The sequence below is a fragment of the Vandammella animalimorsus genome (assembly GCF_002285265.1).
Classification (GTDB): Bacteria; Pseudomonadota; Gammaproteobacteria; order Burkholderiales; family Burkholderiaceae_C; genus Lampropedia.
Genome location: NZ_NSJB01000001.1, coordinates 735,635 through 791,965 on the forward strand (window position 1 = coordinate 735,635; position 56,331 = coordinate 791,965).

Below are 56,331 nucleotides of genomic sequence, written 5' to 3' on the forward strand. Positions count from 1 at the left end.
GTCACGTCGAACACGCAGGCGCCAAACTCCTGGGCCATCTCGGCCTGCAGCTGCAGGCTTTTGCGCATGCGCGCCTCCACGCCGCTGTAGTGGTCGCACACGGGCAGCACATGGCTGGCGGCCTGGGCGCCCAGCAAGAGCTGGCGCGGGGATGCTTGGCTGGGGCTGAGGGTCATGACGGGCGCCTTGCCACGAGAAAGAGACGGGGATAGGCCAGCAGACGCGTGCCATCGCTGCGCGCTGGGTACAGCTTTGCGATGCGCTGCTCGTAGGCGCTCAGGTAGCTGGCGCGCAAGTCGGCAGGCAGCGCCTGGACGAAGGGGCGCAGGCCACTGCCTTGCAGCCATTGGACGATGGCCGCAGGCGAGGCCATCGGATGCTGGTAGATGGTGTGCCACACGTCCACGCTCTGGGCCTGTGGGGCCAGCAGATCGTAGTAGCCGGCCGCCGTCAGCAACGGCGTGCGCGCCGCTTCGGGCTGGCCGATGATGGCCTGCCAGGGCGCCTGCGCCGCCAGCTCGCACATGGCCTGATGCGAGGGCTCGGCCAGGTTGTCGGGCATTTGCACGGCCAGCACGCCACCGGGCGCCAAGGCGGCGAACAGGCGCGGCAGCAGGCGCGCATGCTCGGGCACCCAGTGCAGGCTGGCGTTGGCGAAAATCAGCTCGGGCGGCTCGTCCGGCGCCCAGGTGGCGATGTCGCCTTGAGCGAATTGCACGTTGGCAAAGCGCTCCTGGGGCAGGCGCGCCCGCGCACTGGACAGCATCTGGGCGCTGTTGTCCAGGCCCAGCAGACGGGCCTGCCCAAAGCGCTGCAGCAGCAGCTCAGTGGAGTTGCCCGGCCCGCAGCCCAGATCGACCACGCTGCGCGCCTGGGCCAACGGCACCCGCGCCAGCAGCTCTGCGGCCGGGCGCGTGCGCTCCTGCTCGAAGCTGCGGTACAGCGCGGGATCCCAGGGCTTCATGCGACGGGTGTGTGCGGCGGGGTGTGCGGGCGGGGTGCGATGCAGGCCAGTGCCTTGTCGTCAGCGGCAGGCGCTTACAGCAGGTGCTTGACGCCGTCTTGCTCGCCCTGCAGCTCGGCCAGGGTCTTGTCCAGGCGCTCCTGGCTGAAGGCGTCGATCTCCAGGCCTTCGACGATCTTGTACTTGCCGTTCTCGGTGGTCACGGGGAAGCCGAAGATCACATCCTTGGGGATGCCGTATTCGCCGTTGGAGGGCACGCCCATGGTGACCCACTGGCCCTTGGAGCCCAGCGCCCAGTCGCGCATGTGGTCGATGGCGGCGTTGGCGGCCGATGCGGCCGAGGACAGGCCGCGCGCCTCGATGATGGCAGCGCCGCGCTTGCCCACGGTGGGCAGGAACACGTTGGCGTTCCATTCCTGGTCGTTGATGGTGTCCTTGACGGACTTGCCGCCGATGGTGGCAAAGCGGTAGTCCGCGTACATGGTGGGCGAGTGGTTGCCCCAGACGGTGAGCTTTTCGATCTCGCCGACCTTGCCGCCGGTCTTGGCGGCGATCTGGCTGGCCGCGCGGTTGTGGTCCAGGCGCAGCATGGCGGTGAAGTTCTCGCGCGGCAGGTCGGGCGCGCTCTTCATGGCGATGTAGGCATTGGTGTTGGCCGGGTTGCCCACCACCAGCACCTTCACGTCGCGGCTGGCCACCTTGTTCAGGGCCTTGCCCTGGGCGGTGAAGATCTGGGCGTTGGCGGCCAGCAAGTCGGCGCGCTCCATGCCGGGGCCGCGCGGGCGGGCGCCCACCAGCAGGGCGTAGTCGGCGTCCTTGAAGGCCACCTCGGGATCGCCCGTGGCCACGATGTCCTCCAGCAGCGGGAAGGCGCAGTCCTGCAGCTCCATGATCACGCCCTGCAAAGCCTTCTGTGCCTTCTCATCGGGGATTTCCAGCAGCTGCAGGATCACCGGCTGGTCCTTGCCCAGCATTTCGCCGGATGCAATGCGAAACAGCAAGGCGTAACCAATTTGCCCGGCAGCGCCGGTCACCGCGACACGAACGGCTTTTTTACTCATACGAAAGCTCCACTAGGTTTGAAGGAAAACGGTGCGTTGCGCCGCTGCCGCGCAACCGGCAGGGCTGCAGGCGGCGGGGAAAGGGGCGCTCCAAGGCGCAGCAGGCGCAAACCAACGCAACCCGGCATTCTACCCGGGTTTACACCCATCCCAAATTCTTATGTCTTATATAAGAGTTTGCGGTTTTTGACTGCAGGCAAATCGGCAGCTTGGGCTTGGCGCAAGTTTTGTTGCGTATCATCGCCCGCTGCCCCGCCATGCCCGACCACAACCATCGCCCCCCAGCCCGTGCCGTGCCCAGCGCCACAGCCCAGGCCAGCACCCTGCCCTGGTCGCACTGGCGGGCCTGGCTGGCTGCGGGCTGCCTGGCGCTGGCCCTGCCCATGCTGCTTGGCGCAGCGCAGGCGGCACCCGGGCCTGCGCCAGAGGGGGCAGCGGCCACGGCTCCCGCCGCATCGCCCGGCACAGCCCATGCGCCTGCTGGCCCCCACGCGCCTGCGGGCGATTCCATCGTCCACATCGGCATCCTGGCCTATCTGGGTGAAGCCGCCGCTGCGCAGGAGTGGCAGCCCCTGGCCAACTACCTGCAAACCGCCCTGCCGCAGCATCAGGTGATGCTGCAGTACCTGGGGCTGGAGCAGCTGCGCCAGGCCGTGGCGCAAGGCAGCGTCGATTTCGTGCTGACCAATCCGGGCCAGTATGTGGAGCTGGAGACGGCCTTTGGCCTGCGGCGCATTGCCACGCTGGAGCACGGCCGCTCGCCCACCTCCAGCCTGGCCGTGGCGGCCACGGTGGTGGCCCGGCACGACCGCAGCGACCTGCAGACGCTGGAGGATCTGCGCGGCAAGACGCTGGCGGCCATCTCCTCCGAAGGCTTTGGCGGCTACCAGATCCTCTGGCGCGAACTCGACGATTTGCGCATCGACCCACGGCGCGACCTGGCGCAGCTGCTGTTCGTGGGCTACCCCATGCCACAGGTGCTGCACGCCATCGACGAGGGGCGCGCCGACGCCGGCGTGGTGCGCGCCTGCCTGCTGGAGACCCTGCCCGACTGGCGCCAGCGCTACAAAGTGCTCTCGGGCCAGTTCGTGCCTGCGCTGGGCTGCTCGGTCTCCTCGCGCCTGTACCCCAACTGGCCCATGGCCGGGCTGCGCAACACGCCCACGCAGCTGGCGCGCGCCATGGCCATTGCCCTGCTGCAAATGGATCCCGCCCGGCACGGCATCGGCTGGACGGCCCCGGCCGACTACCAGCCCATCCACGATGTGTTCCGCCAGCTGCAACTGGGCTCCTACCAATACCTGCAAAGCAGCCACCTGCAGCGCATCGCGCAGCAATATTGGCCTTTCGCGTTGCTGGCCCTGCTGTCCTGGGCGGCCTACACGCTGCACGTGAACTACCTGGTGCGCAGCCGCACCGCCGCGCTGGAGCGCGCCCTGCACGAGCGCGAGACCTTCGAGATGCGCATGCGCTCCAACCAGGAGCAGGCCGAGCACCTCTCGCGCCTGTCGGTGCTGGGCGAGCTCTCCACCACCTTGGCGCACGAGCTCAGCCAGCCGCTGGCCGGGGTGAGCAACTACGCCCAAAGCCTGCTGCGCCGCCTGGACAACGGCCGCCTGACCGACGAGGCCGTGCGCGAGGCCTCCTCCAGCATCGTCACGCAGGCCCACGCCGCCGCCGAAATCCTCAAGCGCATCAAAGGCTTCGTGCGCAAGCGCACCAACGTGCGCGAGCCCTGCGCCGTGCCCGCGCTGGTGCAGGACGCCATCGCCCTGTTCCAGGGCATGCAGCGCAACGCGCCCTACATCCAGGTGCTCGACCGCCTGCCCCCGCAGCTGCGCGTGCAGGCCGACCCGCTGCAAATCCAGCAAATCCTGCTGAACTTCTTCAAGAACGCGCAGGACGCCATGCAAACCGTGCCCGCAGGCGAGCAGCACATCCGCATCGAACTCGAACAAAGCGAGGGCTGGGTCTGGATCCATGTGCGCGACTACGGCATCGGCATGACCGACGCGCAGCTGCAGCGCCTGTTCGAGCCCTTCTACACCACCAAGGACGACGGCCTGGGCCTGGGCCTGTCGATCTGCAAAAGCATCGCCGAGGCCCATGGCGGACAGCTGCAAGGCCAGCGCCCCGCCGAGGGCCCCGGCATGGTGTTTTCCCTCAGCCTGCCCGCCCCATGAACACTGCCCAAGACCTGTCCATCTACCTGGTGGACGACGACGCCGCCTTTCGCCGCTCCGTGGCCTTTTTGCTCGACTCCGTGGGCTGGCGCGTCGTGCAATACGACAGCGCCCAGGCCTTCCTGGCCGCACACGAGCAGCCCCCCGCTGACCTGGGCTGCCTGCTGCTGGACATCCGCATGCCCATCATGAGCGGCCTGGTGCTGCAACAGCACCTGCGCAGCCGTGGCTGGAGCGCGGCCATCGTCTTCATGACCGGCCACGGCGATGTCGAGCTGGCCGTGCAGGCCATGAAGGCCGGTGCCTGCGACTTTCTGGAAAAGCCCTTCAAGGACCAGGCCCTGCTCGACGCCGTGGACCAGGCCGTGCAGCGCACGCGCGAGCTGCAACACCACAGCCAGCGCCAGGCCGGCGCCCGCGCGCGGCTGCAGCGCCTCTCACCGCGCGAGCACGAAGTGGCGCGCCTGGTCGCACAAGGCCACCCCAACAAAACCGTGGCCCGCCTGCTGGACATCAGCGAAAAAACCGTGCACGTGCACCGCCAGCACGTGCTGGAGAAAACCGAAGTCGCCAACGCCGCCGAGCTCACCAGGCTCATGCTCGCCGCCGATGCGCGGGCGCTGGATTGAGGGCTTGTCTTGGTCCGCGAGGCCTGCTCTTTGGCTTTTGCCGGCGGCTGACTCAGGAAGGCGGGCCGGCGGGGGCTTCACATTGAAAAGCACGGAAAAGCCCATGCGGCAAAGTGAACTGATTCGTCCAGCAGATGTTGCGGTATTGATATCGCTGGAAGAAGCCATGTGGCGAGCAGAAACCCGGTTCGACTTGGAGTTCATGGAACAACATTTGGCTGCCGACTTCATCGAGCTGGGCCGCTCCGGGCGCACCTATACCCGAGCGCAGTGCCTGGCCGCAGCACCGCAGCCCATCGTCTGCCGCTTGCCCCTGCCCAATCTGCAGGTGCGTCTTTTGGATGCCGATACCGCGCAGTTGCTGTACGACAGCATCGTGACGCGAGAAACAGGAGAACTTGAGCACACGCACCGCTCCTCCCTGTGGACACGCACGGCAGCAGGTGGCTGGGTCATGCGCTTTCATCAGGGCACGCCATTCGTGCCCGATGTACTCGGTGCATGAGCTGGGGTGCGAATTGCTTGCAGGCATCGCGCCAAGTTTTTTGCTGGTGGGCAAGTGTCCCAATGCCGCCCAATTGTGGCGCGGCCGATCGAGGGCAAGGCACACCTCGGCAGCGATGCAATAGGTAATTTCATCTAGGCAACTGGCCAAAGCCCCCAATTGAAAAATGGTCAATGGGCACGTACTCTGCAAGCCATGAGATTTGCAGCAAGTACCACGATGACCAAGACTTCGATTTCCCACCCGGGCGCCGCCTGTCTGCTGGAGGCGCGGCCATGAAAAACACCTCTTCTCCCTGCGCGTCTGCCGCCCAGCCCAGCCGTGGCAAACGTGGCTTTCTCAAGGGCCTGCTGGGCCTGAGTGCCACGGCCACGGTCATCCCCATCCTGCCGGCGCGCGCTGGCATCAACGATCAGCCCAAGCGCCGCCCTGGCATGCAGGGCAAGCGCTTTGGCATGCTGATCGACATGCGCAAGTGCATCGGCTGCCAGGCCTGCACGGTCAGTTGCTCGGCCGAGAACCAGCCGCCCATTGGCCAGTTCCGCACCACGGTGCTGCAGTACGAGATCGACCGCAACGACGGCACAGCCCCGGCGATGGTGAGCCTGCCGCGCCTGTGCAACCACTGCGACAACCCGCCCTGCGTGCCTGTCTGCCCCGTGCAGGCGACCTTCCAGCGCGAGGACGGCGTGGTGCTGGTGGACAACACCCGCTGCGTGGGCTGCGGCTATTGCGTGCAGGCCTGCCCCTACGACGCGCGCTTCATCAACCACGAGACGCAAACGGCCGACAAGTGCACGTTCTGCGAGCACCGGCTGGAGGTGGGCCTGTTGCCCGCCTGTGTGGAGAGCTGCGTGGGCGGCGCGCGCGTGATTGGCGATTTGATGGATCCCAACAGCGAGATCAACCGCCGCATGGCCGAGTCCAAGGAGGAAATCAAAGTCCTCAAGCCCGGCATGAACACCGCCCCGCGCGTGTTCTACATCGGCCTGCCCGATGAGTTCGTCAATGGCATCGATGGGCAAGCCAGCGTGCGCCTGATTGCCGAGCACTGAGCGGCCTGCCGCGACCAACGCAGATTCGATCCATCCCCGAAGGACTTCCATCATGGAGATCATTGAGCTTTTGACCCCGTACTACGAAGCCGCCTGGCTGCCCTGGGCCGTGCAGTACTTTTTCCTCATCGGCATGGCCACGGGCGCGGCCATGCTGGCCGCCTGGGGCGCCTGGGCCCCGGCTCAGCATCCGGCGGCCAAGGCCCTGCCACTGGCCGTGGTGCTGCTGGCGGTGACGGCCATCAGCGCGCCCGTGGCCCTGCTGGCGGACTTGCACCAGCCGGCGCGCTTTTGGCATTTCTATGCCCACTTCACCCCTTGGTCTTGGATGTCGCTGGGCGCCCTGCTGCTGCCGGTGTTCGTCACGCTTTCGCTGGGCGTATGCCTGACCTGGTGGCTGGGCTGGCACCGCTGGATGCGCTGGTTGGCGCTGGCGCTGGTGTTCTCGTCCATCTCGATTGCGGTCTATACCGGCGCCGAGATCGCCATCGTCCGCGCCCGCCCGCTGTGGAGCAACCCCTGGGTGCCGCTGAACCTGACGCTGACGGCCTGGCTGGCGGCCGTGGGCTGCGCGCTGGGGCTGACGCTGTGGATGCAAGCCGGGCGCGATGTGGCCGTGCGGGCTTGGCTGGGCAAGCTGGGACTGGGGCTGAGCGTGGCGCTGCTGGCCGTGGCCTGCGCCTGGGCCATCGGCGGGCACTGGCTGCAAACCCCGTCGTTCCTCGCTGCCAAGGAGCTGTATGCCAACTTCCCGATCTGGCGCATCAGCCTGTGGCTGTCGGTGATCTTCGGGGCGTTGGTGATGGCGCTCTGGCTGCGCCCTGCATGGTGGCTGCATTCGCCGGCCATGATCGCGGTGCTGGGCACGGCCGTGTGCGCCGCCGCCTGGGGCTTTCGCTGGGCCTTGTTCATGGGCGTGCAGGGCGTGCCCAAGTACGGCGCCGGGCTGTACGTCTACCACATGCCGCTGGGCGGCGAGGGGCTGATGGGCATCGTCGGGGTGTTCGGCCTGTGCGTCGCGGTGCTCACGCTGGTGCTGTGGGCGCTGGAGCTGTGGCCGCAACGCCAGCCCGCTGCCGTCTTGCGCGCAGCCTGAGCCACATTGCCGAGCCCATCCGGGGCGGTAGCGCCGCAGGCGGCCCGCCCCCTTCTAAAAAAATCGTGAGCCACGCAGCCCGATCTGGCTGCATCGCCAAAGGATTTCCCCATGACGGACAAGAAAAAACCCTCTTCCCCCGATGCCAGCCGCCGCAACCTGCTGCGCGGCGGCCTGGTCGCCGGCGGCGCGGCGGCCTTTGCCGCAGGCTATGGCGAAACCCTGGTCAAGGGCGCCAAGGGCCTGCTGACCGGCACTTCCGGCGCGCCCACGGCCAATGCCACGCGCGGCAATTCGCTGCTGCCCGAGTTCCGCATCCACCCCGACACCGGCCTGCTGGACACCCAGCCCGGCCAGGTCGTCAGCCCTTCGAGCTGCCTGGGCTGCTGGACGCAGTGCGGCATCCGCGTGCGCGTGGATACGCAGAACAACAAAATCCTGCGCGTGGCCGGCAACCCCTACCACCCGCTGGCCACCACCCGCCATGCGCCGATGGAAACGCCCGTGCGCGAGGTGTACGCCATGCTGGGCGGCGACAACGGCCTGGAAGGGCGCGCCACCTCCTGCGCGCGTGGCTCGGCCATGTTCGAGCACCAAACCGCGCCGCACCGCGTGCTGGCGCCGCTCAAGCGCGTGGGCCCGCGCGGCTCGGGCCAGTGGCAAACGATTTCGTTCGAGCAGCTCATTGAGGAAGTCTGCGAAGGCGGCGACCTGTTCGGCGAAGGCCATGTGGAAGGCCTGCGCGCCATCCGCGACCTGAAAACGCCCATCGACCCCGACAACCCCGAATATGGCCCCAAGGCCAACCAGTTGCTCTTCACCGATGCCTCCAACGAAGGCCGCAAGCCGCTGATCAACCGCTTTGCCAAACAATCCTTTGGCACCAACAACGTGGCCAACCACGGCGCCTACTGCGGCCAGTCCTACCGCGTGGGCACGGCCGCGGCGCTGGGCGACATCCCGGCCATGAAGCACGGCAAGCCCGATTGGAAGAACTCGCGCTTTGGCCTGTTTCTGGGCACCGCGCCCGCGCAGGCGGGCAACCCCTTCCAGCGCATGGGCCGCGAGCTGGCCGAGGCGCGCTCGCGCGATGAGAAGACCTACCAATACGTGGTCGTCTCGCCGCTGCTGCCCACCTCCTCCAGCCACGCTGCGGGCGACAACAACCGCTGGCTGCCCGTCAAGCCTGCCACCGACCTGGCGCTGGCCATGGGGCTGATCCGCTGGATCATCGACAACGAGCGTTTCGACGCCCAATTCCTCGCCCAGCCCGGCCCTGCGGCCATGAGCGCTGCGGGCGAAGCCTCGTGGAGCAACGCCACCCACCTGCTCATCAACGACCCCAAGCACCCGCGCTACGGCCAGTTCCTGCGCGGCGCCGACATGGGCTGGCCCATGCCCGCGCCCAAGGACGAGAAAACCCCGGCCGAGGACGTGTACGTCGTGCAACTGGCCGATGGCACGCTGGCGCCGCACACCGTGGCCCAACCTGCCGAGCTGTTCGTCGAGCGCACCGTGGAAATCCTGCCGCCCGCGCCAGCCCCCGCGCCTGCTGCCGCTGCCGCCACTGCCGCCGCAGGCCAGGCCGGCGCGCCTGCCGCCCCCGCCAAGCCTGAGGCCGCAGCCACCGCAACCGCAGCCGCAGCGCCCCTGCCGCCCGTGCCCGTGGCCGTGTGCAGCTCGCTGTTCAAACTGCGCGAGCAGGCCCAGCTCAAAACGCTGCAAGAGTATTCCGAGCTGTGCGGCGTGCCGGTCAAGGACATCGAAGATCTGGCGCGCGAATTCACCAGCCACGGCAAGCGCGCCGTGGCCAACTCCCACGGCGGCACCATGAGCGGCGCGGGCTTTTACACCGCCTACGCCATTGCCATGCTCAACAACCTGATCGGCAACCTCAACGTCAAAGGCGGCTGGGTGCTCGATGCAGGCCCCTTTGGCCCCTTCGGCCCCGGCCCGCGCTACAACTTCGCCAAGTTCGAGGGCATGGCCGCCGCCAAGGGCGTAACCCTCTCGCGCACGCGCTTTCCCTACGAGAAAACCAGCGAATTCAAGCGCAAGAAAGAAGCGGGCGAAAACCCCTACCCGGCCAAGGCCCCCTGGTACCCCGCGCCCGGCCCCATGAGCAGCGAAATGCTCGCCGCCGGCCTGATGGGCTACCCCTACGGCATCAAGGCCTGGATCAACCATATGAGCAACCCGGTGTACTCGATCTGCGGCTTCGAGCAGGCCCTGGTCGATGGCGTCAAGGACACGAAAAAGCTGCCGCTGTTCATCTCCGTCGATCCCTTCATCAACGAGACCTCGGCGCTGGCCGACTACATCGTGCCCGACACCGTGACCTACGAAAGCTGGGGCATCGGCGCGCCCTGGGCCGACGTGATCGCCAAAACCTCCACCGTGCGCTGGCCGGTGGTGGAGCCGGCCACGGCCAAGACCGCCGATGGCCGCGCCATCAACTTCGAGACCTTCCTCTTTGCCGTGGCGAAAAAGCTCGGCCTGCCCGGCTTTGGCAAGAACGGCATGTCCACCAAGGACGGCCAGCCGCTGGATCTGGACACGCCCGAGCAATTCTTCCTGCGCGGCATGTGCAACATCGCCTACCAGGCCGGCAAGCCCGTGCCCGAGGCCAGCGACGACGACATCGCCATCACCGGCCTGACACGCTGGATGCCCGAGCTGGAGCAAAGCCTCGCGCCCGAGGAAGTGCGCCGCGTGGCCATGGTCATGAGCCGCGGCGGGCGCTTTGACAGCATCGACGCCGCCTGGAAGGACGACCACATCAAGGCCGCCTACCTCAAGCCCGTGCAAATCTGGCACGAGCCACTGGCCAAGATGCGCCACTCCATGACCGGCGAGCGCTACAGCGGCTGCCCCACCTGGTACCCCACCCGCTTTGCCGACGGCAGCGCCATGCGCGAGCACTACCCGGAAAAGGACTGGCCGCTGACCATGAGCTCCTACAAATCCAACCTGATGAGCTCCATGTCGATCGCCGCCTCGCGCCTGCGCCAGGTGCACCCGCACAACCCCATCTCCATCAACCGCGAGGATGCGCAGGCCCTGGGCATTGCCAATGGCGACCACATCCGCGTCACCACCCCCGGCGGCTCGCTGCAAGGCGTAGCGCTGGTGCGCGGCGGCATCGCCAAAGGCGCCATCGCCATCGAATACGGCTACGGCCACACCCAACTGGGCACGGTGGCGCACCTGGTCGATGGCAAACCCACGGCGCACAACCCGCAGCATGGCCTGGGCGTGAACCTCAACCGCCTGGGCTTTACCGACCCGACCCGCCCGGCGCACGACAACGTCTGGATCGACTGGGTCTCCGGCGCCGTTGTGCGCCAGGGCCTGCCGGTGCGGGTGGAGAAGGTGTAAGCGCCTGCTCAAAGCGCCTTGCCGCAGCCGCATTCTGCGGGCCACGGCAAGGCGCCAGCAAGCTGCCAGCAAGCCGCCAACAAGGGCGGCAGACAAAAAAGCAAGCGGCCCGCATGGGCCGCTTTTTCATGGCTGCTCTTTGAGAGCCTGCTCAGAATCTCCGTCGCACCGAGATCGTTGAACAGGCTCTGTGCGTCAGCCGGCCTTCTTGGCCAGTTGGTTCCAGGTGCTGACCACGCTGTCGGGGTTCAGCGAGATCGAGGAGATGCCCTGGTCTGCCAGCCATTGCGCAAAATCCGGGTGGTCGCTGGGGCCCTGGCCGCAGATGCCCACGTACTTGCCCTGATCGCGGCAGGCCTTGATGGCGCGGGCCAGCATGAATTGCAGCGCCGGGTCGCGCTCGTCGAAGTCGGCCGCCAGCAGCTCCAGGCCGGAGTCGCGGTCCAGGCCCAGCGTCAGCTGCGTCAGGTCGTTGGAGCCGATGGAGAAGCCGTCGAAGTGCTGCAGGAACTGCTCGGCCAGGATGGCGTTGCTGGGCACCTCGCACATCATGATCAGGCGCAGGCCGTGCTCGCCGCGCTTGAGGCCGTTCTTGGCCAGCAGTTGCTCGACAGCGGCGGCCTGGCCCAGCGTGCGCACGAAGGGCACCATGATTTCCACGTTGGTCAGGCCCATGTCCTCGCGCACGCGCTTGAGGGCCTGGCATTCCATCTCGAAAGCGGCGCCAAAGTCCTCGCTGATGTAGCGCGTCGCGCCGCGAAAGCCCAGCATGGGGTTTTCCTCTTCGGGCTCGTAGCGGCTGCCGCCGATGAGCTTGCGGTATTCGTTGCTCTTGAAGTCCGACAGGCGCACGATGACCGGCTTGGGCCAGAAGGCCGCAGCGATGGTGGCCACGCCTTCGGCCACTTTATCGACGTAGAAGGCGCGCGGGCTGGCGTGGCCGCGCGCGACGCTTTCCACGGCTTTTTTCAGGTCGGCATCGACGTTGGGATAATCCAGGATGGCCTTGGGGTGCACGCCGATGTTGTTGTTGATGATGAACTCCAGCCGCGCCAGGCCCACGCCTTCATTGGGCAGCTGGGCGAAGTCAAAGGCCAGCTGCGGGTTGCCCACGTTCATCATGATCTTGGTGCCGATGGCGGGCATTTCGCCGCGCTGCACTTCGGTGACCTCGGTCTCCAGCAGGCCGTCGTAAATCTTGCCGGTGTCGCCCTCGGCGCAGCTGACGGTGACCAGCGCGCCGTCCTTGAGCCTGGCCGTGGCATCGCCGCAGCCGACCACGGCCGGGATGCCCAGCTCGCGCGCGATGATGGCCGCATGGCAGGTGCGCCCGCCGCGGTTGGTGACGATGGCGCTGGCGCGCTTCATCACCGGCTCCCAGTTGGGGTCGGTCATGTCGGTCACCAGCACGTCGCCGGGCTGAACTTTTTCCATCTCGGCCACGTCGCTGACCAGGCGCACCGGGCCGGTGCCGATCTTCTGGCCAATGGCGCGCCCTTCGCTGAGCACCTGGCCGGTGCCCACCAGCTTGTAGCGCTGCTCGGCCCGGCCCTTTTGCTGGCTTTTGACGGTCTCCGGGCGGGCCTGCAGGATGTAGAGCTGGCCGTCGCCGCCGTCCTTGCCCCATTCGATGTCCATCGGGCGGCCATAGTGCTGCTCGATCACCAGGGCGTAGCGCGCCAGCTCCATCACCTCCTCATCGCTGAGGGCGTAGCGGTTGCGCTGCTCGGGCGGCACGTCCACGGTTTGCACCAAGCGGCCGCTGGCGGCCTTTTCCTCGGGCGTGGCAAACACCATCTGGATCAGCTTGGAGCCCAGGTTGCGGCGGATCACGGCCTGCTTGCCCGCGCGCAGTGCGGGCTTGTGCACGTAGAACTCGTCCGGGTTCACGGCGCCTTGCACCACGGTCTCGCCCAGGCCGTAGCTGGCGGTGATGAAGACCACGTCCTCAAAGCCCGATTCGGTGTCGATGGTGAACATCACGCCAGCGGCGCCGGTGTCCGAGCGCACCATGCGCTGCACGCCGGCCGAGAGGGCCACCACGTCATGGGCAAAGCCCTTGTGCACGCGGTAGCTGATGGCGCGGTCGTTGTAGAGGCTGGCAAAGACTTCCTTGGTCTTGTCCAGCACGGCCTCGATGCCCACCACGTTCAGGAAAGTCTCCTGCTGGCCGGCGAAGGAGGCATCGGGCAAGTCCTCGGCCGTGGCCGAGGAGCGCACGGCAAACGAGGCCTGCGCATTGCCTGCGCTGAGCGTGGCAAAGGCCTCGCGGATGGCCTTTTCCAGCTCGGGCGGGAAGGGCTGGGCCTGGACCATGGCGCGGATTTGCGCGCCGGCCTCGGCCAGGGCGCGCACATCGTCCACGTCCAGCGCCGCCAGGCGCTGACTGATCTTCTCCGACAGGCCATCGTGCTTGAGAAACTCGCGGAAGGCATGGGCCGTGGTGGCAAAGCCGGTGGGCACGCGCACACCCTGCGGCAGCTGCGAGATCATCTCGCCCAGCGAGGCGTTCTTGCCGCCGACGACCTCGACGTCGCTCATCCTCAGGTTTTCAAACGGTACGACCAGGGCGGTCGCTGCAAAGCGTTCAGACATGGGAAGACTCCAGAAGTAAGAAAACGGTGTGCAGGCCTGGCGCACTGCGCCGGGCTCTGGCCGCCGCGGCCTAGCCTGGGCCCCGGCGGCAGCCATGCCCACGGCGGGCACAGGCCCATCGGCGCACGCTTTGCTTGTTCTGTTTTTGGTGCAGCACGCATGGTGGTTAAGGCCGTGAGAAAGCAGGCGGGGCAGGCAAATATCGGCAAATCCGTGGCCCGGCAGCCCCCAGGCACTGCCTGTGCGTGGGGCCGCCAGCCAAAGCGGCTTATTGTAGTGGGCGCTTCTGGCCTGCGCGCCGGCAACTGCCAGCGGGGCCACCGCCAAGATGGCGCACAATCCGGGGCCATCCGCAGGCTGGCAGCTCGACACTGCGCCACACAGGACATCTGCCCTTTTCCACCGATTCCCTCACATGCCTTTGACCCATTTGCAGCAGCAGCGCCGCCGCCTCGTGCTCGGCCTGGGCGCCAGCGCCGCACTGGCCCCGCTGGGCCTGCGCGCGGCCATGGATTCGCATGCCGAGCTGGTCTATACCGGCCCCAGCGAGCTGGCCCCGCTCTCGGCCCTGCACAGGCACCGCGCGCACCAGCGCCTGCCGCGCCTGCCCAACCGCGCGCGCCGCCCGGGGCTGTTTCGCGGCCGCATCGTGGCCATGCCAGCACAGTTGCAGCTGGCCAAGCGCGGACGCACCGCCACGTACTGCTACAACCTGAGCACGCCCGGGCCGCTGGTGGAGGTCTATGAAGGCGACCGCGTCGAGATCGACTTCTTCAACCGCCTGCCGCAGCCCTCGACCATCCACTGGCACGGGCTGGCCATCCCCGCCGACCAGGACGGCGCGCCGCAGGACTTCATCCCCGCCGGCGGGCACCGCCGCTACCAATTCACGCTGCCGCCGGGCAGCGCCGGCACGCACTGGTACCACCCGCACCCGCACATGCTCACGGCCGAGCAGGTCTACCGCGGCCTGGCCGGTGCGCTGATCGTGCGCGAGCGCAACGACCCGCTGCGCCACATCCCCGAGCAGGAGCTGTTCATCTCGGACCTCAAGCTCGGCCAGGATGGCCAGATCCTGCCCAACGACCGCGAGGACTGGATGAACGGCCGCGAAGGCCAGTTCATCCTCATCAACGGCCGGCAACTGCCGCTCATCACGCTGGCCGGCACGCAGCGCTGGCGCATCTGGAACGCCTGCAGCGCGCGCTACCTGCGCCTGAGCCTGGACGGCGTGCCCTTCACCCAGGTGGGCACCGACGGCGGGCTGCTGGGCGCGCCTAGGCACAACCTGCAGGAGCTGCTGCTGGCGCCGGCCGAGCGCGCCGAAATCATCGTCAGCGCCCTGCCCGGCCAACAGCGCGCGCAACTGATCGCCGAGCCCTACGACCGCGGCGCCATGGGCCGCCTGGCCGGGCCCTCGCAGCGGCGCCTGCTGGCCGACATCGACATGCTGCTCTCGCCCCAGCACCCGGTGCTGGACATCCCCGACGTGCTGCGCCCCATCGCCGCGCTGCAAAACCCCACGGCGCAGCACATGGTGGCCTTCTCCGACTACGTGGACCTGCAGGCGGCGCCACCGGCCAACCCCTACGAGCGCCCCAAGGACATGCTGTTTCTCGTCAACGGCCAAGCCTACGACCTGCAGCGCGTGGACATCGAAGGCCAGCTCGGCGCCGTCGAGGAATGGACCCTGGTCAACGCCTCGGCCATGGGCATGGAGCACCCCTTCCACATCCACGGCGGGCACTTCCAGGTCATCGAGCGCGAATACCAGGGCCAGGTCACGCCCGAGCCTTTCCTGGCCTGGCGCGACACGCTCAACCTGCGCGCCGGCGAAAGCGCCCGCATCCGCATGCGCATCACCGAGCCGGGCCTGCGCATGTTCCACTGCCACATCCTCGAGCACGAAGACCTGGGCATGATGGGCAATCTGCTGGTGCGCTGACATGCCGCGCCAAGCCACTGCCATCTGCGCAAAAGAAACAATTCGCTAAAAAATGTATGCCGCACGCGCCCCGCAGGCGCGACAATCGCGCGCGGATACACAATTCATGGCTTTTTTGCACCGAAAGGAGAACTTCCCCATGCGCCATTCACGCTCCACCCAACGGCCAGCGGCCCGCCCCGCGGCGCTGCTGATGAGCCTGCTGGCAGCCAGCCCCTGGGCCTTGGCGGCCGACCCCGTGCAAGTCGATTCCTACCGTGGCTGGGGCCATGAAGGCCCGATGCAGCCGCCGGCCAGCAACAACGTCAACGCCCCGCGCTGGCTGCCTGGCAAGGCGCTGGAGCCCTACTACGACAACATCCCGCGCCTGGATTCGGCCAACCCATCCGCAGGCACGCCCGAAGCGCGTCTGGCCGCCCTGCAGCGGCTGCTGGCCCACGCCACGCCGCCGGGCGGCAATGCGGTCGATTCCGGCGTTACCGGCGCCCCGGCGGCCGAGGCCGGCACCACGCTGATCAAGACCCTGCCCTCGCTGAACATCCCCAGTGGGGCCAATGTGCTGTGCGAATACAACCGCGCCGGCGGCACCTGGCCCCAGGCCGGCGAGGCAGCCTGCAAGAACGGCATCGAAGGCGCTGTGATGTACGTGGCCGTACACCTGCCCGCAGCGGGCTACAAGCTGCGCGTGCAGCAGGGCAACGACGGCGCGCTGATTGACGCCAACCGCGACGGCGGCGTGCACTACCGCCTGCTGGATTACAGCCAGAAACTGGCCATCGGCGCCACCATCGGCACGCCCCAGGGCGGTTACGACGCGCCCAATTCCGCCGCGCTGCAAGAAGGGCTGTACAACCTGCGCGTGGCCTGGAACAACTGGGGCTCGGACGCAAACCTGAACGTGCAATGGGTCACCCCAGGCGGCGCGATCGAAGACATTCCGCCCAGCGCCCTGTTCGACCCCAGCGACCCGGCCACCTACATCGACGCCGTCGATGACGACTACACCAGCACCCCCATTCCGGCAGGCGTGGCCGCCACCATCGGGCCGGTATTGGCCAACGACAGCGTCAACCGCTCCCAGGCCACGCAAGCCAACGTGGCCAGCGCGGAGCTGACCGCCACCGTACCCGGCATCACCCTGAACGCCGATGGCACGCTCGCCGTGGCCGGCACCACTGCCGTTGGCACCCACACGCTGAGCTACAAGATCTGCAACGCCGGCACAAAGCCCGATCCCCTGTGCGACACCGCCACCATCAAGGTACGCATCGACCCGGACATCGATCCGCAGCCCGATAGCGGCAGCGCCAGCGCCGGCACCGCCAAACCCGATGCCGTGCCCAACATCGCCGCCAATGACTTCGTCAACGGCCAGCCCGCCACGCTGGGCACAGGCGGCAATGCCACCGTGGCCACGGTCGGCGCCTGGCCCGCTGGCGTCACGCTTGACCCGAACACGGGCGCCGTTGGCACCACGGCGGCCACGCCGGCGGGCGTGCACACGCTGGACTACAAGCTGTGCGACCGCGCAACGCCCACGCCCAATTGCCAGGACAGCACGATCACGCTGACGGTCAATACCAGCATCGCGCCAACGCCCGACAGCGGCAGCGCCACCGCCGGCACCGCCAAGCCCGATGCCGTGCCCAACATCGCCGCCAATGACCGCATCAACGGCCAGCCCGCCACGCTGGGCGCCGGCGGCAATGCCACCGTGGCCACGGTCGGCGCCTGGCCCGCTGGCGTCACGCTTGACCCGAACACGGGCGTCGTCGGCACCACGGCGGCCACGCCGGCTGGCGTGCACACGCTGAACTACAAGCTGTGCGACCGCGCCATGCCCACGCCCAATTGCACCGACAGCACGATCACGCTGACGGTCTCGGCAACGCCTGTGGCCGCTGCGGACGACGTTCGCCCGCAGGCCCTGCCCGCCGGCACGGACGCCATCGTGGTCAACAACATCGTCCAAAACGACACCATCAATGGCCAGCCCGCCACGCTGGGCACCGGCGGCAATGCCACGGTTTCCATGGTGGGGACTTGGCCTGCGGGCATCACACTGGATGCGAACACGGGCGAAGTGCGCATGGCCGCATCGGTGCCTGCAGACAACTACACGCTGCAATACCAGCTGTGCGATCGCAGTACACCTGCCCAGTGCGTGCAGGCTGCGATCCGCTTCACGGTGAGCGCCGGCCCAGCGCCAGTGCCCGGCAATGCCACGCCCGTGCCCACCCTGGGCCATTGGATGCTGTGGCTGCTGAGCCTGGCCACGGCCGCCCTGGGGCTGGGCCGCCTGCGCCGCTTCTGAAAGACTTGAGGGTCTTCTGACCAGCCCGCGCACGCCAGCCATGGCGGCGCGGGCTTTTTGCTGGCCCGTGCGTTAGCGCAGTTTCGATTCTGATGAAGACATTTCCTGCAAGCGCCGCCTTCTCTCGTTCTCGTCACACCCGCGAAGGCGGGTGTCCAGTCGTAACGCTGACGGGGGAAGCGCTGCCGTTGGCCAATCGCCCTCTCGTGCGCAAGGGTGGCGCTGGATGCCCGCCTTCGCGGGCATGACGAAAGCGACCTGCGAGATGGCGATGCCAGTCAGCGGCCAGGTCTTGGATTTGTCAACGTTCAAGCAGAACACGCTCTAAGCCCGCGGGCGGGCGCTCAGCGCGTCACCGGCGTCAAGGCGCGGCCGGTTTCGAAGAAGGCAATCAGGTTGTCGGCAGCCAGTTGGGCCATGGCCAGGCGCGTGCGGCGCGAGGCGCTGGCGATATGAGGGGTCAGCACGACTCTGTCCAGCGCCAGCAGCTCGGGCGCGAGCTGGGGCTCGTGCTCGAACACATCCAGGCCAGCTGCTGCAATCTGGCGCTGAGCCAGGGCGCGGGCCAGGGCCCGGTCGTCCACGATGCCGCCGCGCGCGATGTTCACCAGCGTGGCGCTGGGCTTCATCAGGGCAAGCTCGCGCGCGCCGATCAGGTGGTGCGCGGCCGGGGTGTAGGGCAGCGCCAGCAGCACGTGGTCGGCCTGGGCCAGCAGCTCTTGCTTGGTGCTGGCGTAGCGCGCGCCCAGTGCGGCTTCGGTAGCGGCAGGCAGGCGCCTGCGGTTGTGGTAGAGCAGCTGCATGCCAAAGCCGTGCACGGCGCGGCGCGCGATGGCCTGGCCGATGCGGCCCATGCCGATGATACCCAGCGTGCTGCCGTGCACGTCCGCCCCCAGCAGCATGTCAAAGCGCCAGGACTTCCAGTGGCCGGCGCGCAGAAAGCGCTCGGCCTCGGTAATGCGCCGCGCCGCGGCCAGCAGCAGCGCAAAGCCAAAGTCGGCGGTGGTTTCGGTGAGCACGTCCGGGGTGTTGCTGGCGCACACGCCTGCGGCTTGAAGCGCCGCCACGTCCAGATTGTTATAGCCAACGGCCATATTGGCCACCATGCGCAGGCCCGGCACTTGGGCCAGTACGGCTTGGTCAACGGTTTGCGCGCCAGTGAGCAAGGCGCCCTGCTTGCCGTGCAGGCGCTGGATGAAGGCCTCGCCCGTCCAAGGCTCTGGGCCTTCGTTGGCTTCGACCTCGAAATGCGCGCGCAGTTGCTGCAGCACTTCGTCAAAGGTGGGGCTGGCCACCAGCACCCGTGGTTTGCTTGCAGGGGCCATGTGCGCTCCCGAGACTTTGAACAGGCTCTTACAGGTACCAGAGCAAGGTCTGCAGCATGAACAGCGGCGTGAGGATGCACACGGCCCATGCCACGTAGCCGAAGAAGCTGGGCATGGGCACGCCGCGGTGCTCGGCGATGGCCTTGACCATCAGGTTCGGGGCGTTGCCGATGTAGCTCAGCGCGCCCATGAACACCGCCCCGGCGGAGATGCCCGTCAGCGTGGCCGCCAGCGTGGTCGTGAGCGTCTGCGCATCGCCGCCGGCGGAGTTGAAGAACACCAGGTAGGTCGGGGCATTGTCCAAAAAGCCGCTGAGCACGCCGGTGGCCCAGAAGTACATGGCCGGGATGGGCTGACCATCGGCGCCGGTGACGGCCTGCACCACGGGCGCGAACGGGCCATGCACGCCCGCCTGCAGCATGGCGATGACCGGGATGATGGTCAGGAAGATGCCGGCAAAGAGCTTGGCGACCTCCAGCATTGGCTCCCAGTTGAACTGGTTCGATTCGTGGATGTGGCGCGCGGTGAGCTTGAGCGAGGCCAGCGTGATGCCCACAAAGCCCAGATCGCGCAGCAGGCTTTGCAGGCCGACCTCGGTGCCCATGATGTCGAAGGTGATGCCCGGCTTCCAGATGCCGCTCATCAGCACCAGCGCGACGATGCCGGCCAGCCAGAAGAAGTTCGCGCTGCCTTCGATGCGCAGGCTGTCGCTGTCGGTGGGCGTGGGATCAAAGCGCGAGCGCCCCTCGGTGCGGTAGAACCAGCTGTCGAGCAGGTAGAAGATCACCAGCAGCGCCACCACCAGGAACAGCGTCTCGGCCCAGATGTGCTGCATGGTCCAGAAAAACGGCACCCCCTTGAGAAAGCCCAGGAACAGCGGCGGATCACCCAGCGGCGTGAGCGAGCCGCCGATGTTGGAGACTAAAAAGATGAAGAACACCACCACGTGCACCCGGTGCTTGCGGTCGTCGTTGGCGCGCAGCAGCGGGCGGATCAGCAGCATCGAGGCGCCAGTGGTGCCCATGAGGCTGGCCAGCAGCGTGCCCAGCGCCAGGATGGCGGTATTGAGCGCCGGGGTGCCGCGCAGGTTGCCGCGCAGATAAATGCCGCCCGAGACGGTGAACAAGGCCGTCAGCAGCAGCACGAAGGGGATGTACTCGGCCAGCAGCGCATGCACCACATTGGCCAGCGCCGCATGCCAGCCGTGGAGCACGGCAAAGGGCAGCAAAAAGGCCAGCGCCCAGGCCGCCGTGATCTTGCCGTAATGCCCGTGCCACAGCCTGGGCGCCAGCAACGGCAGGATGGCGATGGACAGCAGCACGCCGGCAAACGGCACGCCCCACCACAGGCCCAGCGCCGCGCCATCCAGGCTGGCCGCCTGCGCGGCACCGGGCAGCAAAGCCCAGCAGGCCAGCAGCCAGCAAAGCAGGCGCGCGCCCAGCGCCCGAGCGGTATCGGGCTTGGGGGCGCACTGGCAGCGGCGGGCAAATGGCAAAGGCATCAGGGGCAATGAGGCTGGCATGTGTATGTTTTTCTCTGGCCCCGCAGGGCGCGCAGGCAAGGCGGCCGCCTTGCAAAAAAAGCCCGGCAAGCCGGGCGTGATGAAGGAAATGGCTGGCGAAGCGAGGATCTCGAACAGCCTTTAGTTCAACTCTTCCTTGCGCAGGCGCACCACTGAGCCCAGCACCGTGGGCAGGCCCTGGATTTTCTCCAGCGCCTCGTTCATCGTGCCCTCGCGCGTGCGGTGGGTGAGGATGATCAGGTCGGTCTGGTCCGCGCCCTCGCCCAGCAGATCGTCCGATTCGCGCTGCAGCATGGCGTCGATGCTGATGCCATGCTCGGAGAGGATGGTGGTGATGCGCGCCAGCACGCCCGGCTCGTCGAGCACGCGCGCGCGCAGGTAGTAGCTGGTGACGACTTCTTCGATCGGCAGCACGGGCAGGCTGCCCTGCGCGGCCTCCAGGCTGGCGGACTGAAAGCCCAGCACCGGCGTGTAGTGGCTGGGGTCTGCGCCGTACAGGCGGGCGATGTCCACCAGGTCGGCAATCACCGCGCTGGCCGTAGGCTCGGAGCCTGCGCCCTGGCCGTAGTACAGCGTGGTGCCCAGGGCATCGCCGTTGACGACGACGGCGTTCATCGCCCCTTCCACACTGGCGAGCAGGCGGCGCGTGGGCACCAGCGCGGGGTGTACGCGCAGCTCGATGCCCTTGTCCATGCGGCGGGCGATGCCCAGCAGCTTGATGCGGTAGCCCAGCTGCTCGGCGTATTGAATGTCGATCTTTTCCAGCTTGGTGATGCCCTCGACGTGGGCCTTGTCGAACTGCACCGGCACGCCAAAGGCGATCGAGCACATCAGCGCAGTCTTGTGGGCGGCGTCGATGCCCTGGATGTCGAAGGTCGGATCGGCCTCGGCGTAGCCCAGGCGCTGGGCCTCCTTGAGCACGGTGGCGAAGTCCAGCCCCTTGTCGCGCATTTCGGAGAGGATAAAGTTGGTCGTGCCGTTGACGATGCCCGCCACCCAGTTGATGCGGTTGGCCACCAGGCCTTCGCGCAGCGCCTTGATGATGGGGATGCCCCCGGCCACGGCGGCCTCGTAGGCGACGATCACGCCCTTGCGCGCGGCGGCGGCGAAGATTTCCGCGCCGTGCACGGCCAGCAATGCCTTGTTGGCGGTGACCACGTGCTTGCCCGCCTCGATGGCGGCCAACACCAGGGTCTTGGCAATGCCGTAGCCGCCGATGAGCTCGATTACCACATCCACGTCATCGCGCGCCACCACCTGCGCGGCGTCGCTGACGACCTCCACGCCATCACCGACGATGCTGCGCGCGCGCTGGGTGTCCAGATCGGCCACCACGGTGATGGCGATCTCCCGACCGGCGCGGCGGCTGATTTCTTCCTGATTGCGTTTGAGAACCGTGAATGTGCCGGCGCCAACGGTGCCGATGCCCAGCAGGCCTACTCGGATGCGAGTCATGTGTGAAAAAAGAGGAAAAGAAAAAAGAGGAAATCGAGCTGTGGGCGCTGTGGCCCCTCAGGCCGATGGCACGGCCGAAGCCTTGCCCGCTGCGCGCTGGCCCGCATGCTGCCGGCTGCTCTTGCGTTCGCGCACGGTTTTCAAAAAGCGGGCGATGCGCTCGATGGCCTCGCGCAGGTCCGGCTCGTGCGGCAGGAAGACGATGCGGAAATGGTCCGGGTGCGGCCAGTTGAAGCCCGTGCCCTGCACCAGCATGACGCGCGTTTCCTTGAGCAGCTCAAGAAAGAACAGGCGGTCGTCGGTGATTGGATAGACCTGCAGATCCAGCTTGGGGAACATGTACAGCGTGGCCTGAGGTTTGACACAGCTGACGCCCGGAATGGCGCTGATGAGCTCGTAGGCCAGGTCGCGCTGGCGCCTCAGGCGCCCGCCCTCGCCGGTGAGCTCATGGATGCTTTGGTAGCCGCCCAGCGCCGTCTGGATGGCCCATTGCCCGGGCACGTTGGAGCACAGCTTCATGTTGGCCAGCATGTCCAGGCCTTCGATGTAGTCGCGCGCGCAGCCCTTGTCGCCCGAGACCACCATCCAGCCGGCGCGGTAGCCGCAGGAGCGGTAGCTCTTGGACAGCGAGTTGAAGGTCAGCGTCAGCACGTCGCTGCTGAGGCTGGCCAGCGCCGTGTGCGTGTGGCCGTCGTAGAGCACCTTGTCGTAGACCTCGTCCGAGAGGATGACCAGGCCATGCTCGCGCGCGATCTCCACGATGCCCAGCAGCGTCTGCAGCGAATAGATGACGCCCGTGGGGTTGTTGGGGTTGATGACGACGATGCCCTTGGTGCGCGGCGTGATCTTGCGGCGGATGTCGTCCAGGTCGGGCTCCCAGTTGTTGGCCTCGTCGCACAGATAGTGCACCGGCGTGCCGCCCGAGAGATTGGTCACCGCCGTCCACAGCGGGTAGTCCGGCGCGGGCAGCAGCAACTCATCGCCATCGTCAAGCAAGGCATTGGTGGCCATGGCGATCAATTCGCTGGCGCCGTTGCCCAAGTAAATATCGTCAAGCGTCACGCCCACGATGCCTTGGCGCTGGGTCTCGTGCATCACGGCCTTGCGCGCGGCAAAAATGCCCTTGCTGTCCGAATAGCCTGCCGACGCCGGCAGGTTGCGGATCATGTCCTGCTGCACCTCCTCGGGCGCATCGAAGCCAAACGGCGCCAGATTGCCGATGTTGAGCTTGATGATCTTCTGGCCCTCGTCCTCCATGCGCCGCGCCTCATCGACGATCGGCCCCCGGATGTCGTACAGCACATTGGCCAGCTTGGCGGATTTGTGAATGGGTTTCATGGCAGTGTGAATCAGGCGCCGCACTCGGCATCGGCAGGCAGCGCAGCCAGCGGCGGCCCTGCCCAGGCGCCAGCCCCGAACAGGCCGGCGCAAAAATCGTAAAACCTATAATTTGAACACAGATGGCCCAGCCCCCGGGCCGATTTTCGTGCACTCTTGCCATGGGCCTGCGGCCGCCGCCGCTGCCCGCACCGCCATGAAACTCCACGCCGACCTGCCCCTTGCCAGCTCCATCATCGCCTACGGCGAGGGCTGGCTGCAGCTGCCCCAAGAGCGGCTTGAGCACAGCCTGCTGCTCAGCGGCGAAGGCTGGCATCAGCCCTGGGACTGCCCCCGCTTCGACGCCTTGCAGCCAGCGCATCTGCAGGCCCTGGCAGACGCCGCCGGCCAGCACCAGGCCCAGGTCGTGCTGCTGGGCAGCGGCGCGCGCACCCGCTTTCCCGCCACGGCATGGCTGCGCCCATTCATCACGCAGCAGTTGGGGCTGGAAGTCATGGACACGGCCGCCGCCTGCCGCACCTTCAACATCCTGGTCGGGGAAGGGCGCCGGGTGCTCGCCGGGCTCATTCTCGAGCGCAGCGCCGAGTCGATGTAGGGGTCTGCGAACATCCGCGCCCGCAATGTCGCGGCGATGTCAGTCGCGAATGCGCTACAATCGCAGGTTGCGCCGGGCCTGCAAATGCGGCTGCGGCAAATGCAAGCGAGACCAGCAACCAGAGAAAGAGCAACAAGAAGATTTGACTGCAAGGGCGTCACGGGATTGGCCAACAACCACCCATCTGCAAATGGTTTGCCTGGCTTGAACCCCTTGGCGCGTGGCCTGCCTCAGCGGGCGGCCCTTGAACCTTGAGCCCCCTTGGCCCGCCATAGCCTCAGCGCCCGTGGCTTGCGGCCGGGCAAATCCCCTTGCGCACACACTGCACAGCCTTGCTCACCTTGGCCGTGCCTGCACTGTACTCACTGGTTGCGGGGCCCGCCTGCATGCGCCGCATGCTTGCATGGCAGCGACTTGCTGCAGCGAAATCGTCAAAAACGCCGAAATGCGCCGTTGCACTTTTTGCAGACTGCGCATCTTTGCGGGCCGCTTTTGGGTTGTCAAGCTTTTTTTGCAATTTCGCGCACGGTTCGACATGTTTCAACGACACCTCGGGTTTGCCTCGATGCGGCCTGCCTGTCTTGCCCCCGGCAAGGCGGCGCGGCCCCAGCGCGGTCAATGCCTTGCCCCAGATTGAGAGAAACTGATAGATATGGCGATCGTTGTCAATAAACCTCTTCCTGAGTTTGAAGCCAGCGCAACTGGCGGTGTGACGGTGAGCAACACCTCACACAACGGCCAGATCATGATTCTTTATTTCTATCCCAAGGACAATACGCCCGGCTGCACGACCGAGGCCATGCAGTTTCGCGACAAGTACGACAAGTTCACCAAGCTCGGCGCGGTGGTGTTTGGCGTCTCGCGCGACAACATGAAGTCGCACGATGGCTTCAAGGAAAAGCTGGAGCTGCCCTTCGAGCTGATTGCCGACACCGAGGAGAAGATGTGCCACATGTTCGGCGTGGTCAAGAACAAGATCATGTACGGCAAAAAGGTCAAGGGCATCGAGCGCAGCACCTTCCTGGTCGCCCCGGACGGCACGCTGGCGCAGGAGTGGCGCGGCCTGAAGGTGCCCGGCCACGTCGATGAAGTGCTCAAGGCCGTCAAGGCCCTGAAGAAAGCCACGGAAAAACAGGCCGCATAAAGCGCCTGTTCAATCTCTCTGCGCGGCGGGCAATGCTTGTTGCCCACTCGCGCCGGGATCTTGAACAGACTCCAGGCCCCTGCCGCAAGGTTGTGGCCCCTTTCCCCCATCCCCTTCAACCACAAGCGCAAGACCACCATGTCCCTGAGCAAAGTCCCCGCCGGCAGCAAGGCCCCGGAAGTGTTCAACGTCATCATTGAAATTCCGCAGAACGCCGACCCGATCAAGTACGAGGTCGACAAGGAAACGGGCGCGATTTTTGTCGACCGCTTCATCAACACGGCCATGTTCTATCCGGCCAATTACGGCTACGTGCCGCAAACGCTCTCGGGCGACGGCGACCCGGTGGACGTGCTGGTGCTCACGCCCTACCCGCTGCAGCCCGGCGTGGTCGTGCCCTGCCGCGCGCTGGGCATGCTGCGCATGGAAGACGAGTCCGGCGTCGATGCCAAGGTGCTGGCCGTGCCGACGGAAAAAATCCTGCCGGCCTACGCCCACATGAAGAGCATCACCGATGTCAACGAGGGCACGCTCAATGCCATCAGCCATTTCTTCGAGCACTACAAGGACCTGGAAAAAGGCAAATGGGTCAAGGTCCTGGGCTGGGCAGGCATTGAGGAGGCCCACAAGGAAATCAGCGATGGCATCGCCAACGTGAAGTGATGGCACAGCGCCGGGCTTGAGCATGCCCGCCGTCAACCGTCAGTCAAAAAACAAGCCGGTGGCGCTGCATGCGCCCACCGGCTTTTTTGTGTTCGCCCCAGCTCTGAGGAGCCTGTTCAAACCAAGGTCATGACACGCGCCAGGCCGCCAGAGCAGCCCGCGATCTTGGCCACCGCCACCACCAGCGTGGCCCCCGCGGCCGGGACTTGCTCCAGATTGGTGATGGCCTCCAGCCCCCAGCGCCCCGATGGCAGCCACATGCGATGGGCGGCAAAGTCTGCCGAGGCGCCATAGTCCAGCGACAAGGTGTCCACGGCGATGCCCGCTGCCTGGCTGTTTTCCATCAGGTACTGCACGGCATCGGGGTGAAAGCCCGGAAAGTGCATCACGCCCGCCTCGTCGGCATTGCGAAAGCGCTCGCTCGCAGCCAGTTTGTCCCAGCCCGACATCATGGCCACGCAGGCCTGGGGAGGCAGCGGACCGTGCGCAGCTTCCCAGGCCTGGATGTCCTCGGGCGTGAGCTGTGCGTCGGCATCGGCAGCGGCCCGCTCGCGGATGTCCACCACGCACAGGGGCACGACCAGATTGCCCACGGGGATTTCCGCGATCGACTGGCCATCGGCGCTGAAATGCAGCGGCGCATCCACGTGCGTGCCAATGTGCTCGTGCAGGCGCAGCTCGCTGAGGTTGAAGCCGTGCTCGTCAAAGTGGTAGCGCGCCTGGCGAAACAGCTCCTGCTGGCCGAAAAAGGTCGGGAAGTCCTCATCCAGCGCATGGGTCATGTCCAGCACCATCTCATGGCCGCTGCGCAGCGCCGCCGGGGCCTGGGCCACCTGGGCATCCACCTCTGCCTGGCTATGCCGCCCCTGCGCCAGCATTTGTTTCTTGACGGTTTCAATGACGCACGCATGGCACATGGCTGCCCTCCTTGTTGCTTTGAATGTCCCCCGCCTCTTGGCAGGCTGAGGGCACAGTGTGCCCGCCCCTTGCCGACTTTGATATAGATGCTTATACCGAAGCGCGCATGTGGGGGCGCAGGCCGTGGCGGCTGCGCATCACAGCGCGTGCAGCACATCCTCGGCCGTCAAGCGCCGGCCCCAAGCATCAGCGCCTTCGCGCCCCAGGGCGCGCTGCGCCGCCTGGCCGTGCAGCCAGACTGCCGCACAGGCCGCCGCCAATGCCGGCATGCCCTGGGCCAGCCAGGCCGCCACCATGCCGGCCAGCACATCGCCCGTGCCGCCGGTGGCCAGCTCAGGCGGCGCATTGCTGTTGATGAGCACGCGGCCATCGGGCGCGGCAATCACGGTATCGGCCCCCTTGAGCACGACCACAGCCTGGGCCAGGCGCGCGGCCTGCGCGGCCCGCTCGGGCTTGCTGCCGGCCAGGTCAGGGAACAAGCGGGCAAACTCGCCCTCGTGCGGCGTCAGCACCGCCGTGGCGGCCCGGTTGGCCGCCAGGGCCTGGAACAAGGCCTGCGGCTGCTGGGCGAAAACCGTCAGCGCATCGGCATCCAGCACCAGGGCCTTGCCGCGCTGCGCTGCGGCCAGCACGGCCTGGCGCGTCAGCGCCTGCACCCCGGCGCCCGGGCCGATGGCGCAGACCTGGGCGCGCGCATCGTCCAGCAGCGCGCCCAGCTGCTGCGCATCGGCAAAGGGCTGCACCATGCTGGCCTGCAGCGCCTGGGCATAGACGGGCCAGACCGGCTGCGGCGCCAGCACCGTCACCAGCCCCGCGCCGCTGCGCTGCGCCGCCTGGGCGCACAGCCGCGCAGCGCCAGTCAGCCGCGCTCCGCCCAGCACCAGCACATGGCCGCGATGGTATTTGTGGCCTTGCGCCGCCGGCCGCGGCATCAGCCCCTGCCACAGGCTGGGCGCATTGCGCCACAACGTGGGCGCAGGCTGGATCGGCACATCATCGGCAATGCCGATGTCGGCCAGCACCAGCTCGCCGCACAGCGCGCGGCCCGGGTACAGCCAATGCCCGGGCTTGGCGCGAAAGAAGCTCACCGTCAGCGCCGCAGCGGCCACCGGCCCCTGCGGCTGGCCGCTGGCGCCATCCAGGCCGCTGGGCACATCCACCGCGCACACCGGCAGGCCGCTGGCCGCCAGTTGCTGCACCAGATCGGCGGCCAGGCCATCGAGCGGCCGGCACAGGCCGGCGCCGAACAGTGCATCAATGGCGATGTCGCACTGCGCGGGGTCGAAGGCTGCGGCCTCCTCGGTCACGCCCTGCCACTGGCTGGCGGCCCAGGCCGCATCGCCGCGCAGGCGCTCCATCTGACCGAGCAGGAACACGCGCACCGGCCAGCCGCGCCCGCGCAGCCACTGCGCCGCCACAAAACCATCGCCGCCGTTGTTGCCCGGCCCGCACAGCACGGCCACGCGGCAGGGCTGCCAGCGCCTGGCCACGGCCAGCGCCACGGCCTGCCCGGCGCGGCGCATCAGCTCAATGCCGGGCACGCCACTGGCGATGGTGGCGGCATCGGCCTGGCCCATTTGCGCCGGGGTCAGCAGCAACTGCCGGTGATGGCGCTGCTGCGCTGCAGGCTGCGGCGCGGCATCGTCCAAGGGGCTGGGCTGCGCGGCCAGGCTGCGCGGTGGTGTACGGCTCATGCGAATTTCCTTTGCCCTTGGCGGGCGTTGGCGCACAGAAGGCTTCAAGAGCCTGTTCAAAGTCTTGGCGCGAGCGGGCAACAAGTGGTTTGGGATGGGCTGCAAGGCGCAAAACGCAGCCATAGCTGGGGCTATGGCGAGGCTTTGCGGGCGCAGCAGACCCCGCCCAAATCCACTTTCTTGCCAGCGTGCAGAGACTTGGAACAGGCTCTAAGATCGCGCGCCATGCTGTTGCTCACTATTTTTTCGTTCGTACTGTATTCGATCGCCTGCGCCATCGCCGGCGCTTGCCTGCTGCGGGTACTGCTGCAAGCACAACGTATCGGTTTCAGCCACCACCCGCTGGGTCAGCTGCTGCTGGCGCTGACGGACTGGTTGGTGCGCCCGGCGCGCCGCGTGCTGCGCCCGCAGGGCCGCTGGGATTGGCTGACGCTGCTGCTGGCCTACGCCGTGCTGCTGGCGCATTGGCTGCTGATGTGGCTGCTGCAGCAACTGCTGGCCGGTGGCCTACTACCTTGGAGCCTGTTCGCGCTGGCGCCGCTGCAGGCCTTGTTCTCGCTGCTGCGCCTGGGCCTGTATCTGGCGCTGACCCTCTTGGTGTTATACGTGGCGCTGTTCTGGGCGCAGCCAAGAGGACACTGGCTGCACCACCTGAGCGAACTTCTTTGCACCCCCTGGCTGGCCCCGCTGCGCCGCCTGCTGCCCACGGCCGGCGGCATCGATTTCTCACCCATGGCCCTGGGCCTGCTGCTGGCCATCGCCCTGATGGTGCTGAGGTGGCTGGAGTTCTCAATCATTGCCCCCGCCTTGTTCAGCCAGCCGCTGCCCAGACTTGCCATCCCTTTTGGATGATGCGCACGTCAAGCCATTTTTTTGCCACTCCCCCACGATCCATCAAGACTGCCATGCAATTTCTCCACACCATGCTGCGCGTAGGCGACCTGCAACGCTCCATCGACTTCTACACCCAGGTCATGGGCATGCAGCTGCTGCGCACTTCCGAAAACCCCGAATACCGCTACACCCTGGCCTTTCTCGGCTTCGGGGGCGGCAACCCGGCCCAGGCCGAGCTGGAGCTGACCTACAACTGGGGCACCGAGCGCTACGAGATGGGCACGGCCTACGGCCACATTGCCCTGGGCGTGCCCGATGCCTACGCCGCCTGCGAGCGCATCCGCCAGGCCGGCGGCAAGATCACGCGCGAGCCCGGCCCGGTCAAGGGCGGCACCACCGTCATCGCCTTCGTGGAAGACCCGGACGGCTACAAGATTGAATTAATAGAAAGAAAAAACGCCCAGGCCACTGGCGGGGGCCTGCGATGAGCGCCGCGCCCGGCAATCCACCGCCCCAGGCCACGCAGAGCGCCGGCCTGGACCTGGCCGCCATGCGCCAGAACTACACCCTGGCCGAGCTGTGCGAGCAGCAGGCCCCGGCCGAGCCGGCAGCGCTGTTCGATGCCTGGCTGCAGCAGGCCGTGCAGGCCCAGCTGCACGAGCCCAATGCCATGACGCTGGCCACCGTGGGCAGCGACCTGCGCCCCAGCGCGCGCATCGTGCTGCTCAAGGGGCATGACGCGCGCGGCCTGGTCTGGTTCACCAATTACCACAGCCGCAAAGGGCAAGAGCTGGCCGGCAACCCGCAGGCCGCGCTGCTGTTTTACTGGGGCCCGCTGCAGCGCAGCGTGCGCGTCGAAGGCGTGGTGGAAAAAATCGCAGATGAAGACAGCGCCAGCTACTTCGACAGCCGCCCGCTGGCCTCGCGCATTGGCGCCCTGGCCAGCGAGCAAAGCCAGCCCGTGGCCAGCCGCCAGGCGCTCGATGAGGCCTTCGCCCGCATCGAGGCCGAGCTCGCCGCCAGCGGCCAGGCGCCGCAGCGCCCGCCCTTCTGGGGCGGCTACCGGCTGCGGCCCAGCTACTGGGAGTTCTGGCAAGGCCGCAGCGGCCGCCTGCACGACCGCATCGCCTACCTGCGCCCGGCGCAGGGCGATGGCGCAGCCGCCACCTGGCAACGCCAGCGGCTGGCGCCCTGATGCCTTGCGGCCCTGTTCAAAGATCCAGATGAATGGCTCCGATGAACGGCCTCAATCACAGACCCACAGTCAAAGCCCACATGCCCAGCCAATCCGCCACCACCGCCGCCCCGGCAGCCCAGCTGCACATTCGCGAAGCCACGCCGCAGGATTGCGCCCTGATCCTGCGCTTCATCCGTGAGCTGGCGCGCTACGAAAAGGCCGAGCAGGCCGTGCAGGCCAGCGAAGAACAGTTGCAGCGCACGCTGTTTTGCGCGCAGCCGGCGGTGTTCGCACTGATCCTGCAGGCAGGCGACGAGCCCATGGGCTTTGCCGTCTATTTCTTCAACTACTCGACCTGGCAGGGCCGCCACGGCCTGTACCTCGAAGACCTGTACGTCACGCCCGAGGGGCGCGGCCTGGGCGGGGGCAAGGCGCTGCTGCAGCATCTGGCGCGCATCGCCCTCGAGCGCGACTGCGGCCGCTTCGAGTGGAGCGTGCTGGACTGGAACACCCCGGCCATCGAGTTCTACGAGCGCCTGGATGCCCAGCCGCAGCGCGAATGGCTGCGCTACCGCCTCAGCGGCGCGGCGCTGCAGGCCCTGGCTGGCCAGCGCACTTGAGCCAGCGCCGGCGCGCCCGAGCAGCTCACAGCATCGGCGAGAACACCCGCATCGAGGCCTCGGCCAGCTCGCTGGCAAAGCCGATCTCCCGCTGCGCGGGCACGGCGCGCGAGTGGGCCACGTCCTGGCGGAACTGCTCGGCCAGGGCCTGGTTGAAGTGCGCGCAGAACACGGCCACGCCCACTTCGTAGTTCAGGCGAAAGCTGCGGATGTCGAAATTGGCCGTGCCGATGAAGCCAAACTGGTCGTCGATCACCAGCGTCTTGGAGTGCAGCATGCCATCGTCGTACTCCCAGACCTTCACGCCGGCGGCCACCAGCTCGTCGAAGTACGAGCGCGCCGCCAGCGTCACCAGGCGCGAGTCGGACTGGCGCGGCACCAGCACCTGCACATCCACGCCGCTGAGCGCGGCGCTGGTCAGCGCGGTCATCGCCGCCTCGCTGGGCACGAAGTACGGCGTGGTCAGCAGCACGCGCTCGCGCGCGTCGTGGATGGCCTCGATGTAGCAGCGGTGGATGGGCTCGAGCGGGTTGTTGGGCCCCGAGGTCAGCACCTGCACGTTGTAGGGCCCGATTTCGCTGACGGGCAGCAGGCTGCGCCAGTCGGGCATCTCCTGCTCCAGCGGGCGGCCGGTGGCATAGACCCAGTCCTCCAGGAACACCACCTGCAGCCAGAAGGCCGGGTTGCCCTGCAGCTGCACGTGCACGTCGTGGTAGGCGTCGGCGCGGATGCGCTTGTCCTCCTCATCGGTGATGTTCACGCCGCCGGTGAAGGCCAGCGTGCCATCGCAGACCACGATCTTGCGGTGCGTGCGGTAGTTGATGACCGGGCGCCAGCGCCGGCCAAAGCGCGTGTCGTGAAAGCGCGCGAACTGCACGCCCGCATCCAGCATGGGCTTCACGAAGCTCTTGCGCAGCCGCTTGGAGCCCAGCGCATCGACCAGCAGCCGCACCTGCACGCCCTCGCGGGCCTTGGCAATCAGCAGGTCGCGCAGCCGCGTGCCGGTCTGGTCGGGCTCGAAGATGTAGTACTCCAGGTGCACGTGCTGGCGCGCCTGGGCCACGGCCTCGAAGATGGCGTCGAAAGTCTGCGCGCCGCTGGTGAGCAATTGCACCGATTGCGCGCTGCAAGGGTAGATGCCGGTGCTGGCAATGCCCAGGCGCGCCAGCAGGCGCAGGGTGTCGGGCGAGCTGTGCGTGCGCTGCTTGAGCGCCTCCAGATCGCCGCTGACGTAACCGGCCATCTGGTGGCGCAGGCGGCGCATTTGCTGCTTGCGCAGGCGCTGCGGGCCGAACATATAAAAGATGAAAAAGCCCGCATAGGGCAGCAGGGCCAGGGCCAGAATCCAGCCGATGGTGGCCTCCGGCGGGCGCTTTTGCAGCACCACCCAGACCACCAGCACCAGCACGTACAAGCCCCAGGCCGCCGCCAGGGCCGCAATCAACGGGCCCGTCCAATCGAACTGCATGGCATCTCCTCCTCGTAGTCGGCTTTCATCGTCACTGGCCGCAAGCGCCGCCAGCGGCATTGTGCGCCAGCCACCTTCGGTGCGCGGCGTCGATGGCCTGCGGCGGCGGCAGGCCGGGCCAGGCAGCCGGGCCTGCCGGCTGCAGCGCCAGCTGCCACTGGCGCTGTGGCGGCAAGGCAATGGGCGGCGCGGCCAAGTGGGCCGGCGCTTGCAGCTGCGCGGCCAGCCAGTGGCGCGCATGGGCGGCGCTGGGGTATGGCGCGGCCGCCTGCTGCAGCAGGGCTGCATCGGTGCCGGCGGGCAGGCAGCGGCGCAGGTGCGCCGCCACGCACCAGCGCTTGTCCATGCGGCCAGGGGCGATGGGCCAGAGCGGCGGCTGCGCGGCGGGCGCACTTTGCGCTGGCATCTTCTGCTCGGACATCTTCTGCGCGGGCAGCAGGCGCAGCCAGCCGGCCAGGCGCTCGGGCTCGGCCTGCGCCAGGGCCTGGAGCAAGGCCGGGGCCAGGCTGGGGCCTGCGCCTTCCAGGCTCACCAGCGTGAACTGCCGCAGGCCCAGCGCATCCAGCAGCTGCAGCAGGATGCGCGCATGGCGGGCCGCATCGTGCCAGGGGCTTTTCTTGGGCTTGTCGCTGCGCCCCCAGCCCACCAGATCGGGGGCCAGCACCGGATAGGCGCCGCGCGGCAAGGCCTGCAGCAACGGCGCCCACCAGGCGCTCCAGTGCCAGGGCGGGTGCAGCAGCAGCAGCGCCGTGCGCGGCTGGGCGGGCTGGGCATTGGGCAAACCTTGGGGCAGGCTTTCGGGCAAATATTGGTAATGCAGGCGCAGCCCCTGCAACTCGGGCAAGGCGCTGGTGTAGTGGCCCGCCGCAGGGCATGGCGCAAAGCAGGCCTCTGGCGTGCGCAAGGCGTCGTCGCGCAGCGGTTGGATGGCCTGGGCCTGCTGGCGGCGGCGCTGCTGGAAGAACTGCTCCAGCAGCGCGGCGCACTCATCGGCCAGCACGCCGCGCACCAGCTGGGTGTGGTGGTTCAGCCCCGGGTGGGCGAACAAATCCAGCACCGAGCCCGCAGCGCCCGTCTTGGGCTCGCTGGCGCCGAAGACCACGCAGGCCAGGCGAGCCTGGAACACCGCGCCGCTGCACATGGCGCAGGGCTCCAGCGTCACATACAGCGTGCAATCGCCCAGCCGGTGGTTGCCCAGCTGGGCCGCGCCTTCGCGCAGCGCCAGCATTTCGGCATGGGCGCTGGGGTCGGCCAACTGGCGCGTGCGGTTGTGGTTGCGCGCCAGCAGCTGGCCATCGCGCACCAGCACCGCGCCCACAGGCACCTCGCCTTCGGCGGCGGCCTGCTCTGCCTCGGCCAGGGCCAGGCGCATCCAGTGCGCGTGCCCGGCATCGGGCATGGCGGCGGCGCTGGGCGAAGGCATGGACGCTGGGGTGGGCGAATTCATTGCACCAAGGCCCGAAGACTGCTGCTGACCGAGCGACGCAAGATGCCGCGCAGCCCCCACCAACCGGCCAACAAGGCCAGCAGCGCGCCAGCCACGGCGCTGAGCAAGGGCGCCCACAACGGCCAGCGCCAGGTGAAGTCAAATACGTAATGCGCCAGCGCCCAGGCGATGGCGATGGCCGCTACGCTGGCCAGCAGCCCGGCCAGCGCGCCCACGCCGGCCAGCTCGGCGCGCTGCACGCGCCGCAGCAGCGCGGCGCTGGCGCCCATGGCGCGCATGATGGTGTATTCGCGCGCGCGCTCCTCGCGCGTGGCGGTCACAGCCGCAAACAGCACCACCATGCCGGCGGCCAGCGCAAAGCCAAACAGCAACTCCACAGCGCGGCTGACCTGGCCCAGCACCTGCTGCACCTGCTGCAGCGTGGCCGAGAGGTCGATGTTGGTGATGTTGGGAAACTGCCGCACCAGCGCGTTGTCGAACCCCGGCGTGGCCGGCGCGCGGTAGGCGCTGAGGTAGCTCACGGGCAGGCCCGGCATTTCCGCCAGCGGAAACAGCACGAAGAAGTTGGCGTTCATGCTCGCCCAATCGACCTTGCGCACCGAGGTCACCTCGGCCTCGTGCGGCAGGCCGCCGATGTCAAAGCGCAGCCGGTCGCCCAGCGCAATGCCCAGGCGCTGGGCGATGCCCTCTTCGATGCTCAGGCCCTGGGCCTGGCCGGGCAGCCAGCGCCCGGCCACGATCTGGTTGTCGCGCGGCAGCTCGGTGCTGTGGCTGAGGTTGAACTCGCGCTCGACCTGGCGGCGCGCCTGCTCGTCGCTGTAATCGCTGGCGCGCACGGCGCGGCCATTGATGGCCATCAGCCGGCCGCGCACCATCGGGTACCACTGGTAGTCGCGCACCCCGGCCTGCTGCAAGGCCTGGCGGAAGGCCTGCGCCTGCTCGGGCTGGATGTTGATGACGAAGCGGTCGTTGGCCTCGGCCGGCGTGGCCTGGCGCCAGCTCTGAATCAAATCGGTGCGCAACAGCACCAGCAGCACCAGCGCCAGCAGGCCCACCGCCAGGCTGCCGACCTGCAGCACGGCAAACAACGGCCGCGCCGCCAGCTGGCGCGTGGCCAGCATCAGCCAGCGCGGCGCCCTGCCCTCGCGCACCACCCAGCGCAGCAGCTTCAGCGCCAGCGCAGCCAGCGCGGCAAACAGCAGCAATGCCAGGGCAAAGCCGCCCACGGCGATGGCGCCCAGACGCCAGTTGCCGCTGACCAGAAACAGCAGCGCGGCAAAGCCGGCCAGGCCGGCGAGCACCACGCTGCGCGATGCGCCCTTGAGAGCGCCCAGATCGCGGCGCAGCACGCGCAGCGGCGGCACCTGCGCCAATTGCAGCACCGGCGCCAGGCCAAAGGCCATCAGCAGGCTCAAGCCCATGCCCAGGCCCAACAGCGCCGGCCAGGCGCTGGCCGCGGGCAGCTGCACCTGCAGCAGATCGGCCAGCATGTGCACGAACAGCGCATGTACGCCATAGCCCAGCGCCACGCCCAGCAGGCTGGCCAGCACAGCGGCCACGGCGAACTCCACCAGGTAGGCGGCCATGATGGCGCGCTGGCTCAGGCCCAGCACGCGCCACAGCGCGGCGGCATCGAGGTGGCGCTGCGCGAAGGAGCGCGCCGCCAGCGCCACGCCCACGGCCGAGAGCAGCGCCGAGAGCAAGGCCACCAGGCGCAAAAAGGATTCGGCGCGCTCGAGCGTGCGCTGCATCTGCGGGCTGCTGCCCTCCAGCGTCAGCAGGCGCAGGCCGCGCTGCGTGCCGGCGTCCAGCAGCGCCTGCATTTGGCGCTCGAAACCTTGCACCGCGCTGTCGGCCTGGCCGGCCACCAGCAGGCGCCAGTTCAGGCGGCTGGCTGGCTGCACCAGGGCCGTGGCATCGAGCTGCGCCATGCCGATCATGACGCGCGGGGCAAAGTTCAGAAAGCCCGCGCCGCGGTCGGGCTCCTGCGCGATGACGCCGCTGACGACAAAGGCCGCATCGCCCAGGTGCAGGGTGTCGCCCAGGCCGATTTCCAGATTGGCCAGCAGCGCCGCATCGGCCCAGGCCTGGCCCGGCGGCGGGCCGCCGGCGACCACCTGCCCGGCGGCGGCCAGCGCCGCGGGCGTGGTCTGCGCATCCCATTGCCGGGCTATGCGCAGCGCGCCGCGCAGCGGGTAGGCCGGCTCCACGGCCTTGAGCGAGACCAGCCGGCTGGCGCCGCCCTGGGCATCGTCGGCGCGCGCCATGGTGGGAAAGACCACCGTCACGGCCGTTTGCAGGCCCAGCGCCTGGGCCTGCTGGCGCCAGGCCGGCTCGATGCCGTGGTCGCTGGCCAGCACGGCATCGGCGGCCAGCAACTGGCGCGCATCGCGCTGCAGGCCGGCCTGCAGCCGATCGGCAAAAAAGGCCACGGCGCACAGCGCCGCCACGGCCAGCAGCACGGCCAGCAGCAGCACCGTCAGCTCACCGGCGCGCCAGTCGCGCTGCAGGCTTTTCAGACCCAGCGCCACAGGGCGCATGGCCGGGCTTGAGCTTGAGCTTGAGCTTGAAGCCGTGCCGGGCGCGGCATGGCGCACATCAGGCGATTGAGAGGTTTCCATCGGACGAACCCTTTGCGGGCGGCATGGGGCGGCGCTGCGCGCCCCGGGCATTGTTCAGCATGGCGCGCATGAGCGCATGGGCGCATGGGGGCATGCAAAGGCGCACAGCGGCGTGCGGCGCGCCGGCTGGCTCTGGGCAGCTCTGGGCAGCTCTGGGCAGCTCTGGGCGGCTCTGGGCGGCTCTGGCGCGCCAGCATGCCATGACCTGGGCGCGCAAACTAAGCTCACTGCAATTGCGGGCCCTGGGCGCGCAGGGCCTGGGCGGCCTCTTGCCCCAGGCTGCTGCCCAGGGCCTGGCCGGCGGTGCTGCCCAGCTGGCGCACCAGCTTGTCGGCCAGGCCCTTGCGCTGCGTGTAATCAATGATCTTGTCTTGCTTGACCACGTCTCGGGCCACGGAGTACACCGAGCCTGTGCCATCGGCCAGGCCCAGCGCGATGGCCTGCTCGCCCGTCCAGACCAGGCCGCTGAACAGCTCGGGCGACTCCTTCAGGCGCGCGCCGCGCCCTTCGCGCACCACGGCGATGAATTGCGCGTGGATCTGGCGCAGCATGGTCTTGGCGTGGGCCACGTCGGCCGGATCCTGCGGGCTGAAGGGGTCGAGAAAGCCCTTGTGCTCGCCGGCCGAGAGCAGGCGGCGCTCGACGCCGAGCTTGTCCATGGCGCCGGTAAAGCCAAAGCCGTTCATCAGCACGCCGATGCTGCCGACCATGCTGGCCTTGTCCACGTAGATGCGGTCGGCGGCCACGGCCACGTAATAGGCCGCCGAGGCGCCCAGCTCGCCGATCACGGCGTACACCGGCTTGCTGTGCTTGGCCTTCAGGCGCAGGATTTCATCGCGCAGGATGCCGGCCTGCACCGGGCTGCCGCCGGGGGAGTTGATCTGCAGCAGCACGGCCTTGGCGTTGGGCGCCTCGAAGGCTTTTTGCAGCGAGCGGTAGAGGTTGCCGGCGCTGGCCTCCTCCTCGTCGGCGATCAGCCCCTTGATGTGCACCACGGCCGTGTGGGCCTCGGCCAGCGGGGCCTGCAGCACGGTTTTCTGCAGCACGCTCCAGGTGATGAAGCCCAGGTAGCCCAGGAAGATCAGCGTGAAGAAAATGCGCCAGTGCCGCGCGGCGCGCTGCTCCTTGATGCTGGCCATGGCCAGCTTTTCCAGCACGCTGCGCTCCCAGTGGGCATCGCCGGGGCCGCCCTTGGCGGTTTTTTTCCTCGCGCCATGGGCCTGCGCGGCGGCAGGGTCGCCACCGGGGCGCTCGGCCCAGACGTCGCTGCCGCTGCCCGCGGCGGTGGGGGAAGAGGATGCGTCGTACGGTTGCATTCAGAACTCCACGGGTTCGAGCGCGCCTTGCGGGTGCCAGTACACCTGGCCGCCCTGCTCGCTCAGTTCAATCTGGGTCAAAGGCCCCTGGCAGGGCCCGCCGGCGCAGGCGCCGGTGGCCGCATCATAGGCCGCGCCGTGGTGGGCGCAGATCAGCCACTGGCCGCTGTCGTCGAGGAATTGGCCGCGCGGGTAGTCCATCTCCATGGCCACGTGGGTGCAGCGGTTCAGATAGGCGCGCGGCTGGCCGGCCACGCGCACGGCAAAGGCCTGCTGCTGCTGGCCCTGGTAGCGCACCTCGAACACCACGGCCGGGCCGCCTTCGGCCAGAGCCTGGCTGCTGCACAGCGGCTGCGGGGGCAGTGCGCCGCCTCTCATGGGCGGCGCCCCGGCTCGGCGTGTTGCTCCAGCCACTGGCGCAGCATGGCCACGGAGTCGGCCACGGCCAGCGGCGCGAACTGCTGCAGGCCATCGCCGGCATGGGCCCCATAGGCCACGCCCACGCTGGGGCAGCCGGCGTTGCGCGCCATTTGCAGATCGTGGCTGGTGTCGCCAATCATCAGCAGGCGCGTGGGCGCCACGTCGTGCACCTGCATCAGCTCCTGCAGCATCAGCGGATTGGGCTTGCCGGCGGTTTCGTCGGCGGTGCGCGAGTCGTCGAACAGGCCGTGCAGATCGTGGCTGGCCAGCACGTGGTCCAGGCCGCGGCGGCTCTTGCCCGTGGCCACGGCCAGCAAGAAGCCGCGCGCCTTGAGGGCGTGCAGCAGCTCCAGCGCGCCGTCAAACAGCACGATCTCGTCCTGCTGCTGCACGTAGTGGTAGCGGTAGCGGCGCGCCAGCTCGGCATAGGCACTGGGCGGCACATCGGGCGCGGCCCGCGCCAGCGCGCTGCCCAGCTCCATGCCGATGACCCAGCGCGCCTGCTGCTCATCGGGCGGCGTGCCGCCCACGTCGCGCACGGCCTGCTGGATGCAGCGCGCAATCAGCGCGGTGGAGTCGAACAAGGTCCCGTCCCAGTCGAAGGCGATCAAATCCACGGGCCGGGGCCCGGTGTGCAATGCAGCGTTCATGGCAAAGGCAAAAAAAGTCGGCCCGCCGCGCCTATGCCTACAGTTGCGGCTGCGGTGGGCAAACCGAGCATTATGCGGCCGGATGCACGCCCGCTCTGCAGCGCCGGCCCAAAGGCTTGGCGCGAATGGCCGCCAATGGATGAACGACAGGTGGACGATGGGCCGCAAGGCCGCCCCGCCTTGCAGGCACCACGCAAACATGGCTGGGGCCATTGGCGAGGCGGTGCGGGCCGCTGCAGGCCGCACCGATCCACGCCCTCATCCGCTTGATGGCCCCATCGCGCCAGGGCTTTGAACAGGCGCTTACATCGGCCCCGTGTCTTCGTGCAGGCTGAGGTTCTCGAAGCGGGTCTGGTCTTTCTGGAAGTACAGGTTCACGGTGCCGGTGGGGCCGTTGCGCTGCTTGCCGATGATGATCTCGGCCTGGTTGGGGGCGGTGCTTTTTTCCTTGTTGTAGTAGTCGTCGCGGTAGATGAACATGATGACGTCGGCGTCCTGCTCGATGGCGCCCGATTCGCGCAGGTCGCTCATCATGGGGCGCTTGTCGGTGCGCTGCTCGACGCTGCGGTTGAGCTGCGAGAGCGCAATCACCGGGCATTGCAGCTCCTTGGCCAGCATCTTCAGCCCGCGCGAGATCTCGCCCAGCTCGGTGGCGCGGTTTTCGTCCGAGGAATTGCCCGAGCCGCTCATGAGCTGCAGGTAGTCCACCACGATCAGGCCCAGCTTGCCGCACTGGCGCGCCAGGCGGCGCGCGTTGGCGCGCAGCTCGGTGGGCGTCAGTCCCGGGGTCTCGTCGATGTGCAGCGAGACGTTGCGCAGCCGCTCGACCGCCTCGGTCAGGCGCGGCCATTCCTCGTCGAGCAGCTTGCCGGTGCGCAGGCGCTGCTGGTTGATGCGGCCAATGGAGCCGACGATGCGCACCGCCAGCTGCGAGGCGCCCATTTCCATCGAGAAGATGGCCACGGGCATGCTCTCGCGCAGCGCCACGTGCTCGGCGATGTTGATGGCAAACGCGGTTTTGCCCATCGAAGGGCGCGCCGCCAGCACGATCAGGTCGCCCGGCTGCAGGCCGCTGGTCATGCGGTCCAGATGGCTGAAGCCCGTGGGCACGCCGGTGATGTCGTGCGGGCTTTGCGCCATTTCCTCAACCTGGTCCAGCAGGTTCACCACCAGGCCGTCGAGCGATTGAAAGCCCTGCTTCATGCGCGAGCTTTCCTCGGCGATGCCGAAGATCTTGGCCTCGGCCTCGTCCAGGATGCGGCTGACCTCGCGCCCCTTGGGGCTGAAGGCGTTGGAGGCGATCTCGTCGCTGGCGGCAATCAGCTTGCGCAGGATGGCGCGCTCACGAATGATTTCCGCATAGCGGCGGATGTTGGCGGCGCTGGGCACGTACTGCGCCAGCGAGTTCAGATAGGCGATGCCGCCCACTTCCTCGGCCTTGCCGATGCCGCGCAGGTGCTCGAACACCGTCACCACGTCCGCCGGGCGGTCGTTCTCCAGCAGCGCGGCGATGGCCTGGAAGATTTGCTGGTGCTCGCTGCGGTAGAAGTCCGACTGCTTGAGCAGGTCGGAGACGCGCTCCCAGACCTGGTTGTCCAGCAGCAGTCCGCCGAGCACGCTTTGCTCGGCCTCCACCGACTGCGGCGGCAGGCGCAGATCGGCCACCTGCGGATCAGCGCCCTGCCCCAGCGGGCCCGGGGGCATGCCGCCGCGCACCGGCTGCTCGGAAAAATCCATCACTTCGACGCCCATGGCGCCACTGCCCTTCTCATCCATTGACTCTCACCATTTCCATGTTGTCCCGCCACGGCCGGCACGCCGGCAGCGCGCCGCATCTTACGCAGGCTGGGCGGCGCTGTCACCGCACAAGCCTGTGCATGGGCCTGGGACAGGCCGTGCACAAGCTGTGGATAAGCTGTGCCCAAAAGTCTGCCCTCTCCACCACGCCAACGGCAGGCGGCAAAGAAAAAACCGCCTCTTGCGAGGCGGCTTTCCATGGCAGCTGGCGCAGGGCGCCTTGCCCCGGCCGGCTGCACGCGGGCGCTGTCAGGCACTTTCGCCGTAGACGGCCACGGTGATTTCCACGTCCACGTCGGTGTGCAGGGCCACGACCACGGTGGAATCGCCCACGGTCTTGATCGGGCCAGCCGGCAGGCGCACCTGCGACTTGTGCACGTCATAGCCTTGCTTGACCAGCTCGGCGGCGATGTCGTGGTTGGTCACGGAGCCGAACAGGCGGCCGTCCACACCGGCCTTTTGCGACAGGCGCACGGTCTGGCCAGCGAGCTTCTCGCCCAGGGCCTGGGCGGCGGCCAGCTTTTCGGCAGCGGCCTTTTCCAGCTCGGCGCGGCGGGCCTCGAACTCGGCCTTGGCAGCGGCGGTGGCGCGGCGGGCGCGGCCGGTGGGGATCAGGAAGTTGCGGGCGTAGCCGTCCTTGACGGTCACGATCTCACCCAGGTTGCCCAGGTTGACGACTTTTTCCAGAAGAATGATTTGCATGGTGTGCTCCGCCTATCTCAGATTTTGTGCTGGTCGGTGTAGGGCAGCAGGGCCAAGAAGCGCGCGCGCTTGATGGCAGTGTTGAGCTGGCGCTGGTAGATGGCGCGCGTGCCGGTCAGGCGGGCGGGGATGATCTTGCCGTTCTCGGCGATGAAATCGCGCAGGGTGTCCACGTCCTTGTAGTCGATCTCTTCCACACCGGCGACGGTGAAGCGGCAGAAACGCTTGCGACGAAACAGCAGGTTCTGGTTGTTGCGCTTGGGGCGGCGGTCTTTGTTGAAACGCTTGGGTCCAGCCATGATGGGCTCCTGATGAAATCTTGATGAATACAGCTGTCTGGGGATGCAGGCTCAAGCAGCCTTGCCCGCTCAGGCCTTCTGCTCGGCCTCGGCGGCCTGCGCGCTCTTGCGCGCTTCCTCGCGCTCGACGGTCTTCATCATCGAGGAAGGTGCGGTCTCGGCCTTTTTCTTCTGCACCGTCAGCTGGCGCAGCACGGCATCGTTGAAGCGGAAGGCGTGGTAGAGCTCGTCCATCACGGCCTGGCCGGCCTCGATGTTCAGGCACAGGTAGTGCGCCTTGGAGAGCTTGTTGATCGGGTAGGCCAGCTGGCGGCGGCCCCAGTCTTCCTCGCGGTGGATCTTGCCGCCGCCTTCGGTGACCATGCTCTTGTAGCGCTCCAGCATGGCTGGCACCTGCTCGCTCTGGTCCGGGTGGATCAGCAAAATGATTTCATAGTGACGCATCGTTGAACTCCCTTGTGGAATGAACTGCCACCCGCAGCGTCAAACAGCGGCTGTGGCAAGGAAACCGCGCATTATACATACGGATGCGGTGCATCGCGGCGGCGGCGGGCGCGCAATACCCAGTCAGCGCCCGCGCAGGAACAGCTGATCGAGCTCGGCCATGCGCAGCTGGCGCCAGGTGGGGCGGCCGTGGTTGCATTGGTCCGAGCGCGGCGTGGCCTCCATCTGGCGCAGCAGGGCATTCATTTCCTCGATGCCCAGCTGGCGGTTGGCGCGCACCGAGCCGTGGCAGGCCATGGTGGCCAGCACCTCGTCGCGCGCGCGCTGCAGCACGGCGCTGCGCTGGGTGGGCGGCGCTGCGGCCAGCGCGCCCTGCCCTTCAGCGGCGTCGCTGTCTGGCGCGGCCTGCGTGCCCAGGTCTTCGTGCTGGGCCAGCTCGGCCAGCACGCTGCGCGCCAGCTCGACGGGGTCGGCCTGGCGAAGCTCTGAGGGGATGGAGCGCACCGCCAGCCGCTGCGCCGCCAGCGGCGTGACTTCCAGGCCCAGCTGCACCAGCAGCTGGGCGTGCTTTTCCGCCGTGGCCATCTCCAGCGCGGTGGCGGCAAAGGCAGCGGGCAGCAGCAGCGGCTGGCTGGGGATGTGGGCATCGTGCAGCGCCTGTTTGAGGCGCTCGTACACGATGCGCTCGTGCGCGGCGTGCATGTCCACGATCACCAGGCCGTGCTGGTTCTGCGCCAGGATGTAGACGCCGTGCAGCTGCGCCAGCGCCCGCCCCAGCGGCCATTCGGGCTGCGCCTCGGCCCCGGCTTCAGCCTGGGCGGGCCAGGGCCTAACCGGCTCGTGCAGCGCCAGCGCCGCAGCGCCTGCAGCGCCCGCGACGGGCATGGCATAGGCTGCCGCGCCTGGCGCTTTGGGCTGCTGGGCCAGGTGCTCCGCCGTGGCAGCGGTCTCGCCCACAGGGTTTGTGGCACTCGCATTGCCGCCATCGCCCCACAGCGCGGCCAGGGTCTGGCGGGTTTTTTCGATGTCGGCCGCAAAGCCCAGGCGGCGCTGCTGCGCCAGCGGCAGGGGCGGCCGCGCCGCCATGGGCTGGGCCATGCCGCCCGGCGCGGCCAGGGCCCCGGCGGCATCGACTCCAGCGGCAACTCCAGCAGCAGCGCCGCTCGCCGCGCCTGCCAGCGCCCGCGAAGGCGCCAGCGCGCGCTCCAGCGCGTGGCGCACGGCGGCGTGCACCACGCGCCCATCGCGAAAGCGCACTTCGATCTTGGTCGGGTGCACGTTCACGTCCACCTGCTGCGGGTCGATCTCGACGTAGAGCACGTACACCGGCTGGCGCTGGCCGTGCAGCACGTCCTCGTAGGCGGCGCGCGCGGCGTGCGCCAGGGTTTTCTCGCGCACGAAGCGCCCGTTGACGAAGCTGTACTGCTGATCGGCGCGCGCGCGCGAGTGGGTCGGCATGCCGGCGCGGCCATAGACGGCCACGCCCGCCTCCTCATGCGCGACGGGCACCGAATGGGCCATGAACTCCGCGCCCATGACATCGGCAATGCGCCGCTCCCACTGCGCCTGCTCCAGCAGCTTGAAGCCGGCCGGCGCTGGCTGCGCCCGATCCTGCGGCTGCAGCGACGGCTGCGGCGGCTCCTGCGCCGGCACGGCGCGCCACTGGTGCTGCAGCTTGCCGCCGTGCCAGATGGCAAAGCCCACGTCGGGCCGCGCCAGCGCATGGCGGCGCACGGTTTCCACGCAGTGCGCCAGCTCGGTGTTTTCGGCTTTGAGAAACTTGCGCCGCGCCGGCGTGGCGAAGAACAGCTCCTGCACGTCCACCGTCGTGCCCACGGCCCGCGCGGCCGGCTCAAGCTCGCCGCTGGCCGCGTCGATCATCATGGCCTGGGGCTGGCTGGCCGTGCGCGAGACGATGCGCAGCTGCGCCACCGAGCCAATGGCGGCCAGCGCCTCGCCGCGAAAGCCCATGGTGGTGACCGACTCCAGATCGTCCAGGCTGCGGATCTTGCTGGTGGCATGGCGGCGGATGGCCAGCGGCAGGTCCGAGGCAGGCATGCCGCGGCCGTTGTCCTCCAGCACGATGTGGCGGATGCCGCCGGCCAGCAGCCGCAGCTGGATCTCGCTGGCGCCGGCGTCCAGGGCGTTGTCCAGCAGCTCGCGCACCACCGAGGCCGGGCGCTCGACCACCTCGCCGGCCGCAATCTGGCTGATGAGGGTGTCGGGCAAGTCCGCAATGGGGCGGTATGAGGAGGTGGGAATGCGCATGGTACGTGTCGCTGGTCAATGGTCGGTGCTTGGCGTCGTGCGATGGGCCAATAGCAGATGACAGATGACAGATGACAGATGGCAGATGGCGTGGGCGATCAACCCTGGCTGCCGCGCAGGCCCTGGCCGATCAGAAAGACCTCGGCCGAGCGGCTGCGCGAGGCCTTGGGCTTGTAGGGCCGGCTTTTGCGAAAAATCTGGCGAAACAGCGCCACCAGCTCGTCGTAGCCGGGGCCGTGAAACACCTTGGCCACCATGGCGCCATCGCTGCGCAGATGCGCCTGCGCAAAGTCCACGGCCATTTCCACCAGCGTCTGCACGCGCGCGCCATCGGTGGCGGCATGGCCGCTGAGGTTGGGCGCCATGTCGGAGACCACCAAGTCCACGGCCCGGCCCTGCACGGCCTGCTGCAGGCGCTGCAGCACCTCGTCCTGCTGGAAATCGCCCTGGATGAAATGCACGCCGGCCACCGGCTCCATGGGCAGCAGGTCCACCCCCACCACCAGCGGCGCAGCGGCTGCGCCCTGGCCTGCCGCGCCGCCCTCGGCCGGCGTGCGCCCCAGCGCCAGCTTGCGGCTTAAGTACTGGCACCAAGCGCCGGGGGCGCAGCCCAGATCGACCACCACGCGCGCGCCCTTGAGCAGCTGAAACTCCTGATCGAGCTCCTGCAGCTTGTACGCCGCGCGGGCGCGGTAGCCCTCCTTCTGCGCCAGCTTGACGTAAGGGTCGTTGAGGTGGTCGTGCAGCCAGGTCTTGTTGACCTTGCCGGTCTTGCCCGCGTTGCCCGCACGACTGTGCTTGCCCGTCATGAATCGATGCTCTCCAGATTGCGCCTTGCGATATGGTCAAAGAGGGCGGCCAGGCTCTGAGAGCCTGGCCGCATGGCCGATAATCATGCCATGACTGCCTTGACCCTGACCCCGGCCCAGCGCCGCAGCCTGCGCGCCGATGCCCACCACCTCGACCCGGTCGTTCTCATCGGCGCGGAGGGCCTGAGCCCCGCCGTCGAAAAGGAGGTCCAGGCCGCCCTGCAAGCCCATGGCCTGATCAAGATCCGCGTCTTCAACGACGACCGCCAGTTGCGCGAGCAGTACCTGCAGCAGCTGTGCGAGCAGCTGGGCGCTGCCGCCGTGCAGCACATCGGCAAGCTGCTGGTGCTCTGGCGCCCGCAGGCGCCCAAGGCCCGCGCGGCGGGCACGGGCGGCAAGGCCCCCACCGATGTCAAGGTCGTCAAGCCCGGCAAGCGCGCCGGCCAGCGCCCGGAGATCAAGCACGTGCGCGTGCTGGGCAACCAGCGCCTGACCGCCGGCGGCAACGTCAAGAAGGCCAAGCCGCGCCAAAGCTCGGCCAAGAAGAAGTCGCTCGATTGATGCAGGCCGCCGCCCCCCCCAACACCGCCGCCATGCACCCGCAGCGCGCCCCGGCGCCGGCCGCCACGCGGCATGTGCTGTGCATGAAATGGGGCAGCAAATACGGCCCTGAATACGTCAACCGCCTCTACGCCATGGCGCAGCGCCACCTGCAGGGGCCGTTTCGCTTTATCTGCCTGACCGACGATGTGCAGGGCATCCGCCCCGAGGTCGAGTGCTTTCCCATCCCCGAGCTGGACTGGCAGCGCTACCCGCGCCAGCCCGACCGCGCCTGGAAGAAGCTGGCCACGTTCTCGCCCGATCTGCGCGAGCGCTACGGCCTGCAGGGCGTGGCGCTGTTTCTCGATCTGGACGTGGTGGTCGTCGGCCCGCTCGATGACTTCTTCACCCTGCCCGGGCCGTTTCGCATCATCCACGACTACCCACGGCCCTGGAAGCGCCACCGCATCACCGGCAACTCCTCCGTCTACCGCTTCGAGATCGGCGCGCACCCGGACGTGCTGGAATACTTCCAGCGCAACGTGGCCCAGGTGCAGCAGCAGTTTCGCAATGAGCAGGCCTATCTGTCGGACTACCTGCACCGCCAGGGCCAGCTGGCCTATTGGCCAGAGCCCTGGTGCCCCAGCTTCAAGTACCACGGCATCCCCGCCTGGCCGAGCAACTACTGGCGCGAGCCCTTCATCCCCGAGCAGGCCAGAATCGTCATCTTCCACGGTGAATGCAATCCGCCCGATGCCCTGGCCGGCCGGCGCAACCGCCGCTTTCGCTACATCCGCCCGGCCCGCTGGATTGCCAAGCACTGGCGCGAGTGAACACTGGCGCGCATCAAGCCCACTGCCCTGCCCTGCCGCCCTGCCCGCCACCATCGGGCCATCGCCCTGGCGCGCGGCCCATGGCCGATCTGAACCCTCCACATGCCCGTCAACGCCCACCCCACAACAGATGCCGCCGCCGCTGCCAGTGCCGCGCCTTCCAAAGCCAAACGCTGGGCCTTGCTGGCCTTTTTGAGCCTGAACACGCTGCTGTTTTGCAGCCTGGGCAGCTGGCAGGTGCAGCGCCTGGGCTGGAAAAAAGAGCTGATCGCGCGCGTGCAGGCGCGTGTGCAGGCCAGCCCCGAGGCCCCGCCCGCCCCCGCGCAATGGCCGCAGCTGGGCGCTGACGACGAATACCGACGCCTGCAACTGGCCGGCCAGTTGCTGACCGAGCGCAGTATCCCCGTCTATGCCAACACCGACCTGGGGCCGGGCTACTGGCTCATGGCGCCGCTGCAACTGGCGTCGCAGCCTGCCGATGCCAGCGCAGACACCAATGCCAGCACAAATGCCAGCACTGGCGCGCGCGCTGCAACGCCCGCCGTGGTCTGGATCAACCGCGGCTTCATCCCCACGGCCATGCGCCACAGCCCGGACTACGCCCGCCTGAGCGCACCGGCCGCCGAGGCCCAGCGCAGCGTGCAGGTCACCGGCCTGCTGCGCCTGCCGCCGCGCCCGCACTGGTTCTCGCGCGACAACCGCCCGGCCGAGCAGCGCTGGTACCAGCGCAACCCGGCCGAGCTATCGGCCGCGCAGGCCCTGCCCGCCCAGGTGACAGCGCCTTATTTCGTCGATGCGCAGCAGATCGAACCCAGCCACACGCTGCCCAGCGCTGGGGGCAGCGCCGCCCAGGCCTGGCCGCGCCCGGGGCTGACGCAGCTGCAGTTTCGCAACAACCACCTGAGCTACGCGCTGACCTGGTTCACGCTGGCCCTGCTCAACATCGCCGCGCTGATCTACCTGCTGTTCTTCGAGCCGCGCCGCGCGCCCCCAGACCCACGCGGCCCTGCCGACTGAATGCGCCGCGCCATTGATGCATCGACGCATTGGCGCATCAGCGGTTTTCGATCACCACCAGGCGCGAGAGATTGAGCGCATTGACCGGGCGCACCGATTCGATGCGCCAGTCGTAGCGCTCGATGTGCTGGTCGTAGGCAAAGTCCGAATCGAAGCCAATGCGCTTGGTGAAAGGCTTGGCCATGCGTTCGAGCACGCGCCACACCGGCCCGGCGTTGGAGAAGTGGTTCAGCACCACGATGCGCCCGCCCGGGCGGCACACGCGCCGCACCTCACGGATGAAAGCCCGCGGATCGGGCGTGACCGAATAGGTATAGGGCAAGCTCACGCAATCGAATTGCCCGTCGGCAAACGGCAGCGATTCGCCATTGGCCACCAGCAGCGTCACCGGCGCGGCGCGCGCCGGATCCACGCGGCCGCGCGCCTTTTGCAGCATGCCGGGCGACAAATCCACGCCGGTGACCGGCACATGCGCCGGGTACAGCGGCAGCAGCAGGCCCGTGCCCACGCCGATTTCCAGAATGCTCTGCGGCGGGCGGCGCTGCAGCTCCTGCGCCAGCGCGCGGCGGCCTGGCTCCAGCACCAGACCAAACAATTTGTCGTATATCTGCGCGTACTGGTCGTAGCGGTCGCGCACGTCTTTGAGCGTCGTTTTCAATTTTCACCATCATGGGGCTTGAAAAGCCGCCAATCCGCCAAGAACTGCAGGCCGCTGCGCCAAACATGCCCTGCGTTGGCATGCGCACGGCGCAGGCCCGCGCGAAAAAGCGCCGAGTATAGGCCCCCGGCCAGCCCATTGGCCGCGCCCTGGCGCGGCCATTGATCTGCGCCGACAATGGGCCACGGGCCATGAGCCCCGCAGTCTCGCCCGCGCCGGGCACGCGCGCCGGCATCCCATCCCCTTCACCGCCAAGGCCACGCCATGACCATGACCACCCAGGAAATCCGCTCCGTCCTCACCATCAGCCTGCTGGCCGCCTATGCCGACAGCGACAAGCACGCGCGCGAGCGCGAGGAGATCCGCCGCATCGCCGAGGGGCTGAGCCAGGCCGATGAAGTCAACCTGCCCACGCTGTACCAGGACGTGCTGCTCAAGCGCACCAACCTGGCGCAGGCCATTGCCGGGCTGCCCAGCATGGAAAGCCGCCAGCTGGCCTACGAGATGGCCGTGTGCGTCTGCGATGCCGACGGCAGCACCAGCGAGCGCGAACGCGCCTTCCTGGGCGAGCTGCACCAGGCGCTGGGGCTGGAGCAGCAATTTGCCCAGCAAACCCTGCACGACGGCGAGGCCATGGCCCAGGCGCCGCTGCAAACGGCCACTGGCGCGCCCGTGGCCGCCGCCAGCGCCCTGGCTGCCCCGATAACGCCCCAGACAGCGGCCCCGGCAGCGGCCCCGGCCCAGCCGGCTGGGCGCCCCAGCACGCTCGACGAGCAGGCCATGAAGCAAAAAATCCTGCGCGCCGCCACGCTCAATGGCGCCATCGAGCTGCTGCCCGAGTCGCTCTCGACCATGGCCATCATCCCGCTGCAAATGCGCCTGGTCTATCAGATCGGCCAGAGCTACGGCTACGAGCTGGACAAGGGCCACATCCGCGACTTCCTGGCCACCATCGGCGTGGGCATGACCTCGCAATACCTGGAGCAGGCCGGGCGCAAGCTGCTGGGCGGCCTGCTGGGCAAAGCCGGCAAGGGGCTGCTGGGCGGGCTGGGCAAGCAGGCCGTCAGCTCCGGCATGAGCTTTGCCGCCACCTACGCGCTGGGCCACGTCGCCAACCAGTACTACGCCGCCGGGCGCAGCATCTCGGCGCAAATGCTCAAGGACAGCTACGCCCACATGCTGCAGGACGGCCGCCAGCTGCACACGCAGTACCTGCCGGACATGCGCCAGCAGGCGCAGGGCCTGAACGCCACGCGGCTCATGTCGCTGGTGCGCGGCAACAGCCAGGCGTTTTAAGCGGCTGGATGTAAAGCTCGGCGCGAAGGGGCGGCAGCGGCTTGGGCCCGGCTGCAAGGCGCAAAGGCGGCGCAATGGCGCAGCACCGCAGGCCAGCCCGATCTGCTGCGTGGCCTGCCGTGCAAGGCATCCGAATGCGTCAGCAGCGGCCAGCCGCGCGCCGTGCCAGCGCGCGGTCCACGAAGCCCAGCCGGTCCTGGCCCCAGTAGCGCACGCCGTCCAGCACGTAGGTGGGCGCGCCGAAGATGCCCTGCTCCAAAGCCTCCTGCGTGTACTGGCGGTACAGGGCCTGGGTGGCGGGGGCTTGCTCCAGCGCCTGCAGGGCCGCGCCGTCGTAGCCGTTTTCATTGGCCACGGCGATGCGCACTTCGGCCCGGGCGGTGTCGCGCTCCTCCAGCCACAGCGCGCGCAGCAGCGCGTGCGAGAGGGGCTGCACGTCCAGCCCCTGGGCCTGGGCGGCGATCAGCATCCAGCCGGCGTGCTTGTTCCAGTGGGGGTCGGGGTGCGCGCCTTGCGGGTAATGGCGCGGCTGCAGCACGATGGGCAGGCCCAGGTATTCGCTCCAGCGGGCCAGTTCTTCCTGGTGGTAGCTGCGCCGCGCCGCGGGCCGGGTGCGCAGCGGAATGCCACCGGTCTGCGGCACCACGGCCTGGAAGTCAAACGGCTTGAAGACCAGGCGCACGCGGTGGCGGCGCACGATGTCTTGCAGCTGCGGGCCGGCAAAGTAGGCCCAGGGGGAGGAAAGGCTGTAGTAGCAGGCCAGCGTGGCGCTGCCTTCGGGGGTGTCGGTGGTCATGGCAAGGCGGTGAGGGGCTGCGTGAGGGGGCTGCGTGAGGGGGCTGCGGCAGGCAGCCATCAAGGGAAAAACTATGGGCCTGTCTCAGCTCAAGGCTGGGTGGGGGGCGGCACGTACCAGCGCGTGTCCTTGAGTTCGGGCTCGTCGTGCGCCAGCAGGCGCTGCCAGTGGGCCTGGGCATCGAGCGTGAACAGGTCGCTGGCGATGGCCGCGGCCAGGCGGCGCGCGCCAATGCCCAGGCCGGGGATGTCGCCGGCCAGCGCGCCGTGGCTGAGGGTGCTGCCCCAGTTGAACAGGTGCATGCGCGCCAGCGCCTGGGCCACCTCCGGCGGCTGGCCGGCCGTGGCGCGCAGCTCGAAGCCGGGCCCCAGGTAGGGAAAGCGCGCGGCTTCGGCGTGGCTGGCGGCTTCGTCCGCGGGCACGTGCTGCGCCCAGGTGTCGATGGCGCTGGCGTAGGGGGCCAGTTCGGGGCGGTCGAGCAGGTTGACGTCAAAGCCGGTGCCGAAGATCACGGCGTCGAAGCGCTGCGGGCCTTGCGGCGTGGTGACGCGCACGCCGTGCGCATCGGGCGCCACGTCCAGCCAGTTCTGGCCCAGTTGCAGGCTGAAGGCGGCGTGGGCGTCGCAACGGCGCACGGTCTCCCACGGCGGGGGCACTTGCTCGCTGAAGATGTAGGTGTAAAAGCGCCAGCGCTGCGCGTCGTCGAGCCGCTCGAAGCCGTGGAAGAAGCCGGGAAACGAGGTCCATTTGCTCTTGTTGACCTGCGGCAGCTGGGCGCGGCGGGCAAATTGCGTCACGCGCGCGCCGGCCTCCAGCGCGCAGGCGGCGTTGTCGAAGGCCGAGGCGCCCACGCCCAGCACGCCCACGTGGCGGCCGGCCAGCGCGGCGAAGTCGATGGCATCGGCGCTGTGGAATACGCGGCCGGCGGCCAGGGGGTCATCGCGGCGCAGGCTGGGGTAATGCGGCCAGCGCGGCGCGCCGCTGCCGTCGCGGCCCAGGGCCAGCACCAGCTTGCGGGTGTAGACGGTTTGCTCGCCCTGCGGGCCGTGCAGGCGCACGCGCAGCAGCGGGCCTTCGTGCGCCACGTCCAGCAGCTGCACGCCGTTTTCCACCGGCAGGCCCACGGTGTCGCGCACCCACAGCAGGTAGTCGCGCCAGTCCAGCCGGCCCACCTTGTGCAGCGTGGCCCAGCCGTCAGCGCCGTGCTGCGCTTCGTACCAGGCGCGAAAGCTCAGGCTGGGCACGCCCAGATCGGGGCCGGTCAGGTGCTTGGGGCTGCGCAGCGTGAGCATGCGCGCGTAGGTGCCCCAGGGGCCTTCGTGCCCGCGCGCGGCGCGGTCGATGAGGCGGATGCGGCCGATGCCTTCGCGCAGCAGGGCGAAGGCCGCGGTCTGGCCGCACATGCCGGCGCCGGCGATGAGCACGTCCAGCGCATGGCCGCCGCCGGGCTGCGCTGCGGGCAGCGACCAGTCCGGCACGGGCCAGTTCAGCCGGGCCAGATCGGCGCGCGCCTGCTGCGCCAGGCGCGCCAGCGCAGCCGTATCGCGCGCGCTGGCCAGGGCCTGCGGCGGCACGGGCGGCAGGGCGCGCTCGGCCCGGGTGGCCTCTGGCGCGCTGGCGCGGGAGGGGGGAAGGGTTGAAAGCTCGGTTTGCGGCATGGGCATGTCAGTGCGTTCAGTTGATCTGCACCTTGGCGGCCTTGACCACCTCGGCCCACTTGCGGCGATTGTCCCGCACCGTGACGGCGAACTGCGCCGGCGTTTCAACGCGCACGGCATTGCCCATGGATTCGATGCGCTCGCGCATCGCAGGCTGTTGCAGCACGCCCGTGATGGCGGCGTTGAGGCGCTGCACGATGGGCGCGGGCGTGCCCTTGGGGGCGAACACGCCAAACCAGATGGCGCTGTCAAAGCCCTGCGTGCCGGGCAGGCCGCTGTCGGCAATGGGCGGCACGTCGGCCACGGCCGGCACGCGCTGGGCCGTGGTCACGCCCAGCAGGCGCACCTTGCCGGCCTTGGCGTGCGGCAGCACGGTCTGCACCTGGTTCATGATGCAGCAGGTTTCGCCGCGCAGCACGGCACCGATGGCGTCCGGCCCGCCCTTGTAGGGCACGTGCACCATGTCCAGCCCCAGGCGCGAGTTGAACTCGGCAAAGGCCATGTGCGTGCCCGTGCCGTTGCCGGTGGAGGCAAAGTTGTACTTGCCCGGATGGGCCTTGATCTCGGCCACGAACTCGGCCAGGCTCTTCACGTCGATGACCTCGGGGTTGATGGTCAGCACGTTGGAGACATCGTTGATCGGCGCCACGGGCACGAAGTCGGCCTCCACATCGAAGGGCAGATTCTTGTACAGCGCGGCATTGCTGCCATGCGTGGCCGCCGTGCCAAAGGCCAGTGTGTAGCCATCGGGCCTGGCGCGCGCGACGAACTCGCTGGCGATGTTGCCGGCCGCGCCCGGCTTGTAATCGATGATGACCGGCTGGCCCAGGGCCTTGGCCAGCGGCTCCTGAATCAGCCGCGCGATCACGTCCACGCCAGAGCCGGCGGGAAAAGCCATGATGAGTGTGATGGGCTGCGCGGGCCAGTTGGCGACTGACTGTGCCGCCTGCGTGGCTGTTTGCTCAGGCAGCTTTTGCCCGCCGCTGGCCCAGGCAGAAACGGCCAGCGTGGCCGCGCCGCCCAGCAAGGCCAATGCGCCCAGCGCAGCGCGGCGATTGATGTTGCGAATGTTCATAGTGACTCTCCATCAGCGCCCGCCCAACCGGGGCGCCCGTGCAGCGCATTGTGGTCCAGGCTACACAACGGCAGAGCATGAGCTTATATCGCGCGCCAATGGCAAGCTGCGGGCAGCGCAGCCTGCCCCAAGGCGCCTGGGCCCGATCGCGCACTGGAAGAAACCGCGCCAAGACCAGACAGCCCCGCGCAAGCCCGGCCCAGGCCACGGCAGGCGGCACAATAGACACTTTTCGTGAGCGGGCCCCGCCCGCCCGCGCATCGCCCCTGCCCCACCCCGAGAAAGACCATGAGCGAGCACAAAACCATCCCCATCCGCCCCGCCAACGAGCGCAGCGCCCACATCACCCAGGGCAAATCGCGCGCGCCCAACCGCTCCATGTACTACGCGCTGGGCTATACCGAGAGCGATTTCGACAAGCCCATGGTCGGCATCGCCAACGGCCACTCCACCATCACGCCCTGCAACGCAGGCCTGCAACGCCTGGCCGATGCGGCTGTGGAGGGCATCCGGCAAGCGGGCGGCAACCCGCAAATCTTCGGCACGCCCACGATCTCCGACGGCATGTCCATGGGCACCGAGGGCATGAAGTACTCGCTGGTCAGCCGCGAAGTCATCGCCGATTGCATCGAGACCTGCGTGGGCGGGCAGTGGATGGACGGCGTGCTGGTCATCGGCGGCTGCGACAAGAACATGCCCGGCGGCATGATGGGCATGCTGCGCGCCAACGTGCCGGCCATCTACGTTTACGGTGGCACCATCCTGCCCGGGCGCTACAAGGGGCAGGACCTGAACATCGTCAGCGTGTTCGAGGCCGTGGGCCAGAACGCCGCCGGCAACATGAGCGATGAGGAATTGAAAGAAATCGAGCAGCGCGCCATCCCCGGCAACGGCTCGTGCGGCGGCATGTACACGGCCAACACCATGTCCAGCGCCTTCGAGGCCCTGGGCATGAGCCTGCCCTACTCCTCCACCATGGCCAACCCGCACGACGAGAAGCAAAACTCCGCCAAGGAATCGGCCCAGGTGCTGCTGCAAGCCATCCGCAACAACCTGCGCCCGCGCGACATCGTCACCCGCAAGGCGCTGGAAAACGCCGTGGCCGTCATCATGGCCACGGGCGGCTCCACCAACGCCGTGCTGCACTTTCTGGCCATCGCCCACGCCGCCGGCATCGAGGATTGGAGCATCGACGACTTCGAGCGCATCCGCAAAAAAGTGCCCGTGATCTGCGACCTCAAACCCTCGGGCAAATACATGGCCGTCGACCTGCACCGCGCAGGCGGCATTCCGCAGGTCATGAAAATCCTGCTCAACGCGGGCCTGCTGCACGGCGACTGCATGACCATCACCGGCAAGACCATCGCCGAAACCCTGGCCGACGTGCCCGATGCGCCCCGCGCCGATCAGGACGTCATCCGCCCCATCGACAAACCCCTGTACGCCCAGGGCCACCTGGCCATCCTGCGCGGCAACCTCAGCCCCGAAGGCGCGGTGGCCAAGATCACCGGCCTGAAAAACCCCGCCATCACCGGCCCCGCGCGCGTGTTCGACGACGAGCAATCGGCCCTGCAAGCCATTCTGGAAGGCAAGATCAAGGCCGGTGACGTGATGGTGCTGCGCTACCTCGGCCCCAAAGGCGGCCCCGGCATGCCCGAAATGCTCGCCCCCACCGGCGCGCTCATCGGCGCGGGCCTGGGCGAGAGCGTGGGCCTGATCACCGACGGGCGCTTCTCCGGCGGCACCTGGGGCATGGTGGTCGGCCACGTCGCCCCCGAAGCCTACGTGGGCGGCACCATCGGGCTGGTGCGCGAGGGCGACACCATCACCATCGACGCCAAGCAACTGCTGCTGCAAGTGCACGTCAGCGACGAGGAATTGGCCGAGCGCCGCAAGCACTGGCGGCAACCCGCGCCGCGCTACACCCGCGGCGTGCTGGCCAAATTCGCCCACAACGCCGCCAGCGCCAGCCGCGGCGCGGTGCTCGACGCCTGGGATGCGCCCGCCCCCGGCGGCCAGGCCGGCCAGGGCTGATGCAAGCTGCACTGCCCCTGCAGTGCAGCCCAGGCCAGATGCAAAAAGCGTCCAGAGGGGGCAGTTCAGCCCCCCTCTGGACGCTTTTTCTTTGCCTTTCGCAGACCTTCTTTTAAGGCAGCAAGATGGTCGAGCCCGTGGTCTTGCGCGCCTCCAGCGCCTGGTGTGCCTGCTGCACGTCCTGCAGCGCAAAGCGCTGTTCGATGTGGATATTCACCGCGCCCTGCTGCACGACGGCGAACAAGTCGTCGGCCATGGCCTGGGTGCGCTGGCGCGAGCTGGTGTGCGTGAACAGCGTCTGGCGCGTCACGAACAGCGACTTGGCCGCCAGCACGGCCGGGGCGAACGGCGGCACCGGGCCCGAGGCATTGCCGAAGCTGACCATCAGCCCAAAGGCGCGCAGGCAGGCCAGCGAGCCTTCCCAGGTGTCCTTGCCGACCGAGTCATACACGATCTTCACGCCCTGGCCCTGCGTGATCTCTTGCACGCGGGCGACGAAATCCTCGCGCCGGTAGTTGATGGCGTGGGCCGCGCCGTTGGCCAGCGCCAGTGCGCATTTCTCGTCCGTGCCGGCCGTGGCAATGAGCTGCAGGCCCAGGTGCCGGGCCCACTGGCAGGCAATCAGGCCCACTCCCCCTGCGGCGGCGTGAAACAGCACGTGGTCGCCCGGCTCCAGCCCCTCCATCGGGCGGCATTTCTTCAGCAGATACTGCGCCGTCAGGCCCTTGAGCATCATTGCCGCACCGGTCTCGAAGGAGATCTCATCGGGCAGACGGCAGACGTTCTGCGCCGGCATGACGCGCTCTTGCGTGTAGCTGCCCATGGGCCCGGTCGCATAGGCCACCCGATCGCCCACGCGCAAATGCTCCACCCCCGGCCCCACGGCCAGCACCTCGCCTGCAGCCTCCATGCCCAGCGCCAGCGGCAGCTCATTGGGGTACAGGCCTGTGCGGTGGTACACGTCGATGAAGTTCACGCCGATGGCCTTGTGCCGCACATGCACCTGCCCGGCCTGCACGGGCGGCAGCGGCAGATCCACCAGCTTCATTTGCTCGGGCCCTCCGAACTGGGCGATTTGCACCGTCATTGCCATAGTCGTTCCATTTCCTCTTGGTCAAACGCTCAAAACAAACGCTCAAAACAAACGCTCAAAACAAACGCTCAAAACAAACG

The 56,331-nt window shown here is 68.1% G+C and carries 48 protein-coding genes (1 of these 48 running past the window's edge); 20 read left to right on the top strand and 28 right to left on the bottom strand.

The annotated features are described in order from the left end of the window. The 3 genes from CK625_RS03130 to CK625_RS03140 form a co-directional block, all read right to left on the bottom strand. Window positions 1-176: the start of an HpcH/HpaI aldolase/citrate lyase family protein gene (locus CK625_RS03130; protein WP_095538770.1), read on the bottom strand. It extends 823 nt beyond the left edge of the window; the window shows 176 of its 999 coding nt (coding positions 1-176); its start codon is at window positions 174-176; the stop codon falls past the left edge of the window. Further along, the gene (gene tam / locus CK625_RS03135) at window positions 173-964 is read right to left on the bottom strand and encodes a trans-aconitate 2-methyltransferase (RefSeq protein WP_095538771.1); all 792 of its coding nucleotides are present in this window, start codon (window positions 962-964) and stop codon (window positions 173-175) included. Before tam ends, CK625_RS03130 begins: the two co-directional genes overlap by 4 nt. A gap of 74 nt (window positions 965-1,038) precedes the next feature. Continuing rightward, entirely contained in the window at window positions 1,039-2,025 is a 987-nt protein-coding gene (locus CK625_RS03140) for a malate dehydrogenase (RefSeq protein ID WP_095538772.1), read from the bottom strand. A gap of 257 nt (window positions 2,026-2,282) precedes the next feature. On the opposite strand from CK625_RS03140, the gene CK625_RS03145 reads away from it, so the two are divergent. The 6 genes from CK625_RS03145 to CK625_RS03170 all read left to right on the top strand — a co-directional run bounded on the left by CK625_RS03145 (window position 2,283) and on the right by CK625_RS03170 (window position 10,871). Next, complete coding sequence (locus tag CK625_RS03145) at window positions 2,283-4,208, top strand: sensor histidine kinase (RefSeq protein ID WP_238945471.1); 1,926 nt, start codon at window positions 2,283-2,285, stop codon at window positions 4,206-4,208. Then, on the top strand, window positions 4,205-4,837 hold the full coding sequence (locus CK625_RS03150) for a response regulator transcription factor (RefSeq protein WP_095538773.1): 633 nt from the start codon (window positions 4,205-4,207) through the stop codon (window positions 4,835-4,837). The genes CK625_RS03145 and CK625_RS03150 overlap by 4 nt, the downstream gene beginning before the upstream one ends. Window positions 4,838-4,940: 103 nt before the next feature. After that, window positions 4,941-5,342 carry a DUF4440 domain-containing protein gene (locus CK625_RS03155; RefSeq protein WP_172425071.1) on the top strand — a complete coding sequence of 134 codons (402 nt, stop codon included), beginning with the start codon at window positions 4,941-4,943 and terminating at the stop codon, window positions 5,340-5,342. Between the two features lie 275 nt (window positions 5,343-5,617). Then, window positions 5,618-6,397, top strand: a complete 780-nt coding sequence (gene dsrO / locus CK625_RS03160; RefSeq protein WP_095538775.1) for a sulfate reduction electron transfer complex DsrMKJOP subunit DsrO — start codon at window positions 5,618-5,620, stop codon at window positions 6,395-6,397. A 52-nt stretch (window positions 6,398-6,449) separates the two neighbouring features. Further along, on the top strand, window positions 6,450-7,493 hold the full coding sequence (gene nrfD / locus CK625_RS03165; protein WP_095538776.1) for an NrfD/PsrC family molybdoenzyme membrane anchor subunit: 1,044 nt from the start codon (window positions 6,450-6,452) through the stop codon (window positions 7,491-7,493). Between the two features lie 111 nt (window positions 7,494-7,604). Further along, complete coding sequence (locus tag CK625_RS03170; protein WP_095538777.1) at window positions 7,605-10,871, top strand: tetrathionate reductase subunit A; 3,267 nt, start codon at window positions 7,605-7,607, stop codon at window positions 10,869-10,871. A gap of 195 nt (window positions 10,872-11,066) precedes the next feature. Here the strand turns inward: CK625_RS03170 and ppsA are convergent, their stop codons facing one another. After that, window positions 11,067-13,466 (bottom strand): phosphoenolpyruvate synthase, encoded by a 2,400-nt coding sequence (gene ppsA / locus CK625_RS03175; protein ID WP_095538778.1) that lies wholly within the window; start codon window positions 13,464-13,466, stop codon window positions 11,067-11,069. 415 nt (window positions 13,467-13,881) lie between these two features. On the opposite strand from ppsA, the gene CK625_RS03180 reads away from it, so the two are divergent. Both CK625_RS03180 and CK625_RS03185 read left to right on the top strand, forming a co-directional pair. Further along, entirely contained in the window at window positions 13,882-15,411 is a 1,530-nt protein-coding gene (locus CK625_RS03180) for a multicopper oxidase family protein (protein ID WP_143326160.1), read from the top strand. A gap of 139 nt (window positions 15,412-15,550) precedes the next feature. Beyond that, window positions 15,551-17,725 (top strand): IPTL-CTERM sorting domain-containing protein, encoded by a 2,175-nt coding sequence (locus tag CK625_RS03185; protein WP_095538780.1) that lies wholly within the window; start codon window positions 15,551-15,553, stop codon window positions 17,723-17,725. Between the two features lie 344 nt (window positions 17,726-18,069). Here the strand turns inward: CK625_RS03185 and CK625_RS03190 are convergent, their stop codons facing one another. The 4 genes from CK625_RS03190 to CK625_RS03205 all read right to left on the bottom strand — a co-directional run bounded on the left by CK625_RS03190 (window position 18,070) and on the right by CK625_RS03205 (window position 23,365). Then, a complete protein-coding gene (locus CK625_RS03190) occupies window positions 18,070-19,050 on the bottom strand; it encodes a 2-hydroxyacid dehydrogenase (protein WP_095538781.1) in 981 nt (326 codons plus the stop codon). Between the two features lie 28 nt (window positions 19,051-19,078). Further along, the gene (locus CK625_RS03195; protein ID WP_095538782.1) at window positions 19,079-20,551 is read right to left on the bottom strand and encodes a sodium:proton antiporter; all 1,473 of its coding nucleotides are present in this window, start codon (window positions 20,549-20,551) and stop codon (window positions 19,079-19,081) included. 141 nt (window positions 20,552-20,692) lie between these two features. Further along, window positions 20,693-22,027 carry a homoserine dehydrogenase gene (locus CK625_RS03200; protein WP_095538783.1) on the bottom strand — a complete coding sequence of 445 codons (1,335 nt, stop codon included), beginning with the start codon at window positions 22,025-22,027 and terminating at the stop codon, window positions 20,693-20,695. 57 nt (window positions 22,028-22,084) lie between these two features. Then, the gene (locus tag CK625_RS03205) at window positions 22,085-23,365 is read right to left on the bottom strand and encodes a pyridoxal phosphate-dependent aminotransferase (RefSeq protein ID WP_095538784.1); all 1,281 of its coding nucleotides are present in this window, start codon (window positions 23,363-23,365) and stop codon (window positions 22,085-22,087) included. Between the two features lie 196 nt (window positions 23,366-23,561). Here CK625_RS03205 and CK625_RS03210 point away from each other — a divergent pair, with 196 nt between their 5' ends. Then, window positions 23,562-23,960: an Mth938-like domain-containing protein gene (locus CK625_RS03210; protein WP_095539059.1), complete on the top strand. Its 399-nt coding sequence runs from the start codon at window positions 23,562-23,564 to the stop codon at window positions 23,958-23,960. A 277-nt stretch (window positions 23,961-24,237) separates the two neighbouring features. On the opposite strand, the gene CK625_RS13560 is transcribed toward CK625_RS03210, so the two are convergent. Continuing rightward, window positions 24,238-24,510, bottom strand: a complete 273-nt coding sequence (locus CK625_RS13560) for a hypothetical protein (protein ID WP_143326161.1) — start codon at window positions 24,508-24,510, stop codon at window positions 24,238-24,240. A gap of 102 nt (window positions 24,511-24,612) precedes the next feature. On the opposite strand from CK625_RS13560, the gene CK625_RS03215 reads away from it, so the two are divergent. Next, entirely contained in the window at window positions 24,613-25,104 is a 492-nt protein-coding gene (locus tag CK625_RS03215) for a peroxiredoxin (RefSeq protein WP_095538785.1), read from the top strand. Between the two features lie 138 nt (window positions 25,105-25,242). After that, the gene (gene ppa, locus CK625_RS03220; protein WP_095539060.1) at window positions 25,243-25,767 is read left to right on the top strand and encodes an inorganic diphosphatase; all 525 of its coding nucleotides are present in this window, start codon (window positions 25,243-25,245) and stop codon (window positions 25,765-25,767) included. A 116-nt stretch (window positions 25,768-25,883) separates the two neighbouring features. Here the strand turns inward: ppa and CK625_RS03225 are convergent, their stop codons facing one another. Together CK625_RS03225 and CK625_RS03230 are read right to left on the bottom strand one after the other, a co-directional pair. Next, window positions 25,884-26,684, bottom strand: a complete 801-nt coding sequence (locus tag CK625_RS03225) for a cyclase family protein (RefSeq protein WP_095538786.1) — start codon at window positions 26,682-26,684, stop codon at window positions 25,884-25,886. Between the two features lie 138 nt (window positions 26,685-26,822). Beyond that, window positions 26,823-28,379, bottom strand: coding sequence for an NAD(P)H-hydrate dehydratase (locus CK625_RS03230; RefSeq protein ID WP_095538787.1), 1,557 nt, complete (start codon window positions 28,377-28,379; stop codon window positions 26,823-26,825). Window positions 28,380-28,604: 225 nt separating this feature from the next. On the opposite strand from CK625_RS03230, the gene CK625_RS03235 reads away from it, so the two are divergent. The 4 genes from CK625_RS03235 (at window position 28,605) to CK625_RS03250 (ending at window position 31,010) form a co-directional block, all read left to right on the top strand. Beyond that, complete coding sequence (locus CK625_RS03235) at window positions 28,605-29,231, top strand: YggT family protein (RefSeq protein WP_172425072.1); 627 nt, start codon at window positions 28,605-28,607, stop codon at window positions 29,229-29,231. Between the two features lie 53 nt (window positions 29,232-29,284). Then, window positions 29,285-29,701: a lactoylglutathione lyase gene (gene gloA / locus CK625_RS03240; RefSeq protein ID WP_095538789.1), complete on the top strand. Its 417-nt coding sequence runs from the start codon at window positions 29,285-29,287 to the stop codon at window positions 29,699-29,701. Then, entirely contained in the window at window positions 29,698-30,408 is a 711-nt protein-coding gene (gene pdxH, locus CK625_RS03245; RefSeq protein ID WP_095538790.1) for a pyridoxamine 5'-phosphate oxidase, read from the top strand. Before gloA ends, pdxH begins: the two co-directional genes overlap by 4 nt. A gap of 80 nt (window positions 30,409-30,488) precedes the next feature. Beyond that, a complete protein-coding gene (locus CK625_RS03250; RefSeq protein WP_095539061.1) occupies window positions 30,489-31,010 on the top strand; it encodes a GNAT family N-acetyltransferase in 522 nt (173 codons plus the stop codon). 25 nt (window positions 31,011-31,035) lie between these two features. On the opposite strand, the gene cls is transcribed toward CK625_RS03250, so the two are convergent. The 12 genes from cls to CK625_RS03310 all read right to left on the bottom strand — a co-directional run bounded on the left by cls (window position 31,036) and on the right by CK625_RS03310 (window position 45,251). Further along, window positions 31,036-32,478: a cardiolipin synthase gene (gene cls / locus CK625_RS03255; protein WP_095538791.1), complete on the bottom strand. Its 1,443-nt coding sequence runs from the start codon at window positions 32,476-32,478 to the stop codon at window positions 31,036-31,038. 31 nt (window positions 32,479-32,509) lie between these two features. Beyond that, window positions 32,510-33,901 (bottom strand): tRNA adenosine(34) deaminase TadA, encoded by a 1,392-nt coding sequence (gene tadA, locus CK625_RS03260; RefSeq protein ID WP_238945472.1) that lies wholly within the window; start codon window positions 33,899-33,901, stop codon window positions 32,510-32,512. A 20-nt stretch (window positions 33,902-33,921) separates the two neighbouring features. Continuing rightward, on the bottom strand, window positions 33,922-36,465 hold the full coding sequence (locus CK625_RS03265) for an ABC transporter permease (protein ID WP_095538793.1): 2,544 nt from the start codon (window positions 36,463-36,465) through the stop codon (window positions 33,922-33,924). Between the two features lie 305 nt (window positions 36,466-36,770). Next, complete coding sequence (locus tag CK625_RS03270) at window positions 36,771-37,862, bottom strand: S49 family peptidase (protein ID WP_095538794.1); 1,092 nt, start codon at window positions 37,860-37,862, stop codon at window positions 36,771-36,773. After that, window positions 37,863-38,240: a Rieske (2Fe-2S) protein gene (locus CK625_RS03275; RefSeq protein WP_095538795.1), complete on the bottom strand. Its 378-nt coding sequence runs from the start codon at window positions 38,238-38,240 to the stop codon at window positions 37,863-37,865. After that, window positions 38,237-38,932, bottom strand: a complete 696-nt coding sequence (locus CK625_RS03280) for an HAD family hydrolase (protein WP_172425073.1) — start codon at window positions 38,930-38,932, stop codon at window positions 38,237-38,239. Before CK625_RS03280 ends, CK625_RS03275 begins: the two co-directional genes overlap by 4 nt. A 303-nt stretch (window positions 38,933-39,235) precedes the next feature. Continuing rightward, the gene (gene dnaB, locus CK625_RS03285; protein WP_095539063.1) at window positions 39,236-40,636 is read right to left on the bottom strand and encodes a replicative DNA helicase; all 1,401 of its coding nucleotides are present in this window, start codon (window positions 40,634-40,636) and stop codon (window positions 39,236-39,238) included. Window positions 40,637-40,978: 342 nt separating this feature from the next. Then, complete coding sequence (gene rplI / locus CK625_RS03290) at window positions 40,979-41,431, bottom strand: 50S ribosomal protein L9 (RefSeq protein WP_095538796.1); 453 nt, start codon at window positions 41,429-41,431, stop codon at window positions 40,979-40,981. A gap of 17 nt (window positions 41,432-41,448) precedes the next feature. After that, the gene (gene rpsR / locus CK625_RS03295; protein WP_095538797.1) at window positions 41,449-41,730 is read right to left on the bottom strand and encodes a 30S ribosomal protein S18; all 282 of its coding nucleotides are present in this window, start codon (window positions 41,728-41,730) and stop codon (window positions 41,449-41,451) included. A gap of 69 nt (window positions 41,731-41,799) precedes the next feature. Then, window positions 41,800-42,174, bottom strand: a complete 375-nt coding sequence (rpsF, locus tag CK625_RS03300) for a 30S ribosomal protein S6 (RefSeq protein ID WP_095538798.1) — start codon at window positions 42,172-42,174, stop codon at window positions 41,800-41,802. 123 nt (window positions 42,175-42,297) lie between these two features. Beyond that, window positions 42,298-44,442: a DNA mismatch repair endonuclease MutL gene (gene mutL, locus CK625_RS03305; protein ID WP_095538799.1), complete on the bottom strand. Its 2,145-nt coding sequence runs from the start codon at window positions 44,440-44,442 to the stop codon at window positions 42,298-42,300. A gap of 98 nt (window positions 44,443-44,540) precedes the next feature. After that, entirely contained in the window at window positions 44,541-45,251 is a 711-nt protein-coding gene (locus CK625_RS03310; protein ID WP_095538800.1) for an RlmE family RNA methyltransferase, read from the bottom strand. Between the two features lie 90 nt (window positions 45,252-45,341). Between CK625_RS03310 and CK625_RS03315 the strand changes: the two genes are divergently transcribed. The 3 genes from CK625_RS03315 to CK625_RS03325 all read left to right on the top strand — a co-directional run bounded on the left by CK625_RS03315 (window position 45,342) and on the right by CK625_RS03325 (window position 47,641). Then, window positions 45,342-45,812, top strand: a complete 471-nt coding sequence (locus tag CK625_RS03315; protein WP_095538801.1) for a YhbY family RNA-binding protein — start codon at window positions 45,342-45,344, stop codon at window positions 45,810-45,812. Continuing rightward, the gene (locus tag CK625_RS03320; protein WP_429001288.1) at window positions 45,812-46,624 is read left to right on the top strand and encodes a glycosyltransferase; all 813 of its coding nucleotides are present in this window, start codon (window positions 45,812-45,814) and stop codon (window positions 46,622-46,624) included. The genes CK625_RS03315 and CK625_RS03320 overlap by 1 nt, the downstream gene beginning before the upstream one ends. 102 nt (window positions 46,625-46,726) lie before the next feature. Beyond that, window positions 46,727-47,641 carry an SURF1 family protein gene (locus CK625_RS03325; protein WP_095538802.1) on the top strand — a complete coding sequence of 305 codons (915 nt, stop codon included), beginning with the start codon at window positions 46,727-46,729 and terminating at the stop codon, window positions 47,639-47,641. A 37-nt stretch (window positions 47,642-47,678) separates the two neighbouring features. Here CK625_RS03325 and CK625_RS03330 read toward each other — a convergent pair whose 3' ends face one another. After that, window positions 47,679-48,299, bottom strand: coding sequence for a class I SAM-dependent methyltransferase (locus tag CK625_RS03330; protein ID WP_095538803.1), 621 nt, complete (start codon window positions 48,297-48,299; stop codon window positions 47,679-47,681). Window positions 48,300-48,569: 270 nt separating this feature from the next. Between CK625_RS03330 and CK625_RS03335 the strand changes: the two genes are divergently transcribed. Then, window positions 48,570-49,595, top strand: a complete 1,026-nt coding sequence (locus tag CK625_RS03335) for a YcjF family protein (RefSeq protein ID WP_095539065.1) — start codon at window positions 48,570-48,572, stop codon at window positions 49,593-49,595. A gap of 139 nt (window positions 49,596-49,734) precedes the next feature. On the opposite strand, the gene CK625_RS03340 is transcribed toward CK625_RS03335, so the two are convergent. From CK625_RS03340 to CK625_RS03350, 3 genes are all read right to left on the bottom strand, one after another. Further along, the gene (locus CK625_RS03340; RefSeq protein ID WP_095538804.1) at window positions 49,735-50,391 is read right to left on the bottom strand and encodes a 2-hydroxychromene-2-carboxylate isomerase; all 657 of its coding nucleotides are present in this window, start codon (window positions 50,389-50,391) and stop codon (window positions 49,735-49,737) included. Between the two features lie 89 nt (window positions 50,392-50,480). Continuing rightward, window positions 50,481-52,055 carry an FAD/NAD(P)-binding protein gene (locus tag CK625_RS03345; protein WP_172425074.1) on the bottom strand — a complete coding sequence of 525 codons (1,575 nt, stop codon included), beginning with the start codon at window positions 52,053-52,055 and terminating at the stop codon, window positions 50,481-50,483. Between the two features lie 10 nt (window positions 52,056-52,065). Beyond that, entirely contained in the window at window positions 52,066-53,124 is a 1,059-nt protein-coding gene (locus CK625_RS03350; protein WP_095538806.1) for a Bug family tripartite tricarboxylate transporter substrate binding protein, read from the bottom strand. A gap of 288 nt (window positions 53,125-53,412) precedes the next feature. Between CK625_RS03350 and ilvD the strand changes: the two genes are divergently transcribed. After that, window positions 53,413-55,158 (top strand): dihydroxy-acid dehydratase, encoded by a 1,746-nt coding sequence (gene ilvD, locus CK625_RS03355; RefSeq protein WP_095538807.1) that lies wholly within the window; start codon window positions 53,413-53,415, stop codon window positions 55,156-55,158. Between the two features lie 112 nt (window positions 55,159-55,270). On the opposite strand, the gene CK625_RS03360 is transcribed toward ilvD, so the two are convergent. Then, complete coding sequence (locus CK625_RS03360; RefSeq protein ID WP_095538808.1) at window positions 55,271-56,251, bottom strand: quinone oxidoreductase family protein; 981 nt, start codon at window positions 56,249-56,251, stop codon at window positions 55,271-55,273. Window positions 56,252-56,331 lie beyond the last annotated feature (80 nt).

What these genes read in the sequence shown, in the direction of transcription:
- tam (WP_095538771.1), bottom strand. Translation starts at nt 964, where the DNA reads ATGAAGCCCTGGGATCCCGCGCTGTACCGCAGCTTCGAGCAGGAGCGC.
- CK625_RS03140 (WP_095538772.1), bottom strand. Translation starts at nt 2,025, where the DNA reads ATGAGTAAAAAAGCCGTTCGTGTCGCGGTGACCGGCGCTGCCGGGCAA.
- CK625_RS03145 (WP_238945471.1), top strand. Translation starts at nt 2,283, where the DNA reads ATGCCCGACCACAACCATCGCCCCCCAGCCCGTGCCGTGCCCAGCGCC.
- CK625_RS03150 (WP_095538773.1), top strand. Translation starts at nt 4,205, where the DNA reads ATGAACACTGCCCAAGACCTGTCCATCTACCTGGTGGACGACGACGCC.
- CK625_RS03155 (WP_172425071.1), top strand. Translation starts at nt 4,941, where the DNA reads ATGCGGCAAAGTGAACTGATTCGTCCAGCAGATGTTGCGGTATTGATA.
- dsrO (WP_095538775.1), top strand. Translation starts at nt 5,618, where the DNA reads ATGAAAAACACCTCTTCTCCCTGCGCGTCTGCCGCCCAGCCCAGCCGT.
- nrfD (WP_095538776.1), top strand. Translation starts at nt 6,450, where the DNA reads ATGGAGATCATTGAGCTTTTGACCCCGTACTACGAAGCCGCCTGGCTG.
- CK625_RS03170 (WP_095538777.1), top strand. Translation starts at nt 7,605, where the DNA reads ATGACGGACAAGAAAAAACCCTCTTCCCCCGATGCCAGCCGCCGCAAC.
- ppsA (WP_095538778.1), bottom strand. Translation starts at nt 13,466, where the DNA reads ATGTCTGAACGCTTTGCAGCGACCGCCCTGGTCGTACCGTTTGAAAAC.
- CK625_RS03180 (WP_143326160.1), top strand. Translation starts at nt 13,882, where the DNA reads ATGCCTTTGACCCATTTGCAGCAGCAGCGCCGCCGCCTCGTGCTCGGC.
- CK625_RS03185 (WP_095538780.1), top strand. Translation starts at nt 15,551, where the DNA reads ATGCGCCATTCACGCTCCACCCAACGGCCAGCGGCCCGCCCCGCGGCG.
- CK625_RS03190 (WP_095538781.1), bottom strand. Translation starts at nt 19,050, where the DNA reads ATGGCCCCTGCAAGCAAACCACGGGTGCTGGTGGCCAGCCCCACCTTT.
- CK625_RS03195 (WP_095538782.1), bottom strand. Translation starts at nt 20,551, where the DNA reads ATGCCTTTGCCATTTGCCCGCCGCTGCCAGTGCGCCCCCAAGCCCGAT.
- CK625_RS03200 (WP_095538783.1), bottom strand. Translation starts at nt 22,027, where the DNA reads ATGACTCGCATCCGAGTAGGCCTGCTGGGCATCGGCACCGTTGGCGCC.
- CK625_RS03205 (WP_095538784.1), bottom strand. Translation starts at nt 23,365, where the DNA reads ATGAAACCCATTCACAAATCCGCCAAGCTGGCCAATGTGCTGTACGAC.
- CK625_RS03210 (WP_095539059.1), top strand. Translation starts at nt 23,562, where the DNA reads ATGAAACTCCACGCCGACCTGCCCCTTGCCAGCTCCATCATCGCCTAC.
- CK625_RS03215 (WP_095538785.1), top strand. Translation starts at nt 24,613, where the DNA reads ATGGCGATCGTTGTCAATAAACCTCTTCCTGAGTTTGAAGCCAGCGCA.
- ppa (WP_095539060.1), top strand. Translation starts at nt 25,243, where the DNA reads ATGTCCCTGAGCAAAGTCCCCGCCGGCAGCAAGGCCCCGGAAGTGTTC.
- CK625_RS03225 (WP_095538786.1), bottom strand. Translation starts at nt 26,684, where the DNA reads ATGTGCCATGCGTGCGTCATTGAAACCGTCAAGAAACAAATGCTGGCG.
- CK625_RS03230 (WP_095538787.1), bottom strand. Translation starts at nt 28,379, where the DNA reads ATGAGCCGTACACCACCGCGCAGCCTGGCCGCGCAGCCCAGCCCCTTG.
- CK625_RS03235 (WP_172425072.1), top strand. Translation starts at nt 28,605, where the DNA reads ATGCTGTTGCTCACTATTTTTTCGTTCGTACTGTATTCGATCGCCTGC.
- gloA (WP_095538789.1), top strand. Translation starts at nt 29,285, where the DNA reads ATGCAATTTCTCCACACCATGCTGCGCGTAGGCGACCTGCAACGCTCC.
- pdxH (WP_095538790.1), top strand. Translation starts at nt 29,698, where the DNA reads ATGAGCGCCGCGCCCGGCAATCCACCGCCCCAGGCCACGCAGAGCGCC.
- CK625_RS03250 (WP_095539061.1), top strand. Translation starts at nt 30,489, where the DNA reads ATGCCCAGCCAATCCGCCACCACCGCCGCCCCGGCAGCCCAGCTGCAC.
- cls (WP_095538791.1), bottom strand. Translation starts at nt 32,478, where the DNA reads ATGCAGTTCGATTGGACGGGCCCGTTGATTGCGGCCCTGGCGGCGGCC.
- tadA (WP_238945472.1), bottom strand. Translation starts at nt 33,901, where the DNA reads ATGCCTTCGCCCAGCGCCGCCGCCATGCCCGATGCCGGGCACGCGCAC.
- CK625_RS03265 (WP_095538793.1), bottom strand. Translation starts at nt 36,465, where the DNA reads ATGCGCCCTGTGGCGCTGGGTCTGAAAAGCCTGCAGCGCGACTGGCGC.
- CK625_RS03270 (WP_095538794.1), bottom strand. Translation starts at nt 37,862, where the DNA reads ATGCAACCGTACGACGCATCCTCTTCCCCCACCGCCGCGGGCAGCGGC.
- CK625_RS03275 (WP_095538795.1), bottom strand. Translation starts at nt 38,240, where the DNA reads ATGAGAGGCGGCGCACTGCCCCCGCAGCCGCTGTGCAGCAGCCAGGCT.
- CK625_RS03280 (WP_172425073.1), bottom strand. Translation starts at nt 38,932, where the DNA reads ATGAACGCTGCATTGCACACCGGGCCCCGGCCCGTGGATTTGATCGCC.
- dnaB (WP_095539063.1), bottom strand. Translation starts at nt 40,636, where the DNA reads ATGCCCCCGGGCCCGCTGGGGCAGGGCGCTGATCCGCAGGTGGCCGAT.
- rplI (WP_095538796.1), bottom strand. Translation starts at nt 41,431, where the DNA reads ATGCAAATCATTCTTCTGGAAAAAGTCGTCAACCTGGGCAACCTGGGT.
- rpsR (WP_095538797.1), bottom strand. Translation starts at nt 41,730, where the DNA reads ATGGCTGGACCCAAGCGTTTCAACAAAGACCGCCGCCCCAAGCGCAAC.
- rpsF (WP_095538798.1), bottom strand. Translation starts at nt 42,174, where the DNA reads ATGCGTCACTATGAAATCATTTTGCTGATCCACCCGGACCAGAGCGAG.
- mutL (WP_095538799.1), bottom strand. Translation starts at nt 44,442, where the DNA reads ATGCGCATTCCCACCTCCTCATACCGCCCCATTGCGGACTTGCCCGAC.
- CK625_RS03310 (WP_095538800.1), bottom strand. Translation starts at nt 45,251, where the DNA reads ATGACGGGCAAGCACAGTCGTGCGGGCAACGCGGGCAAGACCGGCAAG.
- CK625_RS03315 (WP_095538801.1), top strand. Translation starts at nt 45,342, where the DNA reads ATGACTGCCTTGACCCTGACCCCGGCCCAGCGCCGCAGCCTGCGCGCC.
- CK625_RS03320 (WP_429001288.1), top strand. Translation starts at nt 45,812, where the DNA reads ATGCAGGCCGCCGCCCCCCCCAACACCGCCGCCATGCACCCGCAGCGC.
- CK625_RS03325 (WP_095538802.1), top strand. Translation starts at nt 46,727, where the DNA reads ATGCCCGTCAACGCCCACCCCACAACAGATGCCGCCGCCGCTGCCAGT.
- CK625_RS03335 (WP_095539065.1), top strand. Translation starts at nt 48,570, where the DNA reads ATGACCACCCAGGAAATCCGCTCCGTCCTCACCATCAGCCTGCTGGCC.
- CK625_RS03340 (WP_095538804.1), bottom strand. Translation starts at nt 50,391, where the DNA reads ATGACCACCGACACCCCCGAAGGCAGCGCCACGCTGGCCTGCTACTAC.
- CK625_RS03345 (WP_172425074.1), bottom strand. Translation starts at nt 52,055, where the DNA reads ATGCCCATGCCGCAAACCGAGCTTTCAACCCTTCCCCCCTCCCGCGCC.
- CK625_RS03350 (WP_095538806.1), bottom strand. Translation starts at nt 53,124, where the DNA reads ATGAACATTCGCAACATCAATCGCCGCGCTGCGCTGGGCGCATTGGCC.
- ilvD (WP_095538807.1), top strand. Translation starts at nt 53,413, where the DNA reads ATGAGCGAGCACAAAACCATCCCCATCCGCCCCGCCAACGAGCGCAGC.
- CK625_RS03360 (WP_095538808.1), bottom strand. Translation starts at nt 56,251, where the DNA reads ATGGCAATGACGGTGCAAATCGCCCAGTTCGGAGGGCCCGAGCAAATG.